The organism is Pseudomonas sp. RL_105y_Pfl2_101 (assembly GCF_963970585.1).
GTDB lineage: Bacteria > Pseudomonadota > Gammaproteobacteria > Pseudomonadales > Pseudomonadaceae > Aquipseudomonas.
This window is the reverse complement of sequence record NZ_CAXAPG010000007.1, coordinates 172,892-230,562: the sequence shown is the minus strand read 5'-3', so window position 1 is coordinate 230,562 and position 57,671 is coordinate 172,892. Positions and strand designations below refer to the sequence as shown.

The window sequence follows — 57,671 nt, the reverse complement described above, 5'->3', positions numbered from 1 at the left end:
ATCCCGACCAGGGCGCCGACGAACGTACCGATCACGCCGATCACCGTGCCCTGGACCATGAAGATCCGCATGATCTGCCCCGGCGTGGCGCCAAGAGTACGCAGGATCGCGATGTCGCCCTTCTTGTCGTTCACCACCATCACCAGCGTAGAGATGATGTTGAACGCCGCCACGGCAACGATCAGCAACAACAGTAGGCCGATCATGGCTTTTTCCATACGGATCGCCTGGTACAGGTTGCCGTGGGTGCGGGTCCAATCCCGGGCGTAGTAACGGTCTTCGCCGAGTTGCTGGGCGATGGTCCAGGCCACACGCGGGGCCTGGAACAGATCGTCGAACTTCAACCGCAGGCCCTGGACCTGATCCGGCTTCCAGCGATGCAGGCGCGCCAGGTCCTGGAGGTTGGTGACGCCCAGGTAACCGTCCAGCTCGCCGGCGCCGACATGGAAAATGCCGACCACGGTAAAGCGTTTCATGCGCGGGAACATGCCGCCCGGGGTCACGGTGACCTCCGGGGCGACGAACGTCAGCTTGTCGCCAATGGCAACGCCAAGCTTGGCCGCAGCCTTGTCGCCGATGACGATGCCGAAGCTGCCTGGCGCCAAATCGTCGAGTTTGCCCTGCTGCATGAAGTTATCGATGATCGATACCTGCCGCTCGAGCCCGGGGTCGATGCCATTGAGCAACACCTTGGACACCTTGCCGTCGTTGGTCAGCAGCCCCTGCATCTGGGTGAACGGCGCAACGGCCAACACCTGCGGGTTCTGCTTGACCTTGGCGGCCAGGCTCGGCCAATCGCTGATGGCTTCACCGGATTCGAGGGTCGCGTGGGGCACCATACCCAGCACTCGGGTGCGCATCTCATGGTCGAAGCCGTTCATCACCGAGAGCACGACGATCATCACGACCACGCCAAGGGCCAGCCCGATGATGGACGTCAGGGAAATGAACGATACGAAATGATTGCGACGCTTTGCACGGGTATAACGCGTGCCGATAAATACGAAGAGAGGTCTGAACATGTCGGGGCTTGTTCGGAGGGAAAAGGAACGTCCTTGTGGCGGGGGTCACAAACCAGCTTTACACTCAGACCACCGCCGCTACCATGGGTTCGCCATGTCGACATTAGATGAAGAAGATCGCCGCGAATACTACCGTATCGAGGACACGATCGCACTGGAAATTCGGCCCCTGTCCATTCCTGAAGCTGCTGACCAGGAAGTGTTGCAGGATGCTTCTCCACTGTTCAATCTGCTCAGTGAATTGCACCTGAGCGAATTCGAGTCACAGCACCTGCTGCGCCAGATCAGTGAGCGCGAACGCAGCATCGCGGCGTACCTCAAGGCAATGAACAAGCGCATCGACCTGCTCAGCCAGGTCATTGCCCTGACGGTGCTCAGCGAAATCGGCGAGCCGCAGCCGGTGATCATTTCCGAAGGCGGCATCGACTTCCAACACACCACGCCGATCGCGATCAGCACCCACCTGTCGATCAAGCTGGTGCTGATGCCACAAGCCCTCGGCCTGTTGCTGCGGGCGCGGGTCACCCACTGCGACCCCAAGGGCGACGGCTACGACGTGGGCACCGAGTTCGAACGCCCGACCGACGCCCAGCGCCAACTGCTGGCCCGCTACATCCTGCAGAAGCAGGCACAAGAACGGCGCCTGGCCCGGGAACTGAACGAATCTGGTATCAATAAGGAAGAACCGTGACCCTCATTTATGGCCACCGCGGCGCCAAGGGTGAAGCGCCGGAAAACACCCTGAGCGGTTTTCAGGAGTGCCTCAAGCACGGCGTACGCCGTTGCGAGCTGGACCTGCATCTTTCGATGGACGGCGAGTTGATGGTGATCCACGACCCGACCCTCAAGCGCACCACCGATCGCCGTGGCAAGGTGGTGGAACATGCCGCCGCCGAGCTGGTGACCTACGATGCGCGCAAGGGTGGCCCGGGCTGGATCAAGCCGTGCCCGATCCCACGCCTGGAGGAGCTGTTCGAGAAGTGTGATTTCGAGCACTGGCAACTGGAGGTCAAGAGCGCCTCGCGCACCCGCGCCGCCGCCACGGTGCTGGGCATCCGCGAAATGGCCCAGCGTTTCGGGCTGCTGGACAAAATCACCATTACGTCCAGTTCCCGGGAAGTGCTCAAGGCAGCCCTGGACCTGACCCCGGACATCTCCCGTGGACTGGTGGCCGAATACGCTTGGCTCGACCCGTTGAAGGTCGCCCAGAGTTACGGCTGCGAGATTCTGGCGCTGAACTGGACCCTGTGCACGCCGGAACGCCTGATCAAGGCGCAGCGCCAGGGGCTGCATGTATCGGTGTGGACCGTCAACGAGCCCGCGCTGATGCGCAGACTCGCCGACTTTGGCGCTGACAGCCTGATTACAGACTTTCCCGGTTTGGCCACTGCCACGCTCGAGAATGGCTGAAATCGGTCTCCCCGGCCGGCTCAGGCCACCGGCCGGAGCCGCTCAAAAAAGCCGGTTGAGCCCGTCATAGGCCGCTACCCGATAGGCTTCGGCCATGGTCGGGTAGTTGAACGTAGTGTTGACGAAGTACTTCAACGTGTTCAGTTCGCCCGGCTGGTTCATGATCGCCTGGCCGATGTGCACAATCTCTGACGCCTGGTAGCCGAAGCAGTGCACGCCCAGTACTTCCAGGGTCTCGCGATGGAACAAGATCTTCAGCATGCCTTGCGGCTCGCCGGCGATCTGCGCCCGCGCCATGCCCTTGAAGAAGGCCTTGCCCACTTCATACGGCACCTTGGCCTGGGTCAGCTCCTGCTCGTTCTTGCCGATCGAGCTGATCTCCGGAATGGTGTAGATGCCGGTCGGCACGTCGTTGACGAAGCGCCAACTGCCGTTATCGACAATGCTGCCAGCGGCCGAGCGGCCCTGGTCGTGGGCGGCACTGGCCAGGCTCGGCCAGCCGATCACGTCACCGGCACCGTAGATGTTCGGCACGCAGGTCCGGTAGTTCTCGTCGACTTCGATCTGGCCACGGCCGTTGACCTTCACGCCGATGTTTTCCAGGCCCAGGGCGTCGGTGTTGCCGGTACGGCCGTTGCACCAGAGCAAGGCGTCGGCCTTGATCTTCTTGCCGGACTTAAGATGCAGGATCACCCCATTGTCGACGCCTTCGACGCGGTCGTAATCTTCGTTGTGGCGCACGGTGATGTTGTTGTTGCTGAAGTGATAGCTCAGGGCCTGGGAGATTTCCGAGTCCAGGAAGCTCAGCAACTGGCCGCGGTTGTCCACCAGCTCCACCAGTACACCCAGGCCGCTGAAGATCGAGGCGTATTCGCAACCGATCACGCCAGCGCCGTAGACGATGAGCTTACGCGGGGTGTGACCCAGGCTCAGGATGGTGTCGCTATCGTAGATACGTGCGTGGTGGAAATCGATGTCGGCCGGGCGATACGGGCGTGACCCGGTGGCGATGATGATGTGCTTGGCCACCAACTTCTCGACCACGCCATTGCCGCAAACCACTTCGATCGTCTGTTCGTCGGCAAAGCTGCCGGTGCCGAAGAACACATCAACGCGATTGCGGGCGTAGTAGCCGGTGCGCGAGGCCACCTGCTTGGAAATCACCTTCTCGGCGCTCTTGAGCACGTCCGGAAAGGAGAACCAGCGCGGCTCGCCGATGGCCCGGAACATCGGGTTGGTGTTGAACTGCATGATCTGCCGGACCGAGTGACGCAAGGCCTTGGACGGGATGGTACCCAAGTGGGTGCAGTTGCCGCCGACCTGCCGACGGCTGTCGACCATCGCCACCTTGCGCCCTGCCTTGGCCGCGTTCATTGCCGCGCCCTCCCCCGCCGGGCCGGAACCCAGTACCACCACGTCGTAGTTGTAGACAGCCATGCGTACTCCTCAGAACAGGCCGCGGCACCACACTTGGCACCGACGGCTAAATCATGCCGGCCTGCGGCATGAAGGAACAATTTGGGGCCGGTTCACGAGCCCGGCCACAGTCTATACAAGCGTCAACGCCGCGCACATTACCCCTTGGTCGCGTCGTAGGCTAGGGGGCGTTCTCAATTAGTTTCCCCACCGCGTTGTGCCTTAAAGCGGGCCAGGCAAGGCGCAGGCCGCTGGGAATGGGCTCCCTTTCCAAGGCCTGCAACGCAGCATCGCCCGTGTTAAGGCGCAACCCGCAGGGCCGGGCCTGCTGTTGTGCAGGGCTGTGTTGCTCGAAGCTTATTTGGAATGAGCAAACCGCGCTTCTCGCGCCTTGCCCTGCACAACAGCAGACCCGGCGCGGTGGGGAAACTAATTGAGAGCGCCCCCTCTGTCTGTGCTATTTCGCCACAGGTAGGCTTTCACAGCGCTGTCATCATTGGTTTTTTCCGCGACTGATCCGTTCAAACTCATCATTGGTACGAGTCAAAAAACGATCGCCATCGCGCAGCACGAAAAATACCCCGATGCCATGTTTCTCGGCATAGTCCCAACCCCGTTCAGGACCGAGAATCAGCAACAGCGTCGATAGTCCATCGGCCATCAACGCCGAAGGATGAATCACCGTGACTGACGCCAGGTTGTGTAGGACCGGCGTACCGGTGCGGGCATCAAACGTGTGGGAATAACGTCTGCCGCCCTGTTCGAAATATTTACGGTAGTCGCCCGAAGTAGAAACCCCGTAACCGTTGACCTCGATGACACGCTCGGCCACTTGCCGGTCGTCCCGGGGCTCTTCCAGGGCGATACGCCAAGCCGAACCATCGGGCTTGCGTCCCGCGGCCTTGAGCTCACCGGTAGCTTCGGCCAGGTAACTGTCAATACCCAGAGCCTGGAGCCTGGCGGCGATACGATCGACGGCATAGCCTGCGGCGATACTGTTGAAGTCGACCTCCACTGCGGCGTCCTTGCACAGCCGGTCGCCGTCGATGCGCAAATGAGCATGACCGACGTGCTGGCGCATCAGGGCCAAAGCGTCTGCAGTCGGCACTTTCTCTTCCCGGGACTGGGGGCCGAAACCCCACAGGTTGAGCAGCGGCTCCACGGTCAGGTCGAAGGAGCCGTCACTTTGAACCGACAACTGCTCGCCCACTTGGACCAACGCCAGGACCGGGCCAGGCATGAGCTGACAGCTATTGGCCGGCAGCGCGTTAAAACGCTCGATGTCCGAGTCGCTGCGATAGGTCGAGAGTTGCCGATCCACTTCGGCGAGGATGTTTTCCACCTCGACCTGCACTGTTTTCGCAGCGGGCCCGGCGGAATGTCTGACGTATTGAATCGAATAGTGGCTGCCCATGGTCGGGCCGTCGAAGCGCTCCAGGGTGTCGCCGTTGCCGCACCCCGACAACCCGCCGGCCAGCACCACAAGCCCAATCCATCGTCCAGTTAACAAATCTTCACCCCCCCTCAAAACCGCGCCCGCCATTATGAACTTCAGCGCACACAAAAACCTGTGGGAGCCAATGGAGCCCTGTGGGAGCAAAGGTTCCTGCAAGGCTCCCACAGGGGTGCAGCGCCTTCATACAAGATTTGCCACAGTGAGTACCTACACATGTCTTCCCACACGAGCAACGGCAAGGCGATTTTTCGCGTTGTCAGTGGCAACTTCCTGGAGATGTTCGACTTCATGGTCTATGGCTTCTACGCCACGGCCATCGCCAAGACGTTCTTCCCCACCGACAGTGCGTTCGCCTCGCTGATGCTGTCCTTGGCCACATTTGGTGCCGGGTTCCTGATGCGTCCCCTCGGGGCGATTTTTCTCGGCGCCTACATCGACCGCCACGGTCGCCGCAAAGGCTTGATCATCACGCTGGCGATGATGGCCATGGGCACCATACTGATCGCCTGCGTGCCGGGCTACGCCTTCCTCGGCGTGGCGGCCCCCTTGCTGGTGCTGCTGGGCCGATTGCTGCAAGGCTTCTCCGCTGGTGTGGAGCTGGGCGGCGTGTCGGTTTACCTGGCGGAAATATCCACGCCGGGGCGAAAGGGCTTCTTTGTCAGCTGGCAATCCGCCAGCCAACAGGCTGCCGTGGTGTTTGCCGGCCTGCTGGGGGTTGGCCTCAATCACTGGCTCAGCCCTCAGGAGATGGGCGACTGGGGCTGGCGCGTACCGTTCCTGGTGGGGTGCATGATTGTGCCGGCCATATTCGTGATCCGTCGCTCGCTGGAGGAAACACCTGAGTTCCAAGCGAGAAAACATCGTCCCAGCCTGTCGGAAATTGTCCGCTCCATCGGTCAGAACTTCAGCATTGTCCTGGCCGGCATGGCGTTGGTGGTGATGACCACCGTGTCGTTCTACCTGATCACCGCCTACACACCGACCTTCGGTAAGGCCGAGTTGAATCTGTCGGACCTGGATGCGCTGCTGGTCACGGTGTGCATCGGCTTGTCGAACTTCTTCTGGCTGCCCGTGATGGGGGCGTTTTCCGACAAGATCGGACGTAAACCCCTACTGCTCGGTGCGACTGTCCTAGCGATCCTGACGGCCTATCCGGCGCTGTCCTGGTTGGTGGTTAACCCCAGCTTCAGCCATTTGCTGATGGTCGAGCTGTGGTTGTCATTTCTGTACGGATCGTACAACGGTGCAATGGTCGTGGCCTTGACGGAAATCATGCCGGTCGAAGTGCGCACCACCGGTTTCTCCCTGGCCTACAGCCTGGCAACAGCGACGTTCGGCGGGTTTACCCCGGCGGCTTGTACCTACCTGATTCATGTGCTCGACAACAAGGCTGCACCCGGGATATGGCTCAGTGGTGCGGCGGTGCTGGGGTTGATTGCGACCTTGGTGCTGTTCAAGGGCAATCGGCATGCACTGCGGACTGCACAAGCTTCAGTCGTCGGCGGCGCCTGACACATCGCTATCGCGAGCAGGCTCGCTCCCACATTGGACCGCATACATCAGCAACAACTCGGTCAACTGTGGGAGCGAGCCTGCTCGCGAAGAGGCCGGCCCAGCCAACACAAACCTCCAGATACAAAAACGCCCCGACAAGTCGGGGCGTTTTCACAAGCGGCTAAAGCTTAGCGCGGGAACGCTGGCGGGTTTACACCGGCCATGTCTTCCATCACGCGAACCACCTGGCAGCTGTAACCGAATTCGTTGTCGTACCAGACGTACAGAACAACGCGATTGTCTTGGCTGATGGTGGCTTCAGCATCCACGACACCGGCGTGACGCGAGCCAACGAAGTCGGTGGACACCACTTCCTGGGAATTGACGAAGTCGATCTGCTTATGCAGATCGGAGTGCAGCGCCATGTAGCGCAGGTACTCGTTCATCTCTTCGCGAGTGGCGGCTTTCTCAAGGTTCAGGTTGAGGATGGCCATCGACACGTTTGGCGTCGGCACACGGATCGCGTTGCCGGTCAGCTTGCCAGCCAGCTCAGGCAGGGCCTTGGCAGCGGCGGTGGCAGCACCGGTCTCGGTGAGGACCATGTTCAGCGCGGCACTGCGGCCACGACGATCGCCCTTGTGGAAGTTATCGATCAGGTTCTGGTCGTTGGTGTACGAGTGAACCGTTTCGACGTGACCGTTGACGATGCCGAACTTGTCGTTCACCGCCTTGAGCACCGGCACGATGGCGTTGGTGGTGCACGAAGCAGCGGAGACGATTTTGTCGTCAGCGGTGATTTCCCCGTGGTTGATGCCGTGAACGATGTTCTTCAGCTTGCCCTTGCCAGGCGCAGTCAGCACGACGCGGTCGATGCCCGGGCAGGCCAGGTGCTGGCCCAGGCCCTCGGCGTCACGCCATACGCCGGTGTTGTCCACCAGCAGTGCGTCCTTGATGCCGTACTGGGTGTAGTCCACCTCCGTCGGGCTCTTCGCGTAGATCACCTGGATCAGGTTGCCGTTGGCGAGAATGGTGTTGTTTTCTTCATCGATGATGATGGTGCCGTTGAACGAACCATGGACCGAATCACGACGCAGCAGACTGGCGCGCTTGGTCAGGTCGTTCTCGGCGCCCTTGCGCACCACGATGGCCCGCAGGCGCAGGCCGTCGCCGCCACCGGTCTTTTCAATCAGGATGCGCGCCAGCAGGCGGCCAATACGACCGAAGCCGTACAGGACCACGTCAGTGCCTTTGCGAGGCGAAGCGTTCTGCTGGCCAACCACATCAGGCATCTCTTCACGAACGAACTGCTCGGCGCTACGGCCGTTGCCTTCGTTGCGGAACTTGAACGCCAACTTGCCCAGGTCCACCGACGCCGCGCCGAGCTTGAGCTCGCTCATGGCTTTGAGCAGAGGGAATGTTTCGTGGACGGAGAGTTCGCTGTCGTCGGAAGAACGGTGGCGAGCAAAGCGGTGGGCTTTGAGGATCGCGATGACAGACTGGTTGATCAGGCTGCGGCCATAGATCGAGCTCACCACGTTGTTATTGCGGTAGAGCTGACCGATGAGAGGGATCATCGCTTCTGCGAGAGCTTCACGATCAATCCATTCACCAAGACACTGGTCGGACTTCTGAGTCACGGTAACCTTCCACATGTAGGGGCTGAAAAAAGGGGCTACATTATGCCGCCGAGTCCTCGGCGGAGCAATGCGCGCCTGTCGCACCGTGGTTTTCCTGTCTGCCTGGGTAGTCTGCGACTGACAGCAGCCCCCTTCCCCCGCTACACTTGTCGACTTTGTCGCAACGCTGGAGCTCAACCTTCCGTGCCCGTTCTGCGTCTTCCGCTTCTCCCTGCCGCGGCAGGTAAACAGCACTGGGGCAACCTGCCCGGTGCCGCCCTGAGCCTGGCCATCGCCGAGGCTGCCAGCGCTGCAAAGCGTTTCACCCTACTGCTGACCGCCGACAGCCAAAGCGCCGAGCGGCTGGAACAGGAGCTGAGTTTCTTCGCTCCGGATTTGCCGGTCTTGCATTTCCCGGACTGGGAAACCCTGCCCTACGATCTGTTTTCACCGCACCAGGACATCATTTCCCAGCGAATCGCCAGCCTTTATCGGCTGCCGGAACTCAGTCATGGCGTTTTGGTAGTGCCCATCACCACGGCCCTACATCGCCTGGCGCCGACCCAATTCCTGCTTGGCAGCAGCCTGGTGCTGGATATCGGCCAGAAGCTGGATGTCGAGCAAATGCGCACCCGCCTTGAGGCCAGCGGTTATCGCTGTGTCGACACGGTGTACGAGCATGGCGAGTTCGCGGTACGCGGCGCCTTGATCGACCTGTTCCCGATGGGCAGTAAACTGCCTTATCGCATTGACCTGTTCGATGACGAAATCGAGACTTTGCGCACCTTCGACCCGGAAAACCAGCGGTCCATCGACAAAGTGCAGTCGATCCGCCTGTTGCCGGCCAAGGAGTTCCCGCTGCAAAAAGACGCCGTGACTCGCTTCAAGGCACGCTTTCGCGAGCGCTTCGATGTGGATTTCCGGCGCAGCCCGATCTTCCAGGACCTGAGCAGCGGGATTACGCCCGCCGGTATCGAGTACTACCTGCCGCTGTTTTTCGAAGAAACCTCCACCCTGTTCGATTACCTGCCCCAGGACACCCAGGTGTTTTCCCTGCCCGGCATCGAGCAAGCCGCGGAAAATTTCTGGAACGACGTGCGCAACCGCTATGAAGAGCGTCGCGTCGATCCTTCCCGACCTTTATTGCCGCCGGCCGAGCTATTCCTGCCGGTGGAAGACTGCTTTGCCCGCCTAAAGAGCTGGCCGCGGGTGGTGGCGAGCCAGCAGGACGTGGAAACCGGCGTCGGCCGCGAACGTTTCCCGGCCAAGGCGTTGCCGGACCTGGCCATCGAAGCCAAGGCCACCCAGCCTCTGGCGGCGCTGGCTGGCTTCCTCGATGCATTCCCCGGTCGCGTGTTGTTCACCGCCGAATCCGCGGGTCGTCGCGAAGTGCTGCTGGAGCTGCTTGAGCGCCTGAAACTGCGACCGAAGACGGTGGACAGCTGGCCGGACTTCGTCGCCGGCAAGGATCGCCTGGCGATTACCATCGCGCCGCTGAACGACGGCCTGGTCCTGGATGACCCGGCCCTGGCACTGGTCGCCGAAAGCCCTTTGTTCGGCCAGCGCGTCATGCAGCGCCGCCGTCGCGAGAAGCGCGCCGACGCCGCCAACGACGCCGTCATCAAGAACCTCACCGAGCTGCGCGAAGGCGCCCCCGTGGTGCACATCGACCACGGCGTGGGCCGCTATCTGGGCTTGGCGACACTGGAAATCGACAGCCAGGCCGCCGAGTTCCTGACCCTGGAATACGCCGAAGGCGCCAAGCTCTACGTGCCGGTGGCGAATCTGCACCTGATCGCCCGCTACACCGGCAGCGACGACGCCCTGGCCCCACTGCATCGCCTGGGCTCGGAAACCTGGCAGAAAGCCAAGCGCAAGGCCGCCGAACAGGTGCGCGACGTGGCCGCCGAACTGCTGGACATCTACGCCCGTCGTGCGGCCCGCGAGGGCTATGCCTTCGCCGATCCGAAAGCCGACTACGAAACCTTCAGCGCCGGTTTCCCATTCGAAGAAACCGTCGACCAGCAGACCACCATCGAAGCCGTGCGCGCCGACATGCTCGCGCCCAAACCCATGGACCGGTTGGTGTGTGGCGATGTGGGCTTCGGCAAGACCGAAGTGGCGATGCGTGCCGCGTTCATTGCCGTTCACGGTGGCAAGCAGGTGGCGATCCTGGTACCGACTACCCTGCTCGCCCAACAGCACTACAACAGTTTCCGCGACCGCTTTGCCGACTGGCCGGTGACCGTGGAAGTGATGAGCCGCTTCAAATCCACCAAGGAAGTGAACGCCGCGGTGGCCGACCTGGCCGAGGGCAAGATCGACATCGTCATCGGCACGCACAAGCTGCTGCAGGACGACGTGAAGATCAAGAACCTGGGGCTGGTGATCATCGACGAAGAGCACCGCTTTGGCGTACGCCAGAAAGAACAGCTCAAGGCCCTGCGCAGCGAAGTCGACATCCTGACCCTGACCGCCACGCCGATTCCGCGCACGCTGAACATGGCGGTATCGGGCATGCGCGATCTGTCGATCATCGCCACGCCGCCGGCCCGTCGCCTGTCGGTACGCACCTTTGTCATGGAGCAGAACAAAAGCACGGTCAAGGAAGCCTTGCTGCGTGAGTTACTGCGTGGCGGCCAGGTCTATTACCTGCACAACGACGTGAAGACCATCGAGAAATGCGCCGCCGACCTGGCCGAGCTGGTGCCGGAAGCGCGGATCGGCATCGGCCACGGGCAAATGCGCGAGCGTGAACTCGAACAGGTGATGAGCGACTTCTACCACAAGCGCTTCAACGTGCTGATCGCCTCGACCATCATCGAGACCGGCATCGACGTACCGAGCGCCAACACCATCATCATCGAGCGCGCCGACAAATTCGGCCTGGCCCAGCTGCACCAGTTGCGCGGCCGAGTCGGTCGTAGCCACCACCAAGCCTATGCCTACCTGTTGACACCACCGCGCCAGCAGATCACCCCGGATGCGGAAAAACGCCTGGAAGCCATCGCCAATACCCAGGATCTGGGCGCCGGCTTCGTGCTGGCCACCAACGACCTGGAAATCCGCGGTGCTGGCGAATTGCTTGGCGACGGCCAGAGCGGCCAGATCCAGGCCGTCGGCTTCACGCTGTACATGGAAATGCTCGAGCGCGCGGTCAAGTCGATCCGCAAGGGCGAACAGCCGAACCTCGAGCAACCCCTGGGCGGTGGGCCGGAAATCAACCTGCGCGTGCCAGCACTGATCCCGGAAGACTACCTGCCGGACGTTCACGCACGGCTGATCCTCTACAAGCGCATCGCCTCGGCCAGCGACGAGGAAGGCCTCAAGGACCTGCAAGTGGAGATGATCGACCGCTTCGGCCTGCTGCCGGAACCGACCAAGAACCTGGTGCGCACGACGCAGCTCAAGCTCATGGCCGAACAACTGGGCATCAAGAAAGTCGACGGCGGCCCCAACGGCGGCCGTATCGAGTTCGAGGCCCAGACGCCGGTCGATCCACTGGTGCTGATCAAGTTGATCCAGGGCCAGCCCAAACGCTACAAATTCGAAGGGGCCACGATGTTCAAATTCATGGTGCCCATGGAGCCCGCGCAAGAGCGCTTCAATACCGTAGAGGCGCTGTTCGAGCACCTCACCCCGACCACTGCTTGAAGGACGCCACATGCGCCTGTTTCGCTCACTGACCTTGTTGTTGACCCTGGTCGCCCCCCTGGCGTTTGCCGACGACCTGTATCAGGTTGAAATGATCCTGGTGCGCCAGAATGCCGAGCCGGCGATTGTCAGCCGCGCCGCACCGGAAGACTGGGACGCCGGCGCGCAACGCCTCGGCGCGGACAGCCAGCGCACGCCGGCCATGGGCCACATCGTCGAGAAACTCACCGCCAGCGGCCAATACACGGTATTGATGCACAAGGCCTGGCAGCAGACCCTCGGCGAACAGGAGCACAAAGTTGCCATCAGCGACGGCGCCGAACAGTTCGGGCAATTCCCCATCGAAGGCACCCTGGAACTGAAGCTGGGTCGTTTCACCGACGTGGATGCCGATTTCTGGATCAACCAGATCAACGCCAATGGCCTGGTCACCTCCAGCGAGCGCCTCAAGCAGCAGAGCCATACCAAAAATGGCCAACTGAACTTCCTCGACAACGGTCATCTTGGTCTGCTGATCAAGATCACCTCGTTGACCGCGCCCGCGCCACGGCAGGCACCTGAAGTCATTCCGGACTGATTGGCGCGCCTATGCCTTCGCCCCTGAGCAAACCCCTGGCACCTTCCTGGGTCAATCGATTCAAGGAACAGAGCCTGGAACGCGGGCGCCGTTATGCGCTGGAAAACCGTGTCAGGATCGTCGAGGCCGGCGACAGCACCATCACCGCCAGTTGCGAAGGCTCTGGCGGAAACGTCTACCGTCAGACCATTCGCCTTAAAGAGTCAGCCAAGGGCACCCTGATTCTGCTCGAAGCCGCGTGCTCCTGCCCGGTGCGCATCAACTGCAAGCACTGCGCGGCGGTGCTGCTGCAAGTCCAGGAAACCCTGGCCTACCCGGCCGCCGAAAAAGACGCGCAATTGCTGGAGAAACTTCAGGCGGTGCTGGACAACCGCAGCCCCAAGGCCCCGCCACAAGTGCTGGTGGACAACGTGCAACCGGTGCCGCGCCTGTGGCTGGCCAGTGTCGAGTTCAGCGCCTTCGAGCCGCGCAACGGCAAGATGCAGCGCTACATTCAACACCGCGCCGCGCTGTCGTTCAGTTACCTGGACGAATACGTCAGCGGCCAGCGCAACACCGACGTGCTGATTCGCCAGGAAACCCAGACACTGCGGATAAAACGCCACACCGATGTGGAACAGTCCTACCGCGAACAGCTGCGAATCCTCGGTTTCAAGGTCGCGACCCGACAAAGCAAGGCCCTGCCGGAAAGCGCCGGCGAACTGTACGAGATGGTCAACGACAGCGCCTGGCTGACGTTCACCCTCAATGACCTGCCGAAACTGCGTACCCAGGGCTGGGAACTGCAGATCGACGAAGACTTCGGCTTCGACCTGACGGCCGTGGACGAGTGGTACGCCACCGTCGAGCAAACGCCGGAGCGGGACTGGTTCGACCTGGAACTGGGGATCATCGTCAACGGTGAGCGCCTGAGCCTGCTGCCGATCCTGCTGAACCTGATGCGCTCGCACATCGAACTGTTCAACCCGGAACGCCTGGCCAGGCGCCGAGACGACGAGCTCATTCTGGTCAACCTGCCCAACCGTCCGAACTCGGAGTTCGGCCCGCAGCAAGTGGCCCTGCCCTATGGCCGGCTGAAACCGGTGCTGGCGACCCTGGGCGAGTTTTACCTGCAAGAGCCCGGCACCACCAAACTGCGCCTCAACAGCGCGGACGCCCTGCGCCTGAATCCGCTGCAGGACATACCGTTGACCTGGGAGGGTGGCGAACACATTCGCGGCCTGGCCCAACGCCTGCGGGACATCAAGGATTACACCGCGACCGCGCCAGAGGGCCTGAATGCGAGGCTGCGGCCGTATCAACTCGAAGGCTTGAGCTGGATGCAATCGCTGCGGCAGCTGGAAGTCGGCGGCATTCTCGCGGACGACATGGGCCTGGGCAAAACCCTACAGACTCTGGCGCACATTCTCAGCGAAAAACACGCCGGACGCCTCGACCGGCCGTGCATGGTGGTCATGCCGACCAGCCTGATCCCCAACTGGCTCGACGAGGCAGCTCACTTCACGCCGCAGCTCAAGGTATTGGCGCTTTACGGCGCCGGGCGCAAGCAGCATTTCGACCGGCTGGCCGATTACGACCTGGTCCTCACCACCTATGCCCTGCTGCCCAAGGATGTCGAGCGTCTGGCTGCGCAGCCATTGCACGTGCTGATCCTCGATGAAGCCCAGTACATCAAGAACCCCACCAGCAAAGCCGCCCAGGCCGCCCGGGAGCTCAACGCCCGCCAACGGCTGTGCCTGTCCGGCACGCCCCTGGAAAATCACCTGGGCGAATTGTGGTCGCTGTTTCACTTCCTGCTGCCGGGCTGGCTCGGGGACATCAAGAGTTTCAACCGCGACTACCGTGTACCGATCGAAAAGCGTGGCAGCGATGTACGACTGCAGCACCTCAACGGCCGGATAAAACCTTTCCTGCTGCGCAGGACCAAGGAGCAAGTGGCGACGGAATTACCGCCCAAGACCGAGATCATCCATTGGGTCGAGCTCAGCGACGCCCAGCGAGACGTCTACGAAACCATGCGCCTGGCGATGGACAAAAAAGTCCGCGACGAAATCACTCGCAAGGGCGTGGCCCGCAGCCAGATCATCATTCTCGAGGCGCTGCTCAAGCTGCGCCAGGTGTGTTGCGACCTGCGCCTGATCAACGACGCCACCCTGCCCGTCCGAGGCAGCACCTCGGGCAAGCTCGACAGCCTGATGGAAATGCTCGAAGAGCTGTTTGAAGAAGGTCGCCGGGTGCTGCTGTTTTCCCAGTTCACGTCCATGTTGGCGCTGATTGAAGATGAACTGAAGAAACGCGGCGTCGATTACGCCCTCCTGACCGGCCAGACCCGGGACCGACGCACGCCCGTCAAGGAATTCCAGAGTGGCAAGCGTCAGATCTTCCTGATCAGCCTCAAGGCCGGTGGTGTAGGCCTGAACCTGACCGAGGCCGACACAGTGATTCACTACGACCCGTGGTGGAACCCGGCGACCGAAAACCAGGCGACCGACCGCGCCTACCGCATCGGCCAGGAAAAGCCGGTGTTCGTCTACAAGTTGATTGCTCGAGGCACAGTGGAAGAGAAGATCCAGCTACTGCAAAAGGAAAAATCCGACCTCGCGGCCGGCGTACTGGACGGACGCGTGGCCGGAGACTGGAAACTGCAGAGCGACGATATCGAAGCACTGTTCGCGCCGCTGCCGGACAAACTCGAGAAGCGCTGATTCACACCGTTTCCTGTGGGAGCTGAGCTTGCTCGGCTCCCACAGGGGATTTGCCGCGCCCACAAAGCCGGAGCCCGGCCCGTTCTAATGTGGGAGCGAGCCTGCTCCCGATGGCTGACTATCAGGCGACATAGCCAGTGAATGTGCCGGTGAATCAGGTCTTGGGCAACGGTGCAAACAACGCTTCGATATCGCTCTGCTCAAGCTTCCACCCACCCGTCGCGCCGCCATCCAGCAGGCTGCCCGCCAACGCAGCCTTGTCCTCCTGAAGCGCCTGTATCTTCTCTTCCACCGTGCCTCGGGCAATCAGCTTGTAGACGAACACTGGCTTGTTTTGACCGATCCGATAAGCCCGGTCGGTCGCCTGATTTTCCACCGCTGGGTTCCACCACGGATCGAAGTGAATCACCGTGTCGGCAGCCGTCAGATTGAGCCCCGTACCGCCGGCCTTGAGGCTGATTAGAAACAGCGACACCTTGCCACTCTGAAATTCCCTCACCGGGGTGCGGCGATCCGTGGTGGATCCGGTCAGTAAGGAATAGGTCAGGCTGTGCTTTTGCAGTTCCTCCTCGATCAGGGCCAGCATCGAGGTGAACTGGGAAAACAGCAGAATCTTGCGCCCTTCGCTGAGCAACTCTTCGAGCATCTCCATTAAACTGACCAACTTGCCGCTGCCGGAACGTAGCGCTTTGGCGGTCTGTACGGTATTGAGCAGCCGCAGGTCGCAGCAGACCTGGCGTAACTTGAGCAACGCATCGAGAATGATAATCTGGCTACGGGCCACTCCGCTTCGAGCGATTTCGTCGCGCACTTTCTTGTCCATGGCCACACGCACAGTTTCATAGACATCCCGCTGCCCGTCACTGAGGTCGACCCAATGGACGATTTCAGTCTTGGGTGGCAGCTCAGTAGCGACTTGTTCCTTTTTACGCCGCAGTAGAAACGGTTTTATTCGCGCCGTCAGATGGTGCATTCGCTCGCTGTTGCCATGTTTTTCGATCGGCGTCCGGTAGTCTCGGTTGAAGCTTTTGTTATCCCCCAACCAGCCGGGCAGGAGGAAATGAAACAGCGACCAGAGTTCGCCCAAGTGATTTTCCAGGGGCGTACCGGACAGGCACAAGCGCTGCCGGGCATTGAGTTCGCGAGCAGCCTGGGCGGCCTTGCTGGTGGGGCTCTTGATGTTCTGCGCTTCATCGAGAATCAGCACACTCCAGGCCTGGGGTTTCAGCACCTCCAAATCCCGCGGCAACAAGGCATAAGTCGTCAGAACCAGGTCGTACTGTGCAAGGCTGGCGAAATCTTTTTGCCGGGCTGCACCATGAAGCGCCACGACGTTGAGCTGCGGCGTGAAGCGTGCCGCTTCGTCGAGCCAGTTGGGAATCAGACTGGTGGGCATGACTGCAAGCGCCGGGACATCCAGGCGCCCGGCCTGCTTCTCACAAAGCAGGTGAGCCAGGGTCTGCAAGGTTTTACCCAAGCCCATGTCATCGCCCAGGATGCCGCCGACTTCCAGCTCGCGCAGGGTCTGCATCCAATTGAGCCCTTCCAGCTGATAAGGTCGCAGGGTGGCTTTGAGCCCCGCCGGCGCCGGGACATGAGCATGAGTCGACTCGTGTAATCGCTTGGCGAACGTACGCAACCGCTCCCCGCCTTGCCAGGTCAATGGCACGCTTTCAAGCACATTCAACCTGGCCGCATCAAAGGCATTCAACCGTATCGAGTCACCCCGGTGCTCCTTCATGTACAACTCACCAAGCGTTGCCATCAGCGGCTTGACCCGCCCATATGGTAACGCGACCTTCACACCAGGACCCGCCCCGAATTTTCCGCCGTTGAGATCGAGCAACATCAACTCTTCATCACCACGCCGATCAAGGTTGTCCGGATCCATCATCTCGGGGCTTGAGCGAAGCAGATGAAGCAAGATCGGCAGCAGGCTGTGCCGTTTCCCATCCACGACAATGCCCAGTTGTAAATCGAACCACTCTCGACCGGGAGACTCCTCGATGTCGGCGTACAACTGCTCCACCGGTTGCAGATCGAAATGAAAACCCGCTTCGATATCGATCTGCCAATTGGCGGCACGCAATCGCGGCAGGCCTTTGTCCATGAAGGCCAACCAGGCGTCGTCATCCGCCATTTGAAATAGCTCACCCCCGATGTCCGCCAGCGCAAGGCTCTTGCGACTTGTTTTCTTGAAACCTACCTTACGCAGAACAGTGCGAAAGGCCTGCTCGACATCCGGCTTACGCTCAATGCGCAAAATTTCGGTTCCGGACAGGATCGACAGTTCGGTGGATGCTTTGTCGTCCGCCACATGACCATCATAAATAAAGGTCAGTGCCGCGCGATGTTCTGGAACAGATTTCCAGTGCCGGAAGTTGATTGCACTTCCCAACGTCAACACCGCTCGCGGTTCAACACCTTCGATGATGCGCTCAGTCAGTTCTTTCGGCGGCGGGATAGGTCGGTCGACAGCGTTGATCCTATGGCTGAAAAGCACGACATCCCGAGCGGGTACCTCCGGCGCATGGCATAAATGGCACGCCAATTTGTCGTCCATTTCATAGGACAGCCGGCCAAGTTCCCTGCGCGATAAATCCAGATAATGAAGCGGCTCAAGCACCAGGAGGTTATCCAGTACCTGATCGCCACTGCGCCACCGAGACCGATAGTTGCCATTGGCCTGCTCAGCCCAGAAAAACTGCGCATTTTTTAGCGGACCTGCGCCCAATGGCTGCGGCGGGTCGAAATCCAGGAACAAGCGTGAGGAATGCAATGCCAGCGCCAGCACTTCGGCGCCGCTGCGACCTTGCAACGGAAAGCTGTTCTGGCTGTGATAATGCTGACTGCTGATAAGCGACTGGCCAATTTGCTTGTCGACGTCGGACATATAATTCGGAAAACGATTCAGCATGTCCGTCAGTTGGCCAAACGCTTTCAGATCCTTCAGGGAACCATCATCGAGCTGGCGCCCCTTGAAGAGTTCCAAAAGCCACTGCCCTAAGTGCGTCTTCTTGAGTTTGTAGAAGATCCGGACATCGGCGTCTTTTTTGCTCGGTAGCGAATCGGCGTCCCACTCGGGAATACACTTGATCCAGGTTTCAAGTTCAGAACTCAGGCGCTCGCTGGCGGAGCCGGCCTCCAGCGCTTGCGGATTCCACATCAAATGGAACATGACGGCAGCGCAGTGCTTGCAGCTGTCACCGACCGGGCACGAACATTCGTAACGAACGCCGTCGTAGCCCCGATAACGAGTGAGCGCGATCACCTGCTGATAAACATTATCGCCGCCACCCTCGCATTCGGCGTGAATCGATTGCTCATCTATCCGCAGTATCCGTACTCGCGCTCTCTCGGCGTAGTCGAACCCTCGCTCAAGGTAACGCTGATGGAAGCTTTCTCCCCAATCAGTCTCAAGAAGCGCCTCAATTGGCTGGGTCATGGGCACCGCCGATCATTACTCATGCCAGTCATGACAACTCCTTAATCAACCAACTGGGCAGCCCTCAGCGCGCCGTGCGCCGCCAGCCAGCGAGGGTCCTGACGGTATTCAGTGGAGGCGTAGGCCTGGCCGCGCATGCGGGCGATCCGCGCCGAAGGCTTGACCTTCAGGCGCTGGGCCGCGCTCAAGGCCAACTCCGCGGCAGCACGGTCGTTGCACACCAGGCCCATGTCACAACCCGCCGTCAAAGCCGCCTCGATACGGCTGGCAGCATCACCAACCACATGAGCACCGGCCATCGACAGATCATCACTGAAGATCACCCCATCGAATTGCAACTCGCCGCGCAGGATGTCCTGCAGCCAGCGGCGGGAAAACCCGGCTGGGTTGGCGTCGACCTGCGGGTAGATGACATGGGCCGGCATGACGGCGGCCAGTTGCTTGCTCAGCCTGGCAAACGGTACCAGGTCGTTGGCGCGAATCTGCTCCAGGCTACGCTCATCGTTCGGAATCGCCACGTGGGAATCGGCCTCGGCCCAGCCATGCCCCGGGAAATGCTTGCCGGTGGCGGCCATCCCGGCGGCGTTCATGCCGCGGATGAAGGCACCGGCCAACAACGCAGCGCGCTCGGGGTCGCCTTCGAAGGAACGGCTGCCGACGACGGCGCTGCGCTGGTAATCGAGGTCCAGCACCGGGGCAAAACTCAAGTCGAGGCCGACCGCCAACACCTCGGTGGCCATGATCCAGCCGCACTGCTCGGCCAGGTATTGCGCGTTCGGGTTGTCGGCTATCGCCCGCATCGCCGGCAACCGCACAAAACCCTGGCGCAGCCGCTGGACGCGGCCACCTTCCTGATCCACCGCCAATAAAAGATCGGGGCGGATAGCGCGGATCGACGCGCTCAGCTCGCGCACCTGACGTGGATGCTCGATATTGCGCGCAAAAATGATCAGACCGCCTACCTCGGGCTGGCGCAACAGGTGGCGATCTTCGGCCGTCAGCCAGGTACCGGCGACGTCCACCATCAACGAGCCTTGCAGGCCAGCAGTCATAGCATTTCCTTAATAACGATGAACCCGCGCGGTAACACAGGCACGACCACACCGCTGGGACCAAGGCCCGGCAGGTCGCGGTCATGCAATGAAAAATGGAACGGGTTCGAAACGAGAGTCGGCATGGGCGGCTAGCTTAGCGGATGTCGGCAGCCGCGCCCACCCGTGCGCTTACGCCTTGGCCAGCGCCGGTGTCGATTTACTGCGCGGACGCAATTGCGCGGCTGCCATGGCTTCATCGGTGACACCACTTTCGGCACGCATGCCGGCTGCCAGGAACGGCACCATCAGGCGCATCACCTGCTCGATCGAGGTGTTCACGCCAAAATCGGTTTCAGCGATGGCGCGCAACGCCTTGATACCGGACATGCTGAACGCCGCGGCGCCGAGCATGAAGTGCACCCGCCAGAACAACTCGATGGGCGGAATGCGCGGTGCGGCCTCGTTGACCAGCAGCATGTAGCGCCGGAAAACCTTGCCGTACATGTCTTCCAGGTAACGTCGCAGGTGGCCCTGGCTCTGACTGAAGGCAAGGCCCAGCAGGCGCATGAAAATGGAAAGGTCGTTACCGCTGCGCGGTTGCACGACAAGGGCTTGCTCGACCAGGATTTCCAGGAGCTCTTCCAGGGTCGGCTTGACGTCAGGCTTGGCCTGCCGACGCTCCAGCTCGCGATCGAGGCTGAGGCAGAAAGGCCCGAGGAACCGCGAGAATACCGCCTGGATCAGGGCCTTTTTCGAGCCGAAATGATAGTTCACCGCCGCCAGGTTCACCCCGGCCTTGCTGGTGATCAGACGCAACGAGGTTTCAGCGAAACCTTTTTCCGCGAACAACTGCTCGGCAGCATCGAGAATGCGTTCAACGGTTTCCGACTGGGCCATGGTTACTCCGCCTGACAAACACTTGTTTGAAACATACGTTTCAGCCTAGGGGTTGTCAAGCCTGCCGGGGCGTTTTGCGAATGCCCGGTCACGTATTTAACCACACCTTTTCACGGGTGGTAGCCATGTCGCATCCAACAACCCGACCGACCGTCCAGCGGCCTGTGGAAAAAGGAGGATTGCCAAGCGGTGTTCACTGTATATAATCCCAGTCACTGTATAAAAAGACAGAGCGATCAATATGCTAAAGCTGACGCCACGCCAAGCAGAGATTCTGGCCTTCATCAAACGCTGCCTCGAAGACAACGGCTACCCGCCAACCCGTGCGGAAATCGCCCAGGAACTAGGGTTCAAGTCGCCCAACGCGGCTGAAGAACACCTCAAGGCGCTGGCGCGCAAGGGTGCGATCGAAATGACCCCGGGCGCATCCCGTGGCATTCGCATCCCCGGCTTCGAAGCCAAGGCCGACGAAACCACCCTGCCGATCATCGGCCGGGTCGCGGCAGGCGCACCGATCCTCGCCCAGCAGCATGTCGAGGAGTCCTGCAACATCAATCCTTCGTTCTTCCATCCTCGGGCCGATTACCTGCTTCGTGTACACGGCATGAGCATGAAGGACATCGGCATCTTCGACGGTGACCTCCTGGCAGTTCACACCACCCGCGAAGCCCGCAATGGTCAGATCGTGGTGGCGCGAATCGGCGACGAGGTAACCGTCAAGCGCTTCAAGCGCGACGGCAGCAAAGTCTGGCTCATCGCTGAGAACCCGGAGTTCGCGCCCATCGAAGTGAATCTGAAAGATCAGGACCTGGTCATCGAAGGCTTGAGCGTCGGCGTCATTCGCCGCTAAAGGAGGCTTTATGCAGTTCCCTCACACACCACAACACACACAACTTCCGCTGTTCGAGGCATTCATGGCCCAACCGCTGGCTCCAGTCCTGAAAGAGGTCATCGAGTCGCCCTGGGGCGTCGAGCCTGAGGCTTTCAGCGAACTGTCGTTACGTGGTGCAGCCGGAAACTGCCTGAACCTGCTGGCGCCGATTCTGCGGGAACTCAGCCAGGACCAGGATGCTCGCTGGCTGACGCTGATCGCACCACCGGCCAGCGTCACCCAGGCCTGGCTGCGAGATGCCGGCCTGAACCGCGAACGCATCCTGTTGCTGCAACCGCGGGGTACCCAAAGCGCCCAACAGTTGACCTGCGAAGCCTTGCGCCTGGGCCGTAGCCACACCGTGGTCAGTTGGCTCAACCTGTTAACCGCGACCGCACGGCAACAGTTGATCAGCGCCGCCCGTATCGGGGACGCACAAAGTCTCAATATTCGATTGGGCTAAGACAAACGCGGGGCTTCTCCAAGGAAGAGAAGCCGACCAGCCACACCGTCAAAAAAGCCGACGGACGGGATCAATGAAGAACCCGCGGCCCCTCTTCCTTATTGAATTCGCCTTCAACCAGGCGACCTGCCATCTGGACGCCCACGCTCAGCATCGCCTTGGCGACTTCAACGTGTTGGCCCTGGAGGAATACCTTGGCGTCTTCGGAGAAGTTCAGGGTAACCAGAGACCCCTCGTCCTCAGCCCTGCGCAGCTCGATGCGGCCATCAGGAAGTTCGACAATTTCTAGAAAGGACGTTGGCATAAAAGTCTGTTCTCCACGAAAGTCGAGGATTATATAGTCATCGGCCAGGCTCCGCTCGGGATCTTGACCAAGCGTTATCATCGAAGGTAACGGGCCGAGGGGAAACTCAGCACTCGTTCAACCCTTCACGAAAGCGTATCGCCAGGCTCTTGAGGTTCTGGCGCCAGCTCTCCAGCTCCTCCCGGCTCAACTCCTGCTCAGGTTCTTGCTCGTCCAGATTGACCGCCACGATCAACGGCTGGGTCACGTCCCCCTTGGGCTTGCGTGGGGCCCGCGGCGGCTCGAACAGCGCCGCATGGGCCGTCAATAGCTTCGCCAGCCAGGTTTCCGGGTTATGCGCCAGCTCGACCATTTCGGCCAATTCCGGGATAGCAATGGTTTCCAGCACTTCGCGGGTCAACAACAGCTCGGCCCGTGGCGCATTCGCTTGTGGCAGGCGATAGAAACCGGCAATTTCATGGCACAACCCCAATAACGCACCGTACAGGTGAAACAACGCGGATTCGCGTCCTGCCTGGAGCAATGCCGGGGAATTCATCGCACGCCCATCCTCGGCCCTGGTGAGCGCCTCGAGCGACAGACCGGCGAAATAGATTTTCTGATTGGTGCGGGTATAGAGTTCGTGGGCCATGGCGGCATCTCCCCAACGAAATGAAAGCGTCACGCAAGTGCGACAGTGTCATGGATCAACCGAGGCCACTGCAAGCCAAAAACAAAAAGGCCGCATGAAAACCTATGGGTTGTCATGCGGCCTTTTGCTCACTTGAGACTTATTGGGGCAGCTACGCCCGAAACGTCGGACCGGTCCAGCGGGCGCAAGCCCCCTCGTCACACGTGAGTGCTGCCATCAGCTCTTGTCTTGCACCGCCCACTTACCACCGTCGTAGTACGCTTTCCAGCCAGTCGGCTTACCCTCGACTTCGGTTTGCACGTACTGCTCCTTGGTCTTGCGGCTGTAGCGAATGACCGCCGGGCGCCCTTCCGGATCCTTCTGCGGCGCTGCACAGAGGAAATGGTACTTCGGATCGATCTCGTCCTTGTGCGGCACGATTTCCATCACCAACGGTGCGCGGGTCTCGCGGTTTTTCGGGAACTGGCTGGCCGCCAGGAACAGGCCGGAGGCGCCGTCGCGCAGGATGTAGGTGTCGTTGACCTTCTCGCACTTGAGCTCAGGCATCTTCACCGGATCCATCTTCGGCGGCGCCGCGTCACCACTCTTGAGCAGTTTGCGGGTGTTTTTGCAGGTCGGGTTGGTGCAACCGAAGAACTTGCCGAAACGGCCGGTCTTGAGCTGCATCTCACTGCCACACTTGTCGCATTCCAGGCTCGGACCTTCGTAGCCCTTGATGCGATAAGTGCCCTCTTCGATCTCGTAGCCAGCACAGTCCGGGTTGTTGCCGCAGATGTGCAGCTTACGCTTTTCATCCAGCAGGTAGGCGTCCATCGCCGTGCTGCAGATCGGGCAGCGATGCTTGCCGCGCAGCACCAGGGATTCCGATTCCCCCTCGTCGTCCGCAGCGATTTCGTCGCCCGGCACCAGGTTGACTGTCGCCTTACAGCGCTCCTTGGGTGGCAGGCTGTAGCCCGAGCAACCCAGGAATACACCGGTCGAGGCGGTACGGATTTGCATCGGACGCCCGCAGGTCAGGCACGGGATATCGGTCATGACCGGCTGATTGGCGCGCATGCCACTGTCAGGGCTTTCGGCCACTTCGAGCTTTTTCTTGAAGTCGCCGTAGAACTCGTCGAGAACGTTTTTCCAGTCGCGCTCGCCCTGGGCCACATCGTCGAGGTTCTCTTCCATACCGGCGGTGAAGCCGTAGTCCATCAGGTTCGAGAAGCTCTCGGACAAACGCTCGGTAACGATGTCACCCATCTTTTCCGAATAGAAACGACGGTTGTGCAGCGCCACATAGCCGCGGTCCTGGATGGTGGAGATGATGGCTGCGTAGGTCGAAGGACGACCGATGCCGCGCTTTTCCATTTCCTTGACCAGGCTGGCTTCGGAGTAACGAGCCGGTGGCTTGGTGAAATGCTGAGTCGGATCAAGCTTGATCAGCTTCATCACGTCGCCCTGGGCCATGTCCGGCAGGACGTCGTCATCCCCAGGCTTGGTGATTTGCGGCATGACGCGGGTGTAGCCGTCGAACTTCAGGATGCGACCCTTGGCACGCAGTTCGAAGTCGCCAGCACCGACGCTGACCGTAGTCGACAGGTATTGCGCCGGCAGCATCTGACAGGCCAGGAACTGGCGCCAGATCAGCTCGTAGAGACGCTCGGCATCACGCTCCATGCCCGACAGCTTGCTTGGCTCGGTATTGGCGTCGGACGGACGAATCGCTTCGTGAGCCTCCTGCGCGCCTTCCTTGCTGCTGTAGACGTTCGGCGTGTCCGGCAGGTATTTCTTGCCGAACTCGCTTTCTATATATGTGCGCGCCATCGCCACGGCATCGACCGAAAGATTGGTCGAGTCAGTACGCATATAGGTGATGTAACCAGCTTCGTAAAGACGCTGGGCCATCATCATGGTTTTCTTCACGCCAAAACCCAGGCGATTGCTCGCGGCCTGTTGCAGCGTGGAGGTGATGAACGGCGCCGACGGCTTGCTGCTGGTCGGTTTGTCTTCGCGCTTGACGATGCTGTAGCTGGAAGCCTTGAGCTTCTCCAGCGCCACCATGGCCTGGGCTTCGTTGAGCGGCTTGAAGGCCTCGCCCTTCTCCCGGGCCACGTCGAAGCGTACGGTGGCGCCCTTGGCGGTGCCGAGGTCGGCGTGGACTTCCCAGTACTCTTCAGGGATGAACGCACGGATCTCACGCTCGCGCTCCACCACCAGCTTTACCGCGACCGACTGCACACGACCGGCCGACAGACCACGGGCGATCTTGGCCCACAGCAGGGGCGAGACCATGTAACCCACCACGCGGTCGAGGAAGCGACGCGCCTGTTGAGCATTGACCCGATCGATATCCAGCTCGCCCGGCTGGGAGAAGGCTTCCTGGATGGCCTTCTTGGTAATTTCGTTGAACACCACGCGCTTGTAGCGGCTGTCATCCCCACCAATGGCTTCGCGCAGGTGCCAGGCAATGGCTTCCCCTTCGCGGTCCAAGTCCGTCGCGAGATAGATGGTGTCGGCATCCTTGGCGAGCCGGCGCAGCTCTTCGATGACCTTTTCCTTGCCCGGAAGGATCTCGTACTTGGCTTTCCAGCCGTGTTCCGGATCGACCCCCATGCGTGAGACCAGCTGCTTGCGCGCCTTGTCTTTCGGCGACAGCGCCGGCACTTCACCGGCGGCAGCCTTGCCGCGCTTGGCGGCTGGCTCCTTGTTGGCGCTAGCCGAACCGCTGGTGGGCAGGTCTCGGATATGGCCGATACTCGACTTCACCACGTATTGGTTGCCCAGATACTTGTTGATGGTCTTGGCCTTAGCCGGGGATTCCACAATGACCAGCGATTTGCCCATGGATCAGAAAATTCCTGAATTCTAAAAAGTGAAAGGCGGTTGGCGCCTGACGCGGCACCGCTATATATAGTGGCTGCAAGGTGAGGTCAAGCGCAGGGTTGCCCGCATGCCGGCCTCAAGGCTTGGGAAAAATGCTTTCCTCGGCCTGCACCAAAGCAAAGCGTGGCACCTGTTCCCCGTCAACCTCGACGGACTCTTCGAACATGCTCAAGGGGCGCACCCAAAAGCCGTAATCGCCATACAGGGCTTGATAGAAGACCACTTCTTCCTCGGTCTCGGAATGCCGCGCGATGCTGAATACACGGTACTGCGGACCTTTGTAATGCTGGTAGAGCCCAGGTTGTATCGGCATGCTCGGCACTCACTCAAATTTTTTCAAAATAAAAACAAAATCTTTTTTTTACTAAACCCGAAAAAACAAAAACCGGGGCACTTGGCCCCGGCTTCCATCGACGCAACGCTTAGACGCGTTCGAAGACAGTGGCAATGCCCTGGCCGAGACCAATACACATGGTGGACACACCAAAGGTGCCGCCATTCTGCTTCATGACGTTGAGCAGCGTGCCGGAGATGCGTGCACCGGAGCAACCGAATGGGTGACCCAGGGCGATCGCGCCGCCGTGCAGGTTAACCTTCTCGTTCATCTTGTCGAGCACTTTCAAATCTTTCAGCACTGGCAGGGCCTGCGCGGCGAAAGCTTCGTTGAGTTCGAAGAAGTCGATATCGGCAATACCCAAGCCTGCACGCTTCAAGGCTTTCTGCGTGGCCGGTACTGGACCATAGCCCATGATCGCGGGGTCCACACCCGCCACGGCCATCGAACGAATCACCGCCATCGGCTGGATACCCAGGTCCTGGGCACGTTGGGCCGACATCACGATCATGCACGAGGCACCGTCGGTGATCTGCGACGAGGTACCAGCTGTCACGGTGCCACCCTTCGGATTGAATGCCGGCTTGAGGGCCGCCAGGCTTTCCAGGGTGGTTTCCGGACGAATGGTTTCGTCGTAGTCGAACAGCTTCAGGAAGCCGTTCTCGTCGTAGCCCTGCATCGGGATGATCTCATCCTTGAACTTGCCTTCCACGGTCGCCTTGTGGGCGAGCTGGTGGGAGCGCACGCCAAAAGCGTCCTGCTGTTCGCGGGTGATGCCGTGCATTTTGCCAAGCATTTCCGCAGTCAGGCCCATCATGCCCGAGGCTTTTGCCGCGTACAGCGACATATGCGGGTTCGGATCGACGCCATGCATCATGCTCACGTGGCCCATGTGCTCGACACCACCGACAACGAACACGTCACCGTTGCCGGTCATGATCGCCTGGGCGGCGGTGTGTAGTGCGCTCATGGACGAACCGCACAGGCGACTGACGGTCTGTCCCGCCGCCGTGTGAGGAATCTGGGTCATCAGCGAGGCCATGCGGGCAATGTTCCAGCCCTGCTCCAGGGTCTGGTTCACACAGCCCCAGATCACGTCTTCGACTTCGTTGGGGTCAACCTTGACGTTGCGCTCCAGCAGCTTCCTGATCAGGTGCGCCGACATGTCTTCGGCGCGGGTGTTGCGGTGCATGCCGCCCTTGGAGCGGCCCATCGGCGTACGACCGAAGTCGACAATCACGACGTCTCTAGGATTCAAGCTCATAAATGTTCTCTCGCTCTAGTCGTTGGGCGCTTAACCGAAGAAGCACTGGCCGTTCTTGGCCATTTCACGCAGCTTCGCGGTCGGGCGGTACAGCGCGCCCAAATCAGCGTACTGGTCAGCCAGGGCAACGAACTCGGCCACACCGATCGAATCGATGTAACGCAGCGCACCGCCACGGAATGGAGGAAAACCGATACCGTAGACCAGACCCATGTCGGCTTCGGCGGCGGTTTCGACGATGCCATCTTCCAGGCAACGCACGGTTTCGAGGCACAGCGGGATCATCATCCAATTGATGATGTCCTCGTCGGTGACTTCGCGCTGCTCGTAGACGATCGGCTTGAGCACTTCCAGCACCGACGAGTCGACGACTTTCTTCTGCTTACCGCGCTTGTCGGTCTCATAGCCGTAGAAGCCCTTGCCGTTCTTCTGGCCCAGGCGTTTGGCTTCGTAGAGCACGTCGACAGCCGAACGGCGGTCGTCCTTCATGCGGTCCGGGAAGCCTTCAGCCATGACGTCGCGACCGTGGTGGCCGGTGTCGATGCCGACCACGTCCATCAGGTACGCCGGGCCCATTGGCCAGCCGAATTTTTCCATGATCTTGTCGATGCGCACGAAGTCGACACCGGCGCTGACCAGCTTGGCGAAACCGCCGAAGTACGGGAACAGTACGCGGTTGACCAAAAAGCCCGGGCAGTCGTTGACGACGATCGGGTTCTTACCCATTTTCTTGGCGTAGGCCACGGTGGTGGCAACGGCATGTTCGCTGGACTTCTCGCCGCGGATCACTTCCACCAGCGGCATCATGTGCACCGGGTTGAAGAAGTGCATGCCGACGAAGTTCTCCGGACGCTTGAGAGCCTTGGCCAGCAGCGAAATGGAGATGGTCGAGGTATTCGAGGCCAGGATGGTGTCCTCTTTGACCTTGTCTTCGACTTCAGCCAGTACCGCCTGCTTGACCTTCGGGTTCTCGACAACGGCTTCAACCACCAGATCGACATGGCCGAAATCACCGTAGGACAGCGTCGGACGAATGCCGTTGAGCACTTCAGCCATCTTCGCAGCGGTCATGCGACCTTTGTCGACACGGCCGACCAGCAACTTGGCGGCTTCGGCCAGGCCTTGCTCGATCCCGTGCTCGTTGATGTCCTTCATCAGGATCGGCGTGCCTTTGGACGCCGACTGGTAGGCGATACCGCCGCCCATGATGCCGGCGCCGAGTACGGCAGCCTGCTTCACGTCACTGGCGATTTCGTCGTAGGTCTTGGCCTTTTTCTTCAGTTCCTGGTCATTGAGGAACAGACCGATCAGGCTTTGCGCAGCCGAGGTCTTGGCCAGCTTGACGAAGCCGGCGGCCTCGACTTCCAGGGCCTTGTCGCGACCGAAGTTCGCGGCTTTCTGGATGGTCTTGATCGCTTCGACCGGCGCCGGGTAGTTCGGGCCTGCCTGACCGGCCACGAAACCCTTGGCGGTTTCGAAGGCCATCATTTGTTCAATGGCGTTGAGCTTGAGCTTTTCCAGCTTCGGCTGACGCTTGGCCTTGTAGTCGAATTCGCCGCTGATGGCGCGCTTGATGGTTTCAAGGGCCGCCTCCTGGAGCTTGCCAAGTTCGACCACAGCATCCACGGCACCGACTTTCAGCGCGTCTTCGGCACGGTTTTCCTTGCCTGCGGCAATCCACTCGATAGCGTTGTCGGCACCGATCAGACGCGGTAGGCGCACGGTGCCGCCGAAGCCTGGGTAGATGCCCAGCTTGACTTCCGGCAGGCCGATCCTGGCCGTGGCGGACATGACGCGGTAATCCGCTGCCAGGCACATTTCCAGACCGCCACCCAGGGCGATGCCGTTGATGGCCGCGACGGTCGGTACGTTGAGGTCTTCGAAGTCGCTGAAAATACGATTGGCTTCGAGGTTGCCAGCGATCAGTTCGGCATCGGACAGCTTGAAGTTGTCGACGAATTCGGTGATGTCGGCGCCGACGATGAACACGTCCTTGCCGCTGCTGACGATCACACCCTTGATCGAAGCATCTGCCTTGATAGTGTCCACGGCCTGACGCAATTCATTCAGGGTTAGACGGTTGAACTTGTTGACGGACTCACCCTTGAGGTCGAATTTCAATTCGACGATGCCACTTTCAAGAGCCTTAACCGTGATGGCTTTACCTTCGTAAATCATCAACTGATCTCCACGATATGGAAGCTGAACAGTACACGTTGAACGCTGACCACTGATTCGGCATTGACGTTACCGTCGATGCTACGCCAATCCGCCAGGCACACCCGTCAACGCGATAGTCGGGGTCTGTAGGAGCATTCTGAAAATACAAACGCTCAATTCATACGCCCGTTTGATTTGGGTACGTCACCTTCACGGAATTTCCGACAATTGTCAATCGCCCTAAACACAGGCGTGAACGCGACTTCACGGTCATATTCCGTATCGCACGGGTCCACAACACGGCGCCGCATGAGCCGCTATTCATAGGATCAATAATTAGAAAAATCGCCCTAATTCCAGACAGGCCGGATCCAGCCGTCTACGCTGTCGGGAGCGCGATTGAACATTTGGGAGTGAAGGGCGTTACGAACGCACGCCCTGGTACGCGTTTGATTACCGGCCTGCCTGGCCAACCCGCCCGATGAGACTGTCGGGCTTTTTTATGCTGGCAGGAGCTGCCGAAGGCTGCGATTTTTTGATCTTTCGCTTGAGACTCAATGGCCCGGGTAAAAATCGCAGCCTCGCTCAGCTCGACGGCTCCTACGCAGCTAAATCCGCTCAGGCCAGCGCTTTGAGCACCGCGCAAATATCCTGCAAAACAGTGGCTTCGCCCTTCTCGCCCCAGTACAAGGCGATCATTTGCCGGTCAGCTTCGACTTTGTAGACGTTGGCCGGCAATTTTTCGAAATGATTGACCAGCACCTCGTCCTGGCAGACTTCCCGCCACTGGTTGACCCAGACGCCTGGCGCAGTCTGCCAATAGCTCCAGACCGCCGGCTCCTTGCCCCGCCGGGGCCGGTGGTACTGGGCGCAGGGGTTTGGCGGCTGCTGACCGAGCCAGTGCGGCCACTCCTGCGGCGCCAGCTGCATGGCCAGGCCCAGGCGTCGCGCCTCCATGCGCAGGGTCATGCGAGCGCTCTGAACACGGGACGGTCGCAACCATGCCAACGGACTTAACACCACCAACAGGATTGACACCACTATCCAGACCGTCATATTCGTACTCCCGAGTTCTGATGAGCCCATTGAGCCACGTCGCCATCAATGCGCTTGAAACCAGCCATACTTACCGTATTGCAATTCTCTGGAGTGTTTCCCATGTACTACGAACATGTTCTGGTCGCCGTCGACCTCACCGAAGAATGCGATCCGGTCGTCAAGCGCGCCCTCGCCCTTTGCGAAGGCCGGGACACCAAGCTGTCGCTGGTACACATCGTCGAACCGATGGCCATGGCCTTCGGCGGCGACGTGCCCATGGACCTTTCCCAGTTGCAACAACAGCAATTCGACCAGGCCAAAGAACGCCTTGACCGACTGATCGTGAAATACCCTACCCTGAAAAAGGAGTTCAGCCACCTGACCTACGGCCAGCCGCGCCAGGAGATCCATCACCTGGCCAAGGAACAGGGTTGCGACCTGATTGTGGTCGGCAGCCATGGTCGCCACGGCCTGGCGCTGTTGCTGGGCTCGACTGCCAATGACGTGCTGCATGGCGCACCCTGCGACGTGCTGGCAGTACATCTGATCAAGCGCACGTAACCCTGTGTAGGAGCGGGCTAGCTCGCGAAAACGTCATAACAGTCAATATCGAAGTCGACTGATACACCGCTTTCGCGAGCAAGCCTGCCCCCACAGCAATAGTGTTTCAAATAGAAATCCCGGTGCTCACCACGCAACACCGGGATTTTTTTACAGCATGGGATCAAGCGTCCAGCTCAGCCCAGCGCTCGACCAATGCGTCCAGCTCGGCCTGCAACTGCTCCAGACGCGCGATGACCTTGGCGGTTTCGGCCGCTGGCCGCTGGTAGAAGCCGGCGTCAGCCATCTCGGCCTCAACGGCGGCGATCTGCTGTTCCTTCGCATCGATATCGCCCGGCAGCGCCTCCAGTTCGCGCTGTAGCTTGTAGCTGAGCTTTTTCTTGGCTGGGGCCGCTGCGGCAGCTACCGGTGCTGGCTCGGCCTTGACCACAGCCGAATTCAGATCGGCCTTACCGGACTTGCTTTCGGTTACCCCCAGCAGACGCGGCGAACCGCCCTGGCGCAGCCAGTCCTGATAACCACCGACGTATTCACGCACCAGGCCTTCGCCTTCGAACACCAGGGTGCTGGTGACCACGTTGTCGAGGAATGCCCGGTCGTGACTGACCATCAGCACGGTGCCGTTGAAGGTCAGCAACACCTCTTCCAGCAACTCCAGGGTTTCCACGTCCAGGTCGTTGGTCGGTTCGTCGAGCACCAGCAGGTTCGCCGGTTTGCTGAACAATTTGGCCAGTAACAGACGGGCGCGCTCGCCACCCGACAGCGCCTTGACCGGCGTACGAGCACGCTGGGGGCTGAACAGGAAATCGCCGAGGTAGCTCAGCACATGGCGGCTCTGGCCATCGATATCGATGAAATCGCGACCTTCGGCCACGTTGTCGATCACGGTCTTTTCCAGGTCCAGTTGATGACGCAACTGGTCAAAGTAGGCAACGTCGATCTTCGTGCCCTCTTCAACCTTGCCGCTGGTGGGCACCAGGCCACCGAGCATCAGCTTGAGCAGCGTGGTCTTGCCGGTGCCGTTGGCACCCAGCAGGCCGATGCGATCGCCACGTTGCAGAACCATGGAAAAGTCTTTGACCAGGAACGGGCCGCCTGGATGGGCGAAACTGACGTTTTCCAGCACCATCACCTGCTTGCCGGACTTGTCAGCCGTTTCCAGTTGGATGTTGGCCTTGCCGGTGCGCTCACGACGCTCGCTGCGCTCCACGCGCAAGGCCTTGAGGGCCCGTACGCGGCCTTCGTTACGGGTACGACGGGCCTTGATGCCCTGGCGGATCCAGACTTCTTCCTGGGCCAGGCGCTTGTCGAACAGGGCGTTGGCGGTTTCTTCCGCCGCCAGCACCGCCTCCTTGTGCACCAGGAAGCTGGCGTAGTCGCCGTTCCAGTCGATCAGGCCGCCGCGGTCCAGTTCGAGGATGCGCGTCGCCAGGTTTTGCAGGAAGGAACGGTCGTGGGTGATGAACAGCACCGCCCCCTGGAAATCTTTCAAGGCTTCTTCAAGCCAAGCGATGGCGCCGATGTCCAGGTGGTTGGTCGGTTCGTCGAGCAGCAGCAGGTCCGGCTCGGAGACCAGGGCCTGGGCCAGCAGGACGCGGCGACGCCAACCACCGGACAACTCGGCCAGGGTCTTGTCGGCCGGCAATTGCAGGCGGCTCAGGGTGCTGTCGACCAGTTGCTGCAGACGCCAGCCGTCTCGGGCTTCAAGGTCGTGCTGCACGTGCATCAATTTGTCCAGGTCGGCATCGGTGACGATGTTCTGGCTCAGATGGTGATACTCGGCCAGCAGCGCACCGACACCGTCCAGGCCTTCGGCGACCACGTCGAATACGGTCCGCTCGTCGGCCACCGGCAGTTCCTGGGGCAATTCGCCGATTTTCAGGCCTGGCGCGCGCCAGACCGAGCCGTCGTCAGGCTTTTGATCGCCCTTGACCAGCTTCATCATGCTGGACTTACCAGTGCCGTTGCGGCCGATGATGCACACCCGCTCACCACGGGCGATCTGCCAGGACACCTTGTCCAGCAACGGCATCGCGCCGAAAGCAAGGGACACATCGCTGAATTTGAGCAGGGTCATGAGCTTCTCCAAAAACCGGGCGCGCATTCTACCTGAGATGAGACCCCAAAGGGTCCGCCAATTTCGCCATCGAAGCTCTGCGCACAACAAATGTTGCGAACTTGCACCGACAGCCCTGCAAAGCTTTCGCCGACTGCTGGCAAAAGGCTAAGCTACAGACAGTTACCCTGGGTTACCCCTTGGGCTTGTCATGTTTTTTTATGCCCGGACGTCTCATGCGCAGTCGCCTTTTCAGTGTTATCTCGTGTCTTTTTGTATGTGCCACAGCCGTTCAATCCGCACAGGCGGTGGATATATCTACTCAACGCCAGTATTACGACGAGGCCAAGCGCGCCTTGGCCAAGGGTGATTCCGCCCCCTACTTTCGCTACAGCCAGGCCCTGCGCGATTATCCACTGGAGCCCTACCTGGCCTACGACGAATTGACCGCTCGCCTCAAGAGCGCCAGCAACGCCGAAATCGAGAAGTTTCTCGCCGAACATGGTGACCTGCCCCAGGCCAACTGGATGAAGCTGCGCTGGCTGCGTTGGCTGACCGAACGCGGCGACTGGAAGACCTTCGTCAAGTATTACAACCCCAAGCTCAATTTCACCGAACTGGACTGCCTTAACGCCCGGTACCAGCTCAGCCATGGCTTGAAGGCCGAAGGCTATGCCAATACCGAAAAGCTCTGGCTCTCCGGCAAATCCCAACCCCAGGCGTGCGATGCATTGTTCGGCCTATGGGCTTCCCAAGGCCAGTTGACCGAACAGAAACGCTGGGAACGCATAAAACTGGCGGCCCAGGCCCGCAACTTTCCGCTGGCCAAAAGCCTGGTCAGTGGCCTGACCACCCTCGCCCCCCGCGGCAAGTTGCTCGTGGACGTGGCGCAAAAACCCGAATTGCTCAACCAGCCCTCGCGCTTCACCCCGGCCGATGGACCGATGTCCGATATCGTCAGCCTCGGCCTGCGTCGTCTGGCCCGCCAGGATCCGAAAAAGGCCTTGGCGCTGTTGGACGGCTACGCCAGCAGCATGCATTTTTCTCGCGATGAAAAAGTCGCGATTGCCCGGGAAATCGGCCTGACCCTGGCCAAGCGCTTCGACAGCCGAGCCTTGGACGTGATGACGAAATACGACCCGGAATTGCGCGATGACAGCGTTTCGGAATGGCGTTTGCGTCTGCTGCTGCGCCTGGCCCGCTGGGACGATGCGTACCAACTGACCCGTCGCCTGCCCGAATCGCTGTCCAGCACCAATCGCTGGCGGTACTGGCAGGCCCGCACGCTGGAACTGGCGCAGCCGCAAAACCCCGAGGCGCTGGCGCTCTACAAGCACCTGGCCCGCGAACGGGATTTCTATGGTTTCCTGGCCGCCGACCGTTCCCAGTCGCCGTACTCGCTCATCAACAAGCCGCTGGTGATGAACCAGGCGCTGATCAACAAAGTGCGCAACACCCCCGGTGTGCGTCGGGCACTGGAATTTCATGCCCGCGGGGACATCGTCGACGGACGCCGCGAGTGGTATCACGTCAGCCGTCATTTCAACCGGGACGAAATGGTCGCCCAGGCAAAACTGGCTTATGACCTGAAGTGGTATTTCCCGGCCATTCGCACCATCAGCCAAGCCAAGTACTGGGACGACCTGGACATCCGCTTCCCGATGGCCCACCGCGACACCCTGGTGCGCGAAGCCAAGATCCGTGGTTTGCATCCAAGTTGGGCGTTCGCCATTACCCGCCAGGAGAGCGCCTTCATGGACGACGCCCGCTCCCACGTCGGTGCCTCCGGCCTGATGCAACTGATGCCTGCCACCGCCAAGGAAACCGCGCGCAAGTTCAGCATTCCCCTGGCCTCACCACGGCAAGTATTGAACCCGGACAAGAACATCCAGTTGGGCACGGCCTACCTGAGCCAGGTTCACAGCCAGTTCAACGGCAACCGCGTCCTGGCCTCGGCGGCCTACAACGCCGGCCCCGGTCGCGTACGCCAGTGGCTGCGCGGCGCCGACCACTTGAGCTTCGACGTCTGGGTCGAAAGCATACCGTTCGACGAAACCCGAAAATACGTGCAGAACGTGTTGTCGTACTCGGTGATCTACGGCCAGAAACTCAATTCGCCGCAACCGCTGGTGGATTGGCATGAGCGGTATTTCGATGATCAGTGATTATTAGCGCAAGCTGTTCCTGAGAAAAGAAATGCCCGCATCGAAAGATGCGGGCATTTCTTTTTGCTCGGCGCGAGACCTTGTGGGGGCTTGCCCGAAAAGGCGGTGTATCAGTGACGGTGACGCTGGCTGGCACACCGCTTTCGCGAGCAAGCCCCACATACAGACCGGGGGAAACACTGAACCTGCGAACACTCGGGCTCTTAGTCGGTTGCCGTCTCCAACCCCACATTGAACTGCAACGCCGCCAACCGCGCGTACAGCGCATTGCTGGCAACCAGCTCCTGGTGAGTGCCCACCGCAACCACTTTGCCCTGGTCCATTACCGCGATCCGGTCGGCATTTTTCACCGTGGCCAGACGGTGGGCGATAACCAGGGTCGTACGGTTTTTCATCAGGTTGGGCAGGGCTTGCTGGATCAGGTGTTCGCTTTGCGCATCGAGGGCGCTGGTGGCTTCGTCCAGCAGCAGGATCGGAGCGTCCACCAGCAACGCCCGAGCGATGGCCAAGCGTTGGCGCTGGCCGCCGGACAAGCCCTGGCCGCCGTCGCCGAGGTGAGTCTGGTAGCCGTTGGGCATTTTTTCGATGAAGTCATGGGCGTGAGCGATCTGCGCGGCCTCGCGCACCTGCTCGGACGTCGCGCTCGGGTTGCCATAGCGGATGTTCTCTTCGACCGTGCCGAAAAACAGCGCCGGGTTTTGTGAAACCAGGGCGAAGTGGCGGCGCAGGTCCAGGGGATCGAGTCGAGTCAACGGCACGTCGTCGAACAGGATCTGCCCTTGCACCGGATCGTAGAAGCGCAGCAGCAGGTCATACACCGTTGACTTGCCCGCACCGGAAGGCCCGACCAGGGCCAGGGTCTCGCCGGCCTTGATGGTCAGGTCGAGGCCGTCGACCGCATAACTGTCCGGCCGGGAGGGATAGGAAAAACGCACACCTTCGAGGCGCAAATCGCCTCGGACCCGCTCCGGTAAGGTCACAAGCCCTGAGGCCGGCGGCTGGATGATGTTCTCCGAACGCAGCAACTCGGCAATGCGCTCTGCCGCGCCCGCCGCCCGTTGCAGCTCGCCGATCACCTCGCTCAGCGTGCCGAAGGCGCTGCCGACGATCAGGCTATAAAACACAAATGCCGCCAGCTCACCACCGGAAATCCGCCCGGCGATCACATCCATGCCACCAACCCAGAGCATCACCCCCACCGCGCCCAGCACCAGCACGATCACCAGAGTGATCAGCCAGGCCCGCTGGGCGATGCGCTTGCGGGCAGTGTCGAACGCCTGCTCCACCGTCACGGAGAATCGCTGTTCATCCTGAACCTGGTGGTTGTAGGCCTGCACGGTCTTGATCTGGCCGAGGGTTTCGGAGACGTAGCTGCCGACGTCAGCAATGCGGTCCTGGCTCTGGCGCGACAAACTGCGCACCCGACGACCAAAGACCAGGATCGGTGCCAATACCAGCGGCAGGGCAATCACCACGATGCTGGTCAACTTGGGATTGGTGATGAACAGCAGCACGATGCCACCCACCACCATCAAGGCGTTGCGCAAAAATAACGACAGCGACGAACCGATCACCGATTGCAGCAAGGTTGTATCGGCGGTCAGCCGCGACTGGATTTCCGAACTGCGGTTGTTTTCGTAGAAACCGGGGTGCAAGTACACCAGATGGTTGAAGACCATCCGCCGGATATCGGCCACCACCCGCTCACCGATCCAGGACACCAGGTAAAAACGTGAAAACGTACCGATCGCCAACCCAACCACCAGCACCATGAACAGGCCGATGGATTGATTGAGCAGGTGCGGCGAGCGGGTCATGAAACCCTGGTCCACCAGCAACCGGATGCCTTGGCCCATGGACAAGGTAATACCGGCGGTGACAATCAAGGCCAGCAGGGCGCCGGCGACCTGTTTGCGGTAAGGGGCGATGAAGCCGCTGGCCAGGCGTATGGCACGGCGATGTCGGGAAGAAAGCATCAAGGGCATCCGATAATGCAGCAGGAAAAAGGTCGGCCAGCGACGCCAAAGCGTAGCGAAACCAAATTGAATCAGAATGAGTCAGGTTAAATATGACCACAACGACTAGGGGCTAGATGTTATCGGTCTAAAGTCTGGCTGGAAACGCAACTGTGTTTCTGATTGAGTGGAGGTGTCGCCATGAACCTACAAGGAGTGTCATGGCTCGGTCACCTGGCGACATTAAAGTAGGCACACATCCTGATGAGGAGACAGGCCATGTCCTTGCAACACAGCAGCGACGACAAGATTCAAGTAATCCGCACGCAACCGGACCAGTCTCTGGGCTGCTCGTTCATTGATGCCCAAGGACGCGAAGTACCGATCACCGAAGACATGATCCAGAAAGCCTGCAGCGAGCTGGAAAAGCGACTGGCCAAGCCTGCCGAACAAAAGTGATACAGCCCGTCTTCAATTGGACCCGACCTTGATGTCGGGTTTTTTATGACTGTTTCTATGAGCCTGGCTTACTGCCCATCGCCAGCGTCCTACAACCCTGTAGCGATGGGTTTCTCCCCGCTCTGCGAGAAAGCTTGTGGGAGCAAGGCGTGCCCGCGATGCAGACTCCTCGCCCCCCCTGACCGCGTCAGCGTTCATCGCGAGCAAGCTTTGCTCTCACAGCCCAGCGCCGCCACGATCTGTTGCAAGGCCGCCGACTGCCCTTCGATACGAACCTTCAAGTTGTCGATTTCCCGCCGTGGCGGATAATGCTTGCGCAAGGCATCGAACGCACTGCGTTGTTCGCCGACTGTGCCCACCAGGCTGCGACGAAAGTTCGCGTCGTCGCCACGGGGGTCGTACACGCTCCGGCACAGCGCCGCCAAAGCCCAGGCCGGGTCGGCTTCGGCATCCAGGGTAACGCCGCCCAGCCAAGGCCGAGGCAACAGGTCGCTGAGGCTGACTTCAACCGGCCGCTCCAGGAAAGCGCACAAGGCCTGGTAGATCTGGGCGGTGCCACGCTGGCGGCCATCGAGGCTATAACCGGCAATGTGCGGGGTAGCGATCACGCACAAATCGGCCAGGTCCACATCCACGGTGGGCTCCTGCTCCCAGACATCCAGCACCGCTTGCAGGTCTTCGCGCTCCAGCAACACTTCGCGTAGCGCGGCGTTGTCGATCACCGGGCCTCGGGCCGCATTGATCAACCAGGTCCCGGGCTTGAGCCGGTTCAGACGCGCCTCGTCGAACAGGTGCCAGGTCGGTTGCTCACCGTCTCGGGTCAATGGTGTGTGCAGGCTGATCACATCGCACTGCTCGATGATCTGCTCCAGGCTCACATATTCGCCCCCCTCGGCGGCCTGACGCGGCGGATCGCAGACCTTCACGGCCCAGCCCAACCCCTTGAGCACCTCGATCAACCGACCGCCCACCTGGCCTGCGCCAACCACGCCGAAGGTTCGTTGCGCGAGCGCTGCACCTTCGATTTCTGCCAGGGTCATCAGGCTGCCCAGCACATAGTCCACCACGCCACGGGCATTGCAGCCCGGCGCGCTGGCCCAGCGGATACCGGCCTCGGCGAAATAATCCAGGTCCAGGTGATCGGTGCCGATGGTGCAGGTGCCGACGAAGCGCACCTTGCTGCCTTCCAGCAGGGCCCGATTGACCTGGCTGACCGAACGTACCAGCAGCACGTCGGCGTGTTCGACCATCGTCCGGTCGATCCCCCGGCCCGGCACCCGGCGGATTTCGCCGAACCCTTGGAAAAATGCATCAAGCAGGGGGATGTTTTCGTCGGCGACGATCAGCATGGCAAAGCTCCTTTGGCGGGAGGGGCAGTGTAGGCGTTCCGTTGGGCCTGTGCATTACCCGGAGCGCATGATGTTGTGGCAAGGGGATTTATGTGGGAGCAAAGCATTGCTCGCAATGCAGGCGCCTCGGCTCCTAGGGAGACCGCATCATCTTCATCGCGGGCAAGCCTTGCTCCCACCGGTGCTCGAACACTGAAAAAGCGATTACAAATCCACAACACAGGTTTTTTCCTGACCACTGCGTCAAGGCGTAGAATTCGCCGCCTTGCGCTTAACCTTTTCGGACGCTTGCCCCGTGAATCCTGTCATCGACACCCCCTATCCCGCCCGGCCCGGGTTCGCCTGGAACTCAAGACTTTGCTGGCCCTGGCCCTGCCGATCATGGTGGCGCAACTGGCAACCACCGCCATGGGGTTCGTCGATGCAGTCATGGCCGGCCGGGTCGGCCCACGGGACCTTGCGGCCGTGGCCCTGGGCAACTCGATCTGGGTGCCGGTGTTCCTGTTGATGACCGGCACATTGCTAGCGACAACGCCGAAAGTTGCCCAGCGTTTCGGTGCCGCTACGTTCGACGAGATCGGGCCGCTGGTGCGCCAGGCGCTGTGGTTGGCATTGGTGGTGGGGTTGATCGCGACGCTGGCGCTGCTCAGCGCCGAACCGATCCTGCATATCATGAATGTGGATCCTGAATTGATTGGCCCATGCATGGAATACCTGCAAGGCATCGGCACGGGCCTTCCGGCCGTAGCGCTGTATCACGTCCTGCGCTGCTTCAGTGACGGCCTGGGGCGCACACGGCCGGCGATGGTGCTGGGGCTGTGCGGCCTGGCGCTGAACATTCCGCTCAATTACATCTTCATCTATGGGCACCTAGGCGTGCCCGCCATGGGCGGCGTCGGTTGCGGCTGGGCTACGGCCATCGTCATGTGGGTCATGGCCCTGGGCATGGCCGGTTGGGCCCGGTGGGCACCGGCCTATCAGTCGAGCCAGTTGTTCAGCCGTTTCGACTGGCCGCAATGGGCGGTCATCAAGCGCCTGCTGGGCATCGGCCTGCCGATTGGCATTGCGGTGTTCGCCGAGTCGAGTATTTTCGCGGTGATCGCACTGCTGATCGGCAGCCTTGGTGCCACGGTGGTGGCCGGACACCAGATCGCGCTGAACTTCAGTTCCCTGGTGTTCATGATCCCCTACTCCCTGGGCATGGCCGTCACGGTGCGGGTCGGCCAGGCCCTGGGCCGTCGTCAGCCTCGCGAAGCGCGCTTCGCTGCTGGGGTGGGCATGGCCACGGCCCTGGCGTACGCCTGTCTGTCGGCGAGCCTGATGTTGGCGCTGCGCGGGCCTATCGCGGCGATCTATACCGCCGACCCGGTGGTGATCGACGTAGCTTCGATGCTGATCGTCTACGCGGCGCTGTTCCAGTTTTCCGATGCGATCCAGGTCACGGCGGCAGGCGCGTTGCGCGGCTTCCAGGACACCCGGGTGACGATGATCCTGACCCTGTTCGCCTATTGGGGCATCGGCCTGCCGGTGGGTTACACCTTGGGCCTGACCGACTGGCTCGGTACCGCCAGCGGCCCGAGCGGATTGTGGCAAGGCCTGATCGTGGGTTTGAGTTGCGCGGCGCTGATGCTATCGATCCGCCTGGCACGCAGCGCGCGCAAGCAGATCCGCCTCAACCGCTCGACGGATTAAGCAAGTTTCTTGCGAATCCAGTAGAGATAAGTGCCCGCTTCCTCCTGCTGGGCCACCAGTTCGTGGTCCAGGAACACGCAAAACTTGGGGATATCACGGCGAGTCGAGGGGTCGGTGGCGATCACTTTCAGCAACCCACCGGGGGCTAGGTCGCGGATGTGCTGGTGCAGCATCATCACCGGCTCCGGGCAATTGAGACCGGTGGCATCCAGCGTGCCGTCCACCGGCGTATCGTTCATGTCACTCATGTTCTACTCCTGAAACTGGCCGGCATTGTCGCGCAATGTCGGCGCGCTTAACAGAGGTGCATCACCCCTGTGGCGAGGGAGCTTGCTCCCACTCGGCTGCGCTGTAGGAGCTGTCGAGCGAAGCGAGGCTGCGATCTTTCCATTGGCGCTTGAGTTCCAAGTGAAAGATCAAAAGATCGCAGGCTTCGCCAGCTCCTACACCGCCCAGCGGGAGCAAGCTCCCTCGCCACAAAAGCTCGCTACATGCTTCAGCGGGACTTCGGCTTCTTGGTATCCAACCGCCGCAGATGGCACGTCACTTCCTCGCGGTCGTGGTACATCTGCTTGCAACCGATCTCGACCTTGATCCCCCGAGCCTTGAAACCCTCGGCGATGCGTTCGAGCAGGCGTTTGACCTCGGCATAACGCTGTTTCATCGGCAGCTTGAGGTTGACCACGGCCTCGCGGCAATGCCCTTCGCCAATCCACTCTTCCAGCATTGCCGCGTTGCGGGCCGGTTTCTCGACAATATCGCAGACCATCCAGTCCACCGGCTGCTTGGGCTTGAACGTGAAGCCGTCTGCCATCAGATGCTGCACCAGGCCGGTGTCCATCAGGCTTTCGGCCATCGGGCCATTGTCGATGGCGGTCACCAGCATACCCCGGTTGACCAGTTGCCAGGTCCAGCCACCCGGCGCGGCACCGAGGTCCACGCCGGTCATGTCGCTGTGCAGGCGCTCGTCCCACTGGTCCCGGGGAATGAAATGGTGCCAGGCCTCTTCAAGCTTGAGGGTGGAACGGCTCGGCGCTTCCCGAGGAAACTTCAGGCGGGGAATGCCCATGGGCCACATCGCCGAATTACCGGATTCGGCCAGGCCCAGGAACACTTCGCGGCCACTCTTGAAGGTCAGCAGCAGGCGCGGCTTGCGCGGGTCGTCCACCAGTTTGCCGGCGCCAATCAGCGCCTTGCGCAAGGGGCCTTCGAACTTTTTGCAGAAGTTCGACAGTTCCTTGCCGTCGTTGGTATCCACCACTTCCAGCCACAGGCTGCCACAGGTCGGGAAAGCGGCCATGTGGGCCAGGATGACGCTGATGCGATCGGTTTCCGGCAAATCGATGAAGGTGCCGCGCGCCCACTGGCGCGGAAAAATCAGTTCGGCGAAACGCTGGCCGCCCATCAGCCGCTCGGCACCATCGTCTTCGGTGCAGACAAATTCAGCGCAGGCACTGGCCGGTTTGGCCTTGGCATAGCCGGCCACGTTGAGGCGGGCCGCGTGCTCGGCGATCTCGGAACAGACCTCGCCTTCGAAGCCCGGCCGGCAGTGCATGAAAAGCGTGTTCATTGAAACTCCGTAGCAAAGCCTGTCACGAAAACCGCCGCATGATAGCGGAGTTCGGAACCGCGAACCTGCCCATAGAGTCCAGTGATTAGTCATACGCTCAAAACAGGGCTAGGTTAAAGGCTCTGTCCGTTCCGTCAGTCCGTAGCCGTGCGGACTCAAAGGAGTGATTTCAATGCCATCCCTCGATAGCCTGAAAACCCTTAAGACACTGCAAGTCGACACCAGGACCTACCACTACTTCAGCCTGCCGGATGCCGCCCGAAGCCTGGGCGATCTGGACAAACTGCCGATGTCGTTGAAGGTACTGCTGGAAAACCTGCTGCGCTGGGAAGATGAAAAAACCGTCACCGGCACCGACCTCCAGGCCCTGGCCGGGTGGCTCAAGGAGCGCCGTTCCGACCGCGAGATTCAATACCGCCCCGCCCGGGTGTTGATGCAAGACTTCACTGGCGTCCCCGCCGTGGTCGACCTGGCCGCCATGCGTGCCGCCGTGGAAAAGGCCGGCGGCGATCCCCAGCGGATCAACCCGCTGTCGCCGGTGGACCTGGTGATCGACCACTCGGTGATGGTGGACAAATTCGCCAGCAGCCAGGCGTTCGAGCAGAACGTCGACATCGAAATGCACCGCAACGGCGAACGCTACGCCTTCCTGCGTTGGGGCCAGAGCGCTTTCGACAACTTCAGCGTGGTGCCGCCGGGCACTGGGATCTGCCATCAGGTCAACCTCGAATACCTGGGCCGCACCGTGTGGACCAAAGAAGAAGACGGTCGCACCTACGCCTTCCCGGACACCCTGGTGGGCACCGACTCCCACACCACCATGATCAACGGCCTCGGCGTACTGGGCTGGGGCGTCGGCGGGATCGAAGCGGAAGCCGCCATGCTCGGCCAGCCAGTGTCGATGCTGATTCCCGAGGTCATCGGCTTCAAACTCGTCGGCAAGCTGCGCGAAGGCATCACCGCCACCGACCTGGTGCTGACCGTCACGCAGATGCTGCGCAAGAAAGGGGTGGTGGGCAAGTTCGTCGAGTTCTATGGTGATGGTCTTGCCGACCTGCCCCTGGCCGACCGCGCTACCATCGCCAACATGGCCCCGGAATACGGCGCCACCTGCGGCTTCTTCCCGGTGGACGATGTGACCCTGGACTACTTGCGCCTGTCGGGACGCCCTACGGAAACGGTGAAATTGGTGGAGGCCTATTGCAAGGCCCAAGGCCTCTGGCGCTTGCCCGGCCAGGAACCGGTGTTCACCGACACCCTGGAGCTGGACATGGGCAGCGTCGAAGCCAGCCTCGCCGGACCAAAACGCCCGCAGGACCGGGTCTCGCTGCCGAATGTCGGCCAGGCTTTCAGCGACTTCCTGGGGTTGCAGGTCAAACCCACCAGCAAAGAAGAAAGTCGCCTGGAAAGTGAAGGCGGCGGTGGCGTCGCAGTGGGCAATGCCGATCAGGTGGGCGAAGCCGAATACGAATTCGAAGGCCACACCCATCGCCTGAAAAACGGCGCGGTGGTGATTGCAGCGATCACCTCGTGCACCAACACCTCCAACCCCAGTGTGATGATGGCCGCCGGGCTGCTGGCCAAAAAAGCCGTGGAAAAAGGCCTGGTCCGCAAGCCCTGGGTCAAGAGTTCCCTGGCGCCGGGCTCCAAGGTGGTCACCGACTACTACAAGGCAGCCGGCCTGACCGAATACCTGGATAAACTCGGTTTCGACTTGGTGGGCTATGGTTGCACCACTTGCATCGGCAACTCCGGACCGTTGCCGGAACCGATCGAAAAAGCCATCCAGAAAGCCGACCTGACGGTAGCCTCGGTATTGTCGGGCAACCGCAACTTCGAAGGTCGGGTGCACCCGCTGGTGAAAACCAACTGGTTGGCCTCGCCGCCGTTGGTGGTCGCCTATGCCCTGGCCGGCACCGTGCGCATCGATATCAGCAGCGAGCCACTGGGCAATGATCGGGACGGCAAGCCGGTGTACCTGCGGGACATCTGGCCCAGCAGCCAGGAAGTGGCCGCCGCTGTGGCCCAGGTCAACACCAGCATGTTCCACAAGGAATACGCCGCGGTGTTTGCCGGTGACGAGCAATGGCAGGCCATCGAAGTGCCGCAAGCGGCGACTTACGTCTGGCAGGACGACTCGACCTATATCCAGCACCCGCCGTTCTTCGACGACATCGACGGCCCGCCACCGACCGTCAAGAACGTCGAAGGCGCCCGGATCCTGGCCCTGCTCGGAGACTCGGTGACCACCGACCACATCTCCCCGGCCGGCAACATCAAGACGGACAGCCCGGCCGGTCGCTACCTGCGCGAACAGGGTGTGGAACCGCGAGACTTCAACTCCTACGGCTCCAGGCGCGGCAACCATCAGGTGATGATGCGCGGCACCTTCGCCAATATCCGCATTCGCAACGAAATGCTCGACGGCGAAGAGGGCGGCAACACGATCTACATTCCCAGTGGCGAACGAATGCCGATCTACGACGCGGCCATGCTGTACCAGGCTGCGGGCACACCACTGGTGGTGATCGCCGGCCAGGAATATGGCACCGGGTCGAGCCGGGACTGGGCAGCCAAGGGCACGAACCTGCTGGGGGTCAAGGCGGTGATCGCCGAAAGCTTCGAGCGCATCCATCGCTCCAACCTGGTGGGCATGGGCGTGCTGCCGTTGCAGTTCAAGCTCGACCGTAACCGCAAGAACCTGAACCTCACGGGCAAGGAAACCCTGGAGATCCTGGGACTCAATAACGTCGAACTGACGCCGCGCATGAACCTGCCCCTGATCATTACCCGCGAGGACGGCAGCCAGGAGCGAATTGAAGTGCTATGCCGGATCGATACCTTGAATGAAGTGGAATATTTCAAGGCCGGCGGGATCCTTCACTATGTGTTGCGGCAATTGATTGCCGCTTGAAAAAAACCGCCTCTATGGCGAATACAAGCCTGGACAAATACCTGTGGGAGCGAGCCTGCTCGCTCCCACAGGTTCGGTAAGTTATTGCCAGTTATTTATTAGGCGCTGTTTTTATAGGGGCCCGCCTATAATCCCGCCGGCACTCACGGAGCAGAGTCCGCCAACGGCTTGCCCCTCCTGCGCATGAGCCTGCATGGACACAAATGTGCCCTTTGCGCGACACGGTGGCGTCGAAGCCCCAACGGCCGCTCTCGCCCCGAGCTCTTCCGCTAAAAGGATGTTGTATGCCCGCTTTACCCTGGCTTCACCTGGCCCTCCTCTCCACAGGCTACGGTCTGGCGCTGGTCTACGGCCATTTGACCTGGACGGCTGTCATCTCGGTCGCGCTATTGCTGTTTGCCGGGTATGCGGTTCGCCAACAGCAAACGCCGGTAGGCCAGTTTCTCGGGCACGCCCTGTTCCTGATCATGGCCCTGGCGTTGGCCCTGCACTGGATGCCTGGCTTCTTCAACGGGCGGGTGATTGCGGCGCAACGCTTGACCGACGACGCCGCGCCGTTTGCCATGTACCTCAACCAGGACAAGCCGCTGATCGGCTTCTGGCTGTTGCTGGCCTGCCCCTGGATCATCGGTCGGCGCCCGTTGCGCCTGTCGGCCCAGGCCACGGCATTGGGCCTGGCGTTGAGTGCGGTGCTGGCCCTCGGCGGGGCCGTGCTGCTGGGCATGATCCACTGGGCGCCAAAGTGGCCGGATCACGCCTGGTTGTGGGTGTTCAATAATCTTTTATTGGTGACGCTCGTGGAGGAAGCGCTGTTTCGTGGCTACATTCAGGGAGGCCTGAGTCGGCGCTTCAAACATTTGGCCCACGGCGACAATCTGGCACTGCTCCTGGCCTCACTGCTGTTCGGCCTGGTACACGCTGGCGCAGGTTGGCAATGGGTGCTGCTGTCGGGACTGGCGGGGGTCGGTTATGGCCTGGCGTATCGTTTTGGCGGACTGGGCGCGGCGATTGCCACGCACTTTCTCCTCAACCTGCTTCATTTCGCCCTATTTACCTATCCGATGCTAGCGTGATAGCGACAGGCAAAAATAACCTCAATTAAAACCTGATAGCGCCGACAACCTTTCATAGCCTTTCAGAGCCTTGCGGATCGACACATCATGCGTAACAACCAACCCGTCACACAACGCGAAAGGACCTTCCCGGCCCAGCAACGATTGATTTCGACCACCGACGCCAAGGGCGTAATTACCTACTGCAACGACGCGTTCGTTGACATCAGCGGGTATTCGAAGGAAGAACTGATTCGTTCACCGCACAATCTCGTGCGCCATCCCGACGTCCCATCCGCGGTGTTCGCGCACATGTGGGGCACGCTGAAACAAGGCTTGCCATGGATGGGCATCGTCAAGAATCGCAGCAAGAACGGCGACCATTACTGGGTCAACGCCTATGTCACGCCCGTGTTCGAGGGCAATCAGGTGATCGGCTACGAGTCGGTACGGGTCAAACCCTCCGCCGAACAGATCGCCCGCGCCGAAGCGCTTTATCAACGCCTCAACCAAGGCAAGTCCGCCGTTCCGGGCAGCGACAAATGGGTGCCCGTACTGCAGGACTGGCTACCGTTTATCCTGGTCAGCCAGTTGAGTTTCATCGTCGGCGCTTTCCTGGATTCCTCCTGGGGCTTTGCCCTGGCCGCCCTGTTGTCGGTGCCGCTGGGGCTGTTGGGCTTGCAATGGCAGCAACGCGGGATCAAGCGCCTGCTGCGCCTGGCCGAGCAAACCACGTCCGACCCGCTGATCGCCCGGATGTATACCGACAGCCGCGGCGCCCAGGCACGCCTGGAGATGTCGATTCTCAGTCAGGAAGCGCGCCTGAAAACCTGCCTGACCCGTCTGCAGGACACTGCCGAACACCTTAACGACCAGGCTCGCCAGTCCAACACCCTGGCCCATGACAGCTCCAGCGGCCTGGAGCGCCAGCGGGTGGAAACCGAACAGGTCGCCACTGCCGTCAACCAGATGGCGGCAACGACCCAGGAAGTCGCCAGCCACGTGCAGCGCACCGCCGACGCCACCCAGGAAGCCAATCGCCTGACCAGCCGCGGCCGCGACATCGCTGGCGAAACCCGCGAAGCCATCGAGCGCCTGTCGGTGGTGGTCGGTGAAACCGGCCACACCGTGACCCAACTGGCCAAGGACAGCGACGAGATCGGTGGCGTGGTAGACGTGATCAAAGGCATCGCTGACCAAACCAACCTGCTGGCCCTCAACGCCGCCATCGAAGCGGCCCGCGCCGGTGAGATGGGTCGCGGCTTTGCCGTGGTGGCGGACGAAGTGCGGCAACTGGCACAACGCACCAGCGAATCCACCGGGCAGATCCACGCCCTGATCGCCAAGCTCCAGCAGACCGCCACCAACGCCGTGCAGACCATGGACGCTGGCCATCGCCAGGCCGAAGAAGGCGTGGCACGGGTCATGGAAGCGGACAAGGCGCTGGTGGGGATCAGCGAAGCGGTGGCCCACATCACCGACATGACCACCCAGATCGCCGCCGCCACCGAGGAGCAAAGCTCAGTGGCCGAGGAGATCAGCCGCAACATCAGCAATATCTCGGAACTGGCCGACCAGACCTCTGGCCAGGCCCACAGCTCGGCGCTGCTGAGCGAAGAACTGACCCGTACGGCCAACACGCAGTACTCGTTGGTGGAGCGGTTTAACCGCTGATAGATGTCGGATTGAGCAAAAAACCCGGACAGCGAAAGCTTCAGGGTTTTTTCTTACCATTTTAAAAAATAGCGTCGCGTAACCCGCCTTCGCGAGCAGGCTCGCTCCCACAGGGGCTTGTGAACGCCGCAAATCCAGTGTGCGAGCTTGCTCGCGAAGAGGTCATGACTGGCAGCATCAATCTTGAGACAGGAACCCGGCCACTCCCTGCGCAGCAGCCTCCAGGTGCTGCTCATGACTAAATCCCGAAGCCTTCAACGGCTTCAGGTCATGATCCCCCGCCACCAGCCACATCACCTCGATGCTCGCTGACAGGTCATAGCCCCGCACCGCTTCACGATTGCCCAACGCATCGCGCTCGCCCTGGACGATCAAGGTCCGCGTCTTCAATTCCGCCAGGTGCTCGACCCGCGGCTTCTCCGGTTTGCCCACCGCGTAGAAGGGATATCCCAGGCACACCAGGGCATCAGCTTCCAGTTCATCGGCCAGCAGGCTCGCCATGCGCCCCCCCATGGATTTGCCCCCCACCGCCAGCCGCCCAGTGACATAAGGCCGCACCGTGGCGTACACCTCACGCCAGCATTCCAGCAGCTTGGGGGCCGGGTTGGGTGGCCGTTTACCCCCATCCTGGCGCCGCTGGGCCATGTAGGGAAATTCGAAGCGCAACACGTTGATGCCCTGTGCGGCAAGGCGCGCGGCCATTTCCTCCATAAAGCCACTGTCCATTGGCGCACCGGCACCATGGGCCAGGATCAGGGTTGGCGCCTTGGCGCTGGCGATCGATTGCCCGGCTGTCCACAGCCAGCCGTTTTGCTCCAGGCACCGCGCCCATTGATCCCCGTCAATACTGGCCTTGTGCTGTTTGTCCATGCTTACCTCGCTTTTAGTCTGCCTATAACTCCAGGCGAAGAACGCCGCACTGCCTTGCGCAGGCGCTCACTTCGGCTGAACCGTGGATGGGGAACCATGAACACTTCTATCAGTACCGCCTACAACTACAAGGTGGTCCGCCAATTCGCCATTATGACGGTGGTGTGGGGCATCGTCGGCATGGGGCTCGGGGTTTTTCTCGCAGCCCAATTGGTCTGGCCACAACTCAACTTCGATTTGCCATGGACCAGCTTCGGCCGCCTGCGCCCACTGCACACCAACGCAGTGATCTTTGCCTTCGGCGGGTGTGCGTTGTTTGCGAGTTCGTTCTATTCGGTGCAACGCACCTGCCAGACACAGCTGTTCGCGCCGAAAATCGCCGCGTTCTGCTTCTGGGGCTGGCAACTGGTGATCCTGCTGGCGGCTATCAGCCTGCCACTGGGCTACACCAGTTCCAAGGAATACGCTGAGCTGGAATGGCCGATCGACATCCTGATCACCATTGTCTGGGTCGCCTACGCCATCGTGTTCTTCGGCACTGTGGCCAAGCGCAATACCAAGCACATCTACGTCGGTAACTGGTTCTTCGGCGGGTTCATCCTGACCGTGGCGATCCTGCACATCGTCAACAACCTGGAGCTGCCGGTGAGCCTCACCAAGTCCTACTCGGTGTACGCCGGGGCCACGGATGCGATGGTGCAATGGTGGTATGGCCACAACGCCGTGGGCTTCTTCCTCACCGCAGGCTTCCTGGGGATGATGTACTACTTCGTGCCGAAGCAGGCCGAGCGTCCGGTGTATTCCTATCGCCTGTCCATCGTGCACTTCTGGGCGCTGATCACCCTGTACATCTGGGCCGGTCCGCACCACCTGCACTACACCGCGCTGCCGGATTGGGCGCAGTCGCTGGGCATGGTGATGTCGCTGATCCTGCTGGCGCCAAGTTGGGGCGGCATGATCAACGGCATGATGACCCTGTCGGGGGCCTGGCATAAGTTGCGCAGCGACCCGATCCTGCGGTTCCTGGTGGTGTCCCTGGCGTTCTACGGCATGTCGACCTTCGAAGGTCCGATGATGGCGATCAAGACCGTCAACGCCCTCTCCCACTACACCGACTGGACCATCGGCCACGTCCATGCCGGCGCGCTCGGCTGGGTGGCAATGATTTCCATCGGTGCGCTGTACCACATGATCCCGAAAGTCTTCGGACGGCCACAGATGCACAGCATCGGCCTGATCAACGCGCACTTCTGGCTCGCGACCATCGGCACCGTGCTGTACATCGCCTCGATGTGGGTCAACGGCATCGCTCAGGGCCTGATGTGGCGTGCGGTAAACGAGGACGGCACCCTCACCTACTCCTTCGTCGAAACCTTGGTGGCCAGCCACCCTGGCTTCGTCGTGCGGCTGGCAGGCGGGGCGATCTTCCTCCTCGGCATGCTGCTGATGGCCTACAACACCTGGCGCACCGTGCGGGCCTACCAGCCTGCCGAAGCTGCCGCTGCCGCGCAGATGGCCTGAGGAGTCCACCATGAAACACGAAACAATCGAAAAAAACGTCGGCCTGCTGATGCTGCTGATGGTCCTGGCCGTGAGCATTGGCGGCCTGACCCAGATCGTGCCGCTGTTCTTCCAGGACGTGACCAATAAACCGGTGGACGGCATGAAGCCCTACACCGCCCTGCAGCTGGAAGGCCGTGACATCTACATCCGTGAAGGCTGCGTCGGCTGCCACTCGCAGATGATCCGTCCGTTCCGCGCCGAGACCGAGCGCTACGGCCACTACTCCGTCGCCGGCGAAAGCGTCTGGGACCATCCATTCCTGTGGGGCTCCAAGCGCACCGGGCCGGACCTGGCACGGGTCGGCGCGCGCTACTCCGATGATTGGCACCGCGCCCACTTGTACAACCCGCGCAACGTGGTGCCCGAGTCGAAAATGCCGGCCTACCCGTGGCTGGTGACCCATGCGGTGGACAGCAGCCACACCGAAGGCAAGCTACGCGCCATGCGCACCCTGGGCGTGCCGTACACCGACGACGACATCAGCGGCAGCGTGGCCTCGCTCAAGGGCAAGACCGAAATGGACGCGCTGGTGGCCTACCTGCAAGTGCTCGGCACTGCCATCAAGAGCAAGAGGTGAGCCATGGTTCTTGAAATGAGTACTGGAATGATCCGCGGCCTGGGCACGGTCGTGGTGTTCGTGGCCTTCATTGGCCTGACCCTGTGGGTATTCAGCAGCAAACGTCGTCCAGAGTTCGCCGAAGCGCGCCTGCTGCCGTTCGCCGACGAACCACCTGCCGACATTGCCACCCCCCAAGACCCTGCAACAAGGAGTACCCGGCCATGACCACCTTCTGGAGTACGTGGATCTGCGTGCTGACCATCGGCAGCCTCATCGGCCTGACGTGGCTGCTGATCGGCACGCGCAAGGGCGAGACCAAGGGCAGCGTCGACCAGACCATGGGCCACAGCTTCGACGGCATCGAGGAGTACGACAACCCGCTGCCGCAGTGGTGGTTCCTGTTGTTCGCCGGCACCCTGGTGTTTTCCGTCGGCTACCTGGTCCTCTATCCGGGCCTGGGCAACTGGAAAGGCATCCTGCCAGGTTACGAGAACGGCTGGACCGGCGTCCATGAATGGGAAAAGGAAATGGCCAAGGCCGACGCCAAGTTCGGGCCGATCTTCGCCAAGTTCGCCGCCATGCCCGTGGAAGAAGTGGCCAAGGACCCACAGGCCTTGAAGATGGGTGGCCGCCTGTTCGCCTCCAACTGCTCGGTCTGCCACGGCTCGGACGCCAAGGGTGCCTTCGGCTTCCCCAACCTGGCCGACAGCAACTGGCGCTGGGGCGGCACTGCCGACACCATCAAGACCACCATCATGGGCGGCCGCATCGCGGCAATGCCGGCCTGGGGCGAGGTGCTGGGAGAGGCCGGGGTCAAGAACGTGGCCGCGTACGTACGCCATGACTTGGCCGGCCTGCCTCTGCCGGCGGACAACGGTGCCGACCTGCAAGCCGGCCAGCAGGCCTTCAGCACCACCTGTGTCGCCTGCCACGGCGCCAACGGCCAGGGAACCGAAGCCATGGGCGCGCCGAACCTGACGCAACCGGCCGGCTTCATCTACGGCACCAGCCTGGCACAGTTGCAGCAGACCATTCGCCATGGTCGCCAGGGTCACATGCCGGCGCAGAATGAGTTGCTGGGCAATGACAAGGTGCAACTGCTTGCCGCCTACGTCTACAGCCTGTCCCACACAGCCGGTGCCGAGCGCCTGCAAGCTGAACACAAAAGCGAATAAATCTTGACCGTTAAACAGCCGCATTCATCTGGATGCGGCTGTTCCCTGTCCCTGCGCGACGCATTGTCGCACCCTCCCATAGTCTTTCTTTCGGTTCCCCTGAATCGGGTCTAAGCTTGCCTTTGCGTGCACTGGCGACTGCCGGTTTCAGGTCGACCCGACCCGATGCGTTCGACAATCGTTCGTCAAAAAGGCCGCAAAGGCTGGTGAATACCGGCTGTTGCGACAGTTGCCTGGCATCACCCGAACGCTGTGTTTGAACACACCCCGTTACAACCGACCTGACCCCCTCGCCTCGTTCCTTCGTTGCGACTTTTTGCCGTGGGCCATTTTTGTCCCTACACGGAACATGGAAAGGCCGCAGAATCAGCTTTGGAAAGCATTGACCCAGGTCATGGCGCGTTGCAATGACCCCCCGCTTTCTCCATACTTGCGACCGATTTTTATCCTAATAAAACACCCAAACCGTGGAACCTTAGAATGAGCACAGCAATCAGTCCGACTGCTTATAACTATAAGGTAGTCCGCCAGTTCGCCATCATGACGGTGGTCTGGGGGATCCTTGGCATGGGGCTCGGTGTCTTCATCGCCTCGCAACTGGTCTGGCCGGAGTTGAACTTCGATCTGCCATGGACGACATTTGGACGCCTGCGCCCGCTGCACACCAACCTGGTGATCTTCGCCTTCGGTGGTTGTGCGTTGTTTGCCACTTCTTACTACGTCGTGCAGCGAACCTGCCAAACGCGACTGATCTCCGACGGCCTCGCCGCCTTTACCTTCTGGGGCTGGCAAGCGGTCATCGTCGGTGCGATCGTGACCTTGCCAATGGGTTTCACCACCACCAAGGAATACGCGGAACTGGAATGGCCCCTGGCTATCCTGCTGGCCATCGTCTGGGTGACCTACGGTCTGGTGTTCTTCGGCACCATCGTCAAGCGCAAGACCAAGCACATCTACGTCGGTAACTGGTTCTACGGTGCCTTCATCGTCGTGACAGCCATGCTGCACATCGTCAACCACGCTTCCCTGCCGGTCAGCTTCTTCAAGTCGTACTCGGCCTACTCGGGCGCGACCGATGCGATGATCCAGTGGTGGTACGGCCATAACGCCGTAGGCTTCTTCCTGACCACCGGTTTCCTGGGGATGATGTACTACTTCGTGCCGAAACAGGCCGAGCGTCCGATCTATTCCTATCGCCTGTCCATCGTGCACTTCTGGGCGCTGATCACCCTGTACATCTGGGCCGGTCCGCACCACCTGCACTACACCGCACTGCCAGACTGGGCGCAGTCCCTGGGCATGGCGATGTCGATCATCCTGCTGGCACCAAGCTGGGGCGGCATGATCAACGGCATGATGACCCTGTCGGGCGCCTGGCATAAGCTGCGCACCGACCCGATCCTGCGGTTCCTGGTGGTGTCGCTGGCGTTTTATGGCATGTCGACCTTCGAAGGCCCGATGATGGCCATCAAGACCGTCAACTCCCTGAGCCACTACACCGACTGGACCATCGGCCACGTACACGCCGGGGCACTTGGCTGGGTTGCGATGATTTCCATCGGCGCCATCTACCACATGATCCCGAAACTGTTCGGTCGTGCGCAGATGCACAGCACCAGCCTGATCAACGCGCACTTCTGGCTCGCGACCATCGGCACCGTGCTCTACATCGCCTCGATGTGGGTCAACGGCATCACCCAGGGCCTGATGTGGCGTGCAATCAACGACGACGGCACCCTGACCTACTCGTTCGTCGAAGCACTGCAAGCCAGCCATCCTGGTTTCATCGTACGAGCCCTGGGCGGCGCGTTCTTCGCCAGCGGCATGCTGTTCATGGCCTACAACGTGTACCGCACCGTTCGTGCCTCTGACCCGGCTGAAGCTGAAGCCGCCGCCAAGATCGCCGTAGTTGGAGCTCACTGATGAAGCACGAAGCAGTAGAGAAGAATATCGGCCTGCTGGCCTTCTTCATGGTCATCGCCGTGAGCATCGGCGGCCTGACCCAGATCGTCCCGCTGTTCTTCCAGGACGTGACCAACAAGCCGGTCGAAGGCATGAAGCCACGTACCGCCCTTGAACTGGAAGGCCGCGACATCTACATCGCCAACGGTTGTGTCGGCTGCCACTCGCAGATGATCCGTCCGTTCCGTGCTGAAACCGAACGCTACGGCCACTATTCGGTCGCCGGTGAAAGCGTCTGGGACCACCCGTTCCTGTGGGGTTCCAAACGTACCGGTCCGGACCTGGCCCGCGTTGGCGGCCGCTACTCCGACGACTGGCAGCGTGCGCACTTGTACAACCCGCGCAACGTGGTGCCAGAGTCGAAAATGCCGGCCTACCCGTTCCTCGTAGAAAACAAGCTCGACGGCAAAGACACCGCCAAGAAAATGGAAGTCTTGCGTACCCTGGGCGTGCCTTACACCGATGAAGACATCGCCGGTGCCAAGGATGCCGTCAAGGGCAAGACTGAAATGGACGCGCTGGTGGCCTATCTGCAAGGCCTGGGCACCATCATCAAAAGCAAACGGTGATTTAGATGGATATCGGGATGATTCGTGGCCTGGGCACCGTCGTCGTGATGGTGGCCTTTATCGGTCTGGCGTTGTGGGTGTTCAGCCCCAAGCGCAAGTCGGAGTTTGACGACGCGACCTTGCTGCCGTTCGCGGATGATCCCGAAGCCATCAAGCACGTCGAGCAAGCTTCTAGGAGTAACAAAGAATGACTACGTTCTGGAGTCTGTACGTCACAGTCCTCAGTCTGGGTACGATCTTCGCCCTGACCTGGCTGCTGCTGTCGACCCGTAAGGGCCAGCGCGCCGAACAAACGGACGAGACCGTCGGCCACTCGTTCGATGGCATCGAAGAGTACGACAACCCACTGCCGAAATGGTGGTTCATGTTGTTCGTGGGCACCATTGTGTTCGCCCTCGGCTACCTCGTGCTCTACCCGGGCCTGGGTAACTGGAAAGGCCTGCTGCCAGGCTACAACTACCTGGACACCGAGAAGCAGACCGCCTTCGCCAACGGCCAGACCGGCTGGACAGGCGTTCACGAGTGGGAAAAGGAAATGGCACGCTCGGACGCCAAGTTCGGTCCGATCTTCGCCAAGTTCGCCTCCATGCCGATCGAAGAAGTCGCCAAGGACCCGCAAGCCCTGAAGATGGGTGGCCGCCTGTTCGCCTCCAACTGCTCGGTCTGCCACGGTTCCGACGCCAAGGGTGCCTACGGTTTCCCGAACCTGACCGACGCCGACTGGCGCTGGGGTGGTGAGCCGCAAACCATCAAGACCACCATCATGGGCGGTCGTCATGCCGTGATGCCGGGCTGGGCTGCCGTGGTTGGCGAGCAAGGGGTTGCCGACGTCTCCGCCTACGTGGTGACCAGCCTGCACGGTCGTAAACTGCCGGAAGGCGCCAAGGCCGATCCGGCCAACGGCCAGAAGCTGTTCGCGGCCAACTGCGTGGCCTGCCACGGTCCAGCCGGCAAGGGCACGCCTGCCATGGGCGCACCTGACCTGACGCACCCGGCCGGTTTCATCTACGGCTCGAGCTTCGCTCAGTTGCAGCAGACCATCCGTTACGGTCGCCAGGGCCAGATGCCTGCCCAGGCCGACCTGCATGGCAACGACAAGGTCCATCTGCTGGCTGCGTACGTCTACAGCCTGTCTCATGGGGAACCGGCGCCAGCCGCCGATGCCCAGTAAGGCACACGCCTGATGCACCAAAGGCCCCGCCAACCCATGTTGGCGGGGCCTTTTTATTGGTGGGTATCAAGAGGCGAAGCTGTTTCACTTGCTCGCCGCTTGCGCCGGTAGTAACGTGCCTACATTCTAGTTTCATGAGGGCACCGCCATGTCCATCACGACCATTTCCAGCCGCGAATTCAATCACGACACAAGTGGTGCCAAAAAAGCCGCCCGCCAGGGGCCGGTCATCATCACTGACCGTGGCAGGCCGGCCCACGTACTGCTAAGCATTGAGGAGTACCAGAAACTGACCGGCATTGGCGCCAGCATTGTCGAGTTGCTGGTCATGCCCGATGCGCCGGATATCGATTTCGATACCGAACGTGCCGTCATCACTCCCCGGCCAGTGGACCTGTCCTGATGTTTCTACTCGACACCAATGTCATTTCGGAACTGCGCAAGCCGCAAGCAGATAAAAACGTACAGGCCTGGGCACGGAGCGTGTCCGCCCCCCACCTGTACGTCTCGGCAATCACCGTATTGGAACTGGAAACCGGTGTGTTGCGCTTCGAACGCAAGGACCCGGCGCAAGGCAGCCGCCTGCGCGCGTGGCTGGATAACCACGTCATGCCCGCATTTGCCGGCAGGATCCTGGCAGTCGACCGCACCGTCGCGCTGCGCTGCGCTCGCCTGCACGTACCGGATCGCAGCAATGAATGCGATGCATTGATTGCCGCCACCGCGCTGGTCCATGGCCTGACCGTGGTCACGCGCAATGTGAGTGATTTTCAAAGCAGCGGCGTGGCCTTGATCAATCCATGGTCAAGCTAATATAACGTCGCGACGGACCATCAATTACCGCCAAGGAGATAGGCGCAATGGGCATCGAAACACTTCAGCGCGCAACGATGAGCCCCCGGCATGTCTGACGCGCTCTGGGCCGCTCGCCTGGGCGATGCACTGAACCACACCTCCATGATGGCCGACATCCTCGGCGGCGTGCTGGAAGTGGCGGCCAACATCGCCATCACCGCCCTGGCGACGGCGGCGGTGGTGGCCGCCACCGGCATCACCGTCGCCACGGGTGGCTTGGGTTGCTTCCTGCTCGGTGCGGTGGTGGGGGCGGTCGTGGGCATTGCCATGAGCAAAACCGGGGCCGACGAAGGCCTGAGTACTATCTGCGAAGGCATCGGCAACGCGCTCTTCCCGCCCACGGTGCAGGCCAACATCCTCACCGGCTCCAAGGACACCTTTACCAACAACATCCCCTCGGCCCGCGCCGGAAGAAGAAGCCGAGGCCAGTTACCTGGACATGGCCGGCAACTTCTTCTCGCAGATGTGGCGCCCCACCGTCGCATCGCCCGCCCCCGGCACGGAGACCCGGCCGGAAGACCTGGTGATCTGCACCAAGCACCCACCGATGCCGCCGCAGTTCATGGCCGAAGGCTCGGACAAGGTCACCATCAACGGCCAGCCCGCCGTGCGCAGCGGCGACCGCAGCACCTGCGATGCGACGGTGGTGTCGGCCGGGTTGATTTCCCCGGACGTGACCATTGGCGGCGGCTCAGTGGTGGTGCGCGAGATTCGCAGCGGCAAGACCCCGGGCGTGGGGCTGGCGGTCACCGCGTTACTAATGCTCAAGGGTGGCAAGGGCAAGTTCTTCAGCAAACTGCCGTGCATGCTGGCCGGTGGCGCGGCGTCGATGGCGGTCAGC

45 protein-coding genes and 1 pseudogene (2 of these 46 running past the window's edge) are annotated in these 57,671 nt (G+C 60.9%); 26 read left to right on the top strand and 20 right to left on the bottom strand.

The annotated features are described in order from the left end of the window. A protein-coding gene (locus AACY31_RS11385) for a lipoprotein-releasing ABC transporter permease subunit (RefSeq protein ID WP_003199675.1) crosses the window boundary here: on the bottom strand, window positions 1-1,022 show its 5' portion. It extends 229 nt beyond the left edge of the window; 1,022 of the gene's 1,251 nt are visible here — the first part of the coding sequence; it begins with the start codon at window positions 1,020-1,022; its stop codon lies beyond the left edge, outside the window. Between the two features lie 94 nt (window positions 1,023-1,116). On the opposite strand from AACY31_RS11385, the gene AACY31_RS11380 reads away from it, so the two are divergent. Both AACY31_RS11380 and AACY31_RS11375 read left to right on the top strand, forming a co-directional pair. Next, a complete protein-coding gene (locus AACY31_RS11380) occupies window positions 1,117-1,713 on the top strand; it encodes a PilZ domain-containing protein (RefSeq protein WP_339476883.1) in 597 nt (198 codons plus the stop codon). Next, the gene (locus tag AACY31_RS11375) at window positions 1,710-2,432 is read left to right on the top strand and encodes a glycerophosphodiester phosphodiesterase (protein ID WP_339476881.1); all 723 of its coding nucleotides are present in this window, start codon (window positions 1,710-1,712) and stop codon (window positions 2,430-2,432) included. The genes AACY31_RS11380 and AACY31_RS11375 overlap by 4 nt, the downstream gene beginning before the upstream one ends. Window positions 2,433-2,474: 42 nt before the next feature. Here AACY31_RS11375 and sthA read toward each other — a convergent pair whose 3' ends face one another. After that, window positions 2,475-3,869: a Si-specific NAD(P)(+) transhydrogenase gene (sthA, locus tag AACY31_RS11370; RefSeq protein WP_339476880.1), complete on the bottom strand. Its 1,395-nt coding sequence runs from the start codon at window positions 3,867-3,869 to the stop codon at window positions 2,475-2,477. Window positions 3,870-4,341: 472 nt separating this feature from the next. Beyond that, window positions 4,342-5,331, bottom strand: coding sequence for an FAD:protein FMN transferase (locus AACY31_RS11365; protein ID WP_339476877.1), 990 nt, complete (start codon window positions 5,329-5,331; stop codon window positions 4,342-4,344). Window positions 5,332-5,517: 186 nt separating this feature from the next. On the opposite strand from AACY31_RS11365, the gene AACY31_RS11360 reads away from it, so the two are divergent. Further along, window positions 5,518-6,816 (top strand): MFS transporter, encoded by a 1,299-nt coding sequence (locus AACY31_RS11360; protein ID WP_339476874.1) that lies wholly within the window; start codon window positions 5,518-5,520, stop codon window positions 6,814-6,816. Window positions 6,817-6,986: 170 nt separating this feature from the next. Here AACY31_RS11360 and AACY31_RS11355 read toward each other — a convergent pair whose 3' ends face one another. Beyond that, window positions 6,987-8,450 carry a glyceraldehyde-3-phosphate dehydrogenase gene (locus AACY31_RS11355; RefSeq protein ID WP_339476872.1) on the bottom strand — a complete coding sequence of 488 codons (1,464 nt, stop codon included), beginning with the start codon at window positions 8,448-8,450 and terminating at the stop codon, window positions 6,987-6,989. Between the two features lie 168 nt (window positions 8,451-8,618). On the opposite strand from AACY31_RS11355, the gene mfd reads away from it, so the two are divergent. The 3 genes from mfd to AACY31_RS11340 are packed head-to-tail and all read left to right on the top strand — an operon-like array spanning window position 8,619 to window position 15,350. Next, window positions 8,619-12,068: a transcription-repair coupling factor gene (gene mfd, locus AACY31_RS11350; protein ID WP_339476870.1), complete on the top strand. Its 3,450-nt coding sequence runs from the start codon at window positions 8,619-8,621 to the stop codon at window positions 12,066-12,068. 10 nt (window positions 12,069-12,078) lie between these two features. Then, window positions 12,079-12,645 (top strand): CsiV family protein, encoded by a 567-nt coding sequence (locus AACY31_RS11345; protein ID WP_339476867.1) that lies wholly within the window; start codon window positions 12,079-12,081, stop codon window positions 12,643-12,645. A gap of 11 nt (window positions 12,646-12,656) precedes the next feature. Continuing rightward, window positions 12,657-15,350, top strand: a complete 2,694-nt coding sequence (locus AACY31_RS11340) for a DEAD/DEAH box helicase (protein ID WP_339476865.1) — start codon at window positions 12,657-12,659, stop codon at window positions 15,348-15,350. A gap of 154 nt (window positions 15,351-15,504) precedes the next feature. Here AACY31_RS11340 and AACY31_RS11335 read toward each other — a convergent pair whose 3' ends face one another. The 3 genes from AACY31_RS11335 to AACY31_RS11325 form a co-directional block, all read right to left on the bottom strand. Next, window positions 15,505-18,795: a DEAD/DEAH box helicase gene (locus tag AACY31_RS11335; protein WP_339476863.1), complete on the bottom strand. Its 3,291-nt coding sequence runs from the start codon at window positions 18,793-18,795 to the stop codon at window positions 15,505-15,507. Window positions 18,796-18,836: 41 nt separating this feature from the next. Further along, window positions 18,837-19,847 (bottom strand): beta-N-acetylhexosaminidase, encoded by a 1,011-nt coding sequence (nagZ, locus tag AACY31_RS11330; RefSeq protein WP_339476861.1) that lies wholly within the window; start codon window positions 19,845-19,847, stop codon window positions 18,837-18,839. A gap of 171 nt (window positions 19,848-20,018) precedes the next feature. After that, window positions 20,019-20,726 (bottom strand): TetR/AcrR family transcriptional regulator, encoded by a 708-nt coding sequence (locus AACY31_RS11325; RefSeq protein WP_013692622.1) that lies wholly within the window; start codon window positions 20,724-20,726, stop codon window positions 20,019-20,021. A 241-nt stretch (window positions 20,727-20,967) separates the two neighbouring features. On the opposite strand from AACY31_RS11325, the gene lexA reads away from it, so the two are divergent. Further along, window positions 20,968-21,576, top strand: coding sequence for a transcriptional repressor LexA (gene lexA / locus AACY31_RS11320; protein ID WP_003199651.1), 609 nt, complete (start codon window positions 20,968-20,970; stop codon window positions 21,574-21,576). 10 nt (window positions 21,577-21,586) lie between these two features. Next, window positions 21,587-22,060, top strand: a complete 474-nt coding sequence (gene sulA / locus AACY31_RS11315; protein ID WP_339476857.1) for an SOS-induced cell division inhibitor SulA — start codon at window positions 21,587-21,589, stop codon at window positions 22,058-22,060. 70 nt (window positions 22,061-22,130) lie between these two features. Here sulA and AACY31_RS11310 read toward each other — a convergent pair whose 3' ends face one another. From AACY31_RS11310 to AACY31_RS11280, 7 genes are all read right to left on the bottom strand, one after another. Continuing rightward, on the bottom strand, window positions 22,131-22,364 hold the full coding sequence (locus AACY31_RS11310; RefSeq protein WP_003183419.1) for a hypothetical protein: 234 nt from the start codon (window positions 22,362-22,364) through the stop codon (window positions 22,131-22,133). Between the two features lie 106 nt (window positions 22,365-22,470). Then, window positions 22,471-22,995 (bottom strand): DUF6586 family protein, encoded by a 525-nt coding sequence (locus tag AACY31_RS11305; RefSeq protein WP_339476855.1) that lies wholly within the window; start codon window positions 22,993-22,995, stop codon window positions 22,471-22,473. A gap of 216 nt (window positions 22,996-23,211) precedes the next feature. Continuing rightward, window positions 23,212-25,824 carry a type I DNA topoisomerase gene (gene topA, locus AACY31_RS11300; RefSeq protein ID WP_339476854.1) on the bottom strand — a complete coding sequence of 871 codons (2,613 nt, stop codon included), beginning with the start codon at window positions 25,822-25,824 and terminating at the stop codon, window positions 23,212-23,214. Window positions 25,825-25,939: 115 nt separating this feature from the next. Continuing rightward, a complete protein-coding gene (locus tag AACY31_RS11295) occupies window positions 25,940-26,176 on the bottom strand; it encodes a DUF1653 domain-containing protein (RefSeq protein WP_339476853.1) in 237 nt (78 codons plus the stop codon). 109 nt (window positions 26,177-26,285) lie between these two features. Beyond that, window positions 26,286-27,461 (bottom strand): acetyl-CoA C-acyltransferase FadA, encoded by a 1,176-nt coding sequence (gene fadA / locus AACY31_RS11290; protein ID WP_018604861.1) that lies wholly within the window; start codon window positions 27,459-27,461, stop codon window positions 26,286-26,288. A gap of 30 nt (window positions 27,462-27,491) precedes the next feature. Next, on the bottom strand, window positions 27,492-29,639 hold the full coding sequence (gene fadB, locus AACY31_RS11285) for a fatty acid oxidation complex subunit alpha FadB (protein WP_339476851.1): 2,148 nt from the start codon (window positions 29,637-29,639) through the stop codon (window positions 27,492-27,494). A 600-nt stretch (window positions 29,640-30,239) separates the two neighbouring features. Further along, window positions 30,240-30,677 (bottom strand): hypothetical protein, encoded by a 438-nt coding sequence (locus AACY31_RS11280; RefSeq protein ID WP_339476850.1) that lies wholly within the window; start codon window positions 30,675-30,677, stop codon window positions 30,240-30,242. A 102-nt stretch (window positions 30,678-30,779) separates the two neighbouring features. Here AACY31_RS11280 and AACY31_RS11275 point away from each other — a divergent pair, with 102 nt between their 5' ends. Then, a complete protein-coding gene (locus tag AACY31_RS11275) occupies window positions 30,780-31,220 on the top strand; it encodes a universal stress protein (RefSeq protein WP_339476848.1) in 441 nt (146 codons plus the stop codon). Window positions 31,221-31,383: 163 nt separating this feature from the next. On the opposite strand, the gene AACY31_RS11270 is transcribed toward AACY31_RS11275, so the two are convergent. Next, window positions 31,384-33,297 carry an ATP-binding cassette domain-containing protein gene (locus AACY31_RS11270; RefSeq protein WP_339491283.1) on the bottom strand — a complete coding sequence of 638 codons (1,914 nt, stop codon included), beginning with the start codon at window positions 33,295-33,297 and terminating at the stop codon, window positions 31,384-31,386. A gap of 215 nt (window positions 33,298-33,512) precedes the next feature. Here AACY31_RS11270 and AACY31_RS11265 point away from each other — a divergent pair, with 215 nt between their 5' ends. Further along, entirely contained in the window at window positions 33,513-35,441 is a 1,929-nt protein-coding gene (locus AACY31_RS11265; protein ID WP_339476846.1) for a transglycosylase SLT domain-containing protein, read from the top strand. A gap of 203 nt (window positions 35,442-35,644) precedes the next feature. Here the strand turns inward: AACY31_RS11265 and AACY31_RS11260 are convergent, their stop codons facing one another. Continuing rightward, entirely contained in the window at window positions 35,645-37,426 is a 1,782-nt protein-coding gene (locus AACY31_RS11260) for an ABC transporter transmembrane domain-containing protein (RefSeq protein ID WP_339504473.1), read from the bottom strand. Window positions 37,427-37,675: 249 nt separating this feature from the next. Here AACY31_RS11260 and AACY31_RS11255 point away from each other — a divergent pair, with 249 nt between their 5' ends. After that, on the top strand, window positions 37,676-37,855 hold the full coding sequence (locus AACY31_RS11255; protein ID WP_339476842.1) for a PA1571 family protein: 180 nt from the start codon (window positions 37,676-37,678) through the stop codon (window positions 37,853-37,855). A gap of 194 nt (window positions 37,856-38,049) precedes the next feature. Here AACY31_RS11255 and pdxB read toward each other — a convergent pair whose 3' ends face one another. Continuing rightward, entirely contained in the window at window positions 38,050-39,204 is a 1,155-nt protein-coding gene (gene pdxB, locus AACY31_RS11250; protein ID WP_339476839.1) for a 4-phosphoerythronate dehydrogenase PdxB, read from the bottom strand. Window positions 39,205-39,492: 288 nt separating this feature from the next. On the opposite strand from pdxB, the gene AACY31_RS11245 reads away from it, so the two are divergent. Further along, complete coding sequence (locus AACY31_RS11245; protein ID WP_339504471.1) at window positions 39,493-40,896, top strand: MATE family efflux transporter; 1,404 nt, start codon at window positions 39,493-39,495, stop codon at window positions 40,894-40,896. On the opposite strand, the gene tusA is transcribed toward AACY31_RS11245, so the two are convergent. Next, window positions 40,893-41,144: a sulfurtransferase TusA gene (tusA, locus tag AACY31_RS11240; RefSeq protein WP_339476835.1), complete on the bottom strand. Its 252-nt coding sequence runs from the start codon at window positions 41,142-41,144 to the stop codon at window positions 40,893-40,895. The two genes, AACY31_RS11245 and tusA, sit on opposite strands and share 4 nt — an antisense overlap. Before the next feature lie 248 nt (window positions 41,145-41,392). Further along, window positions 41,393-42,466: a 23S rRNA (cytidine(2498)-2'-O)-methyltransferase RlmM gene (gene rlmM / locus AACY31_RS11235; protein WP_339491286.1), complete on the bottom strand. Its 1,074-nt coding sequence runs from the start codon at window positions 42,464-42,466 to the stop codon at window positions 41,393-41,395. A 172-nt stretch (window positions 42,467-42,638) separates the two neighbouring features. On the opposite strand from rlmM, the gene acnA reads away from it, so the two are divergent. The 3 genes from acnA (at window position 42,639) to AACY31_RS11220 (ending at window position 48,106) form a co-directional block, all read left to right on the top strand. Continuing rightward, window positions 42,639-45,380: an aconitate hydratase AcnA gene (acnA, locus tag AACY31_RS11230; protein ID WP_339476831.1), complete on the top strand. Its 2,742-nt coding sequence runs from the start codon at window positions 42,639-42,641 to the stop codon at window positions 45,378-45,380. A 284-nt stretch (window positions 45,381-45,664) separates the two neighbouring features. Beyond that, the gene (locus tag AACY31_RS11225) at window positions 45,665-46,453 is read left to right on the top strand and encodes a CPBP family intramembrane glutamic endopeptidase (RefSeq protein ID WP_339476830.1); all 789 of its coding nucleotides are present in this window, start codon (window positions 45,665-45,667) and stop codon (window positions 46,451-46,453) included. Between the two features lie 87 nt (window positions 46,454-46,540). Further along, the gene (locus AACY31_RS11220) at window positions 46,541-48,106 is read left to right on the top strand and encodes a methyl-accepting chemotaxis protein (RefSeq protein WP_339476828.1); all 1,566 of its coding nucleotides are present in this window, start codon (window positions 46,541-46,543) and stop codon (window positions 48,104-48,106) included. A 177-nt stretch (window positions 48,107-48,283) separates the two neighbouring features. On the opposite strand, the gene AACY31_RS11215 is transcribed toward AACY31_RS11220, so the two are convergent. Next, the gene (locus AACY31_RS11215) at window positions 48,284-48,976 is read right to left on the bottom strand and encodes an alpha/beta family hydrolase (protein WP_339476826.1); all 693 of its coding nucleotides are present in this window, start codon (window positions 48,974-48,976) and stop codon (window positions 48,284-48,286) included. A gap of 96 nt (window positions 48,977-49,072) precedes the next feature. Here AACY31_RS11215 and ccoN (AACY31_RS11210) point away from each other — a divergent pair, with 96 nt between their 5' ends. The 11 genes and pseudogenes from ccoN (AACY31_RS11210) to AACY31_RS11155 form a co-directional block, all read left to right on the top strand. After that, on the top strand, window positions 49,073-50,497 hold the full coding sequence (gene ccoN / locus AACY31_RS11210) for a cytochrome-c oxidase, cbb3-type subunit I (RefSeq protein ID WP_339476824.1): 1,425 nt from the start codon (window positions 49,073-49,075) through the stop codon (window positions 50,495-50,497). Between the two features lie 10 nt (window positions 50,498-50,507). Then, on the top strand, window positions 50,508-51,116 hold the full coding sequence (gene ccoO, locus AACY31_RS11205) for a cytochrome-c oxidase, cbb3-type subunit II (RefSeq protein ID WP_339476822.1): 609 nt from the start codon (window positions 50,508-50,510) through the stop codon (window positions 51,114-51,116). Window positions 51,117-51,119: 3 nt separating this feature from the next. Further along, window positions 51,120-51,323 carry a cbb3-type cytochrome oxidase subunit 3 gene (locus AACY31_RS11200; protein ID WP_058544618.1) on the top strand — a complete coding sequence of 68 codons (204 nt, stop codon included), beginning with the start codon at window positions 51,120-51,122 and terminating at the stop codon, window positions 51,321-51,323. Continuing rightward, complete coding sequence (gene ccoP, locus AACY31_RS11195) at window positions 51,320-52,273, top strand: cytochrome-c oxidase, cbb3-type subunit III (RefSeq protein WP_339476817.1); 954 nt, start codon at window positions 51,320-51,322, stop codon at window positions 52,271-52,273. The genes AACY31_RS11200 and ccoP (AACY31_RS11195) overlap by 4 nt, the downstream gene beginning before the upstream one ends. 480 nt (window positions 52,274-52,753) lie before the next feature. Beyond that, the gene (gene ccoN / locus AACY31_RS11190) at window positions 52,754-54,196 is read left to right on the top strand and encodes a cytochrome-c oxidase, cbb3-type subunit I (RefSeq protein WP_339476815.1); all 1,443 of its coding nucleotides are present in this window, start codon (window positions 52,754-52,756) and stop codon (window positions 54,194-54,196) included. Continuing rightward, window positions 54,196-54,804 (top strand): cytochrome-c oxidase, cbb3-type subunit II, encoded by a 609-nt coding sequence (gene ccoO / locus AACY31_RS11185; RefSeq protein WP_018925301.1) that lies wholly within the window; start codon window positions 54,196-54,198, stop codon window positions 54,802-54,804. The genes ccoN (AACY31_RS11190) and ccoO (AACY31_RS11185) overlap by 1 nt, the downstream gene beginning before the upstream one ends. Window positions 54,805-54,809: 5 nt before the next feature. Then, on the top strand, window positions 54,810-54,995 hold the full coding sequence (locus AACY31_RS11180) for a CcoQ/FixQ family Cbb3-type cytochrome c oxidase assembly chaperone (RefSeq protein WP_003183474.1): 186 nt from the start codon (window positions 54,810-54,812) through the stop codon (window positions 54,993-54,995). After that, complete coding sequence (gene ccoP, locus AACY31_RS11175) at window positions 54,992-55,975, top strand: cytochrome-c oxidase, cbb3-type subunit III (RefSeq protein WP_339504469.1); 984 nt, start codon at window positions 54,992-54,994, stop codon at window positions 55,973-55,975. The genes AACY31_RS11180 and ccoP (AACY31_RS11175) overlap by 4 nt, the downstream gene beginning before the upstream one ends. 148 nt (window positions 55,976-56,123) lie before the next feature. Then, complete coding sequence (locus tag AACY31_RS11170) at window positions 56,124-56,378, top strand: type II toxin-antitoxin system Phd/YefM family antitoxin (protein ID WP_339491288.1); 255 nt, start codon at window positions 56,124-56,126, stop codon at window positions 56,376-56,378. After that, entirely contained in the window at window positions 56,378-56,788 is a 411-nt protein-coding gene (locus AACY31_RS11165; RefSeq protein ID WP_339476803.1) for a type II toxin-antitoxin system VapC family toxin, read from the top strand. The genes AACY31_RS11170 and AACY31_RS11165 overlap by 1 nt, the downstream gene beginning before the upstream one ends. Window positions 56,789-56,878: 90 nt before the next feature. Next, window positions 56,879-57,671 (top strand): annotated as a pseudogene (locus AACY31_RS11155) (RHS repeat-associated core domain-containing protein) (its annotated part continues 3,169 nt past the right edge of the window); the annotation flags it as partial.

What these genes read in the sequence shown, in the direction of transcription:
- fadA (WP_018604861.1), bottom strand. Translation starts at nt 27,461, where the DNA reads ATGAGCTTGAATCCTAGAGACGTCGTGATTGTCGACTTCGGTCGTACG.
- topA (WP_339476854.1), bottom strand. Translation starts at nt 25,824, where the DNA reads ATGGGCAAATCGCTGGTCATTGTGGAATCCCCGGCTAAGGCCAAGACC.
- tusA (WP_339476835.1), bottom strand. Translation starts at nt 41,144, where the DNA reads ATGAGTGACATGAACGATACGCCGGTGGACGGCACGCTGGATGCCACC.
- rlmM (WP_339491286.1), bottom strand. Translation starts at nt 42,466, where the DNA reads ATGAACACGCTTTTCATGCACTGCCGGCCGGGCTTCGAAGGCGAGGTC.
- AACY31_RS11180 (WP_003183474.1), top strand. Translation starts at nt 54,810, where the DNA reads ATGGATATCGGGATGATTCGTGGCCTGGGCACCGTCGTCGTGATGGTG.
- AACY31_RS11280 (WP_339476850.1), bottom strand. Translation starts at nt 30,677, where the DNA reads ATGACGGTCTGGATAGTGGTGTCAATCCTGTTGGTGGTGTTAAGTCCG.
- pdxB (WP_339476839.1), bottom strand. Translation starts at nt 39,204, where the DNA reads ATGCTGATCGTCGCCGACGAAAACATCCCCCTGCTTGATGCATTTTTC.
- AACY31_RS11380 (WP_339476883.1), top strand. Translation starts at nt 1,117, where the DNA reads ATGTCGACATTAGATGAAGAAGATCGCCGCGAATACTACCGTATCGAG.
- ccoO (WP_018925301.1), top strand. Translation starts at nt 54,196, where the DNA reads ATGAAGCACGAAGCAGTAGAGAAGAATATCGGCCTGCTGGCCTTCTTC.
- AACY31_RS11260 (WP_339504473.1), bottom strand. Translation starts at nt 37,426, where the DNA reads ATGCCCTTGATGCTTTCTTCCCGACATCGCCGTGCCATACGCCTGGCC.
- AACY31_RS11200 (WP_058544618.1), top strand. Translation starts at nt 51,120, where the DNA reads ATGGTTCTTGAAATGAGTACTGGAATGATCCGCGGCCTGGGCACGGTC.
- AACY31_RS11215 (WP_339476826.1), bottom strand. Translation starts at nt 48,976, where the DNA reads ATGGACAAACAGCACAAGGCCAGTATTGACGGGGATCAATGGGCGCGG.
- AACY31_RS11305 (WP_339476855.1), bottom strand. Translation starts at nt 22,995, where the DNA reads ATGGCCCACGAACTCTATACCCGCACCAATCAGAAAATCTATTTCGCC.
- ccoN (WP_339476815.1), top strand. Translation starts at nt 52,754, where the DNA reads ATGAGCACAGCAATCAGTCCGACTGCTTATAACTATAAGGTAGTCCGC.
- AACY31_RS11225 (WP_339476830.1), top strand. Translation starts at nt 45,665, where the DNA reads ATGCCCGCTTTACCCTGGCTTCACCTGGCCCTCCTCTCCACAGGCTAC.
- fadB (WP_339476851.1), bottom strand. Translation starts at nt 29,639, where the DNA reads ATGATTTACGAAGGTAAAGCCATCACGGTTAAGGCTCTTGAAAGTGGC.
- AACY31_RS11335 (WP_339476863.1), bottom strand. Translation starts at nt 18,795, where the DNA reads ATGACCCAGCCAATTGAGGCGCTTCTTGAGACTGATTGGGGAGAAAGC.
- AACY31_RS11295 (WP_339476853.1), bottom strand. Translation starts at nt 26,176, where the DNA reads ATGCCGATACAACCTGGGCTCTACCAGCATTACAAAGGTCCGCAGTAC.
- AACY31_RS11345 (WP_339476867.1), top strand. Translation starts at nt 12,079, where the DNA reads ATGCGCCTGTTTCGCTCACTGACCTTGTTGTTGACCCTGGTCGCCCCC.
- AACY31_RS11165 (WP_339476803.1), top strand. Translation starts at nt 56,378, where the DNA reads ATGTTTCTACTCGACACCAATGTCATTTCGGAACTGCGCAAGCCGCAA.
- AACY31_RS11325 (WP_013692622.1), bottom strand. Translation starts at nt 20,726, where the DNA reads ATGGCCCAGTCGGAAACCGTTGAACGCATTCTCGATGCTGCCGAGCAG.
- AACY31_RS11310 (WP_003183419.1), bottom strand. Translation starts at nt 22,364, where the DNA reads ATGCCAACGTCCTTTCTAGAAATTGTCGAACTTCCTGATGGCCGCATC.
- acnA (WP_339476831.1), top strand. Translation starts at nt 42,639, where the DNA reads ATGCCATCCCTCGATAGCCTGAAAACCCTTAAGACACTGCAAGTCGAC.
- ccoP (WP_339476817.1), top strand. Translation starts at nt 51,320, where the DNA reads ATGACCACCTTCTGGAGTACGTGGATCTGCGTGCTGACCATCGGCAGC.
- AACY31_RS11360 (WP_339476874.1), top strand. Translation starts at nt 5,518, where the DNA reads ATGTCTTCCCACACGAGCAACGGCAAGGCGATTTTTCGCGTTGTCAGT.
- sulA (WP_339476857.1), top strand. Translation starts at nt 21,587, where the DNA reads ATGCAGTTCCCTCACACACCACAACACACACAACTTCCGCTGTTCGAG.
- AACY31_RS11170 (WP_339491288.1), top strand. Translation starts at nt 56,124, where the DNA reads ATGTCCATCACGACCATTTCCAGCCGCGAATTCAATCACGACACAAGT.
- AACY31_RS11270 (WP_339491283.1), bottom strand. Translation starts at nt 33,297, where the DNA reads ATGACCCTGCTCAAATTCAGCGATGTGTCCCTTGCTTTCGGCGCGATG.
- nagZ (WP_339476861.1), bottom strand. Translation starts at nt 19,847, where the DNA reads ATGACTGCTGGCCTGCAAGGCTCGTTGATGGTGGACGTCGCCGGTACC.
- AACY31_RS11255 (WP_339476842.1), top strand. Translation starts at nt 37,676, where the DNA reads ATGTCCTTGCAACACAGCAGCGACGACAAGATTCAAGTAATCCGCACG.
- AACY31_RS11355 (WP_339476872.1), bottom strand. Translation starts at nt 8,450, where the DNA reads ATGTGGAAGGTTACCGTGACTCAGAAGTCCGACCAGTGTCTTGGTGAA.
- ccoO (WP_339476822.1), top strand. Translation starts at nt 50,508, where the DNA reads ATGAAACACGAAACAATCGAAAAAAACGTCGGCCTGCTGATGCTGCTG.
- ccoN (WP_339476824.1), top strand. Translation starts at nt 49,073, where the DNA reads ATGAACACTTCTATCAGTACCGCCTACAACTACAAGGTGGTCCGCCAA.
- AACY31_RS11340 (WP_339476865.1), top strand. Translation starts at nt 12,657, where the DNA reads ATGCCTTCGCCCCTGAGCAAACCCCTGGCACCTTCCTGGGTCAATCGA.
- sthA (WP_339476880.1), bottom strand. Translation starts at nt 3,869, where the DNA reads ATGGCTGTCTACAACTACGACGTGGTGGTACTGGGTTCCGGCCCGGCG.
- AACY31_RS11265 (WP_339476846.1), top strand. Translation starts at nt 33,513, where the DNA reads ATGCGCAGTCGCCTTTTCAGTGTTATCTCGTGTCTTTTTGTATGTGCC.
- AACY31_RS11275 (WP_339476848.1), top strand. Translation starts at nt 30,780, where the DNA reads ATGTACTACGAACATGTTCTGGTCGCCGTCGACCTCACCGAAGAATGC.
- lexA (WP_003199651.1), top strand. Translation starts at nt 20,968, where the DNA reads ATGCTAAAGCTGACGCCACGCCAAGCAGAGATTCTGGCCTTCATCAAA.
- ccoP (WP_339504469.1), top strand. Translation starts at nt 54,992, where the DNA reads ATGACTACGTTCTGGAGTCTGTACGTCACAGTCCTCAGTCTGGGTACG.
- AACY31_RS11220 (WP_339476828.1), top strand. Translation starts at nt 46,541, where the DNA reads ATGCGTAACAACCAACCCGTCACACAACGCGAAAGGACCTTCCCGGCC.